The organism is Sulfolobus tengchongensis (assembly GCF_036967215.1).
In the GTDB taxonomy this organism is placed as follows: Archaea; Thermoproteota; Thermoprotei_A; order Sulfolobales; family Sulfolobaceae; genus Saccharolobus; species Saccharolobus tengchongensis_A.
The window spans coordinates 267,009-324,679 of record NZ_CP146016.1; the positions used below are offsets into that span (position 1 = coordinate 267,009).

A 57,671-nucleotide genomic window follows, 5' to 3' on the forward strand; every position below is an offset into this window, starting at 1 on the left:
GAAGAGGAGAGGAAATTGACATTGAAGGCTCTATATTAAAGCTGGTATCTTCTGAATTATTACAGAAAATTTATGAACTTGCCGTAATGAATTATGATGTGGAGACTATAATGAAAGAGAAATGGTATTTGGGGATGTTGGCATCTAGAGGCAGAACTATAGCAGGAGGTACTTCAGAAATACTTAGGAACTTAATAGGTGAGAGAGTTCTTAAGTTACCTAAATAATAATATATTGTATCTTGCTAGCAGATTTATAAAATTTTCACAAAATGGATATTAAATCGGAATTTACTAGAGGATAAAATACTTATAATTTTCTGAGCGATAGTATATGGCATGTACTTTGAAGACTTTCAAGTAGGTCAGAAATGGGAAACTAAAGGTAGAACAATAACTGAAGCAGATATAGTAATTTTTACCGGGATAACTGGGGCGTTAAATCCCTTATTTTTAGATGAAGAATATGGAAAGAAAACTAGATTTAAAGGCAGAATAGTTCCTGGGCTGTTAACTGCATCCATTGCAGTTGGTCTAACCTATCAATTACCTACAGAACCGTTTGGAGAGGGTTTTGTTGCATTAGCCAGATTGGAAATGGATGCTAAAAGACCAGTTAAGATAGGGGATACTTTAAGAGCAATAGTAGAAGTTATTGATAAAAAAGAAAGGGAAAAAGACGGTAGAGTTTATCTTACGATAAAGACATTAAATCAACTAGGAGAGGAAGTTATGACATTAAAAATGGAGATAGTGTGTAATAAGAGAACTTAAAAGTGATTTTATTCCATTTGCTATTAGCTAGTTAAATTAAACATCATCTAATGGAATTTTTAAACTTGATTTTGAATTCCATTTATAACAGTTTAAATCTCCGAAAATGCATAGAATTCTAGCTTGCATGTATTCTGTTATGAAGAGGACGAGAGACGTTTCATAAATTAGTACTGAGGATTTTGAGTACCTTTGATACTGTAAAATGATCTCTAACAAGATGTAGTGCTATTATTGTTATTCAAAATCTACATATTTGACTCACTATACGAGTCATTTTAACGTATGCTTGACTCACTCCATGAGTCAAATTTATTAATATCATACGCTTTAAGTTCTTAGTGAATAGAGAGTTAGTGATAAAGGCCTTAATAGATTGGAACTTCTGGTATAAGGACCAATTTACTGGAATCCCAAGAGAATATGTTGAACAAGTGCTAAGTTTGATAAATAGTGGCAATGCAATATCAATATTAGGTGTTAAAAGAGCTGGAAAATCAACAATTATTAATCAAGTGGCTAAGAAATTAATTGAAAAAGGAGAAGATCCTTTTAATATTCTTATAGTTAACTTTGAGGATTCGCGCTTTGAAGAAATCAAATCTGCTAACGACCTATTTTCGTTGTATAACTTGTACAAAGAGATTAGGAAGAGTAAAAATGAAGGAAGAACATATCTCTTCTTAGATGAAATACAGAAAGTTAAAGGATGGGAAGGATTTGTTAGATCAATTGTCGATAGAAAAGAAGCTAACGTTTTAATCTCTGGATCAACGGCAAGCATTAACAACGATAACGTTAAGAAAGTCTTAGCTGGTAGGCATTTGATCGTAGATGTTTATCCTCTTTCATTTAAGGAATTTTTAAGATTTAAAGGAATAAACGTCTCAACTGAGTTAGATATTCTAGCTAGAGAAAGTGAAATAAAGGCTATGTTTCTCGAATACCTTAAATTTGGAGGTTTCCCCTTAGTAGTCCTAAATGAAAAGAATAAGGAAAAGATACTGTTACAACTTTATGACGATATTATACATAGGGATGTTATTGACGAATGTAATGTAAAAAACGTTAATGAGGTAAGGGATCTAGCTCTCTTTTACATCTCAAACCCTGGGAATAAGGTGCGTTTTAGAAAGTTATCTAGATCTCTAAATATTCCCTTAAGAAATCTGCAACGATATACTGAATGTTTGAAAAACGCCTATCTAATTTTTTTCATTAAGGCGTTAAATCCAAAGTTAGGTGAAATGTTAAAGACTGATAGAAAAGTGTATTGTATAGATAATGGTATATCTAACGTCGTGGGTTACAGATTAAGTGAGAATATAGGAGGTTTATTTGAGAACTTAATTTTTATAGAGTTAATGAGAAGGTATGGTGTCAATAATATTTTCTACTATAAAGGGAAGCGAGAAGTGGACTTTGTGATAAAAAGAGGAAACGAAGTTAGGGAAATATATCAAGTTACGTACTACTCAACTGACATGGAAAGGGAGATAGAGGGGATAAAAGAATTCCTCCGTATTAAAGAAGTTAAAGCGAGGATAATTACCTATGATGAAGAAGGTGAACTAAAGGTTAATAATAGTGACGTGAAAATGGTCAAAGCTTGGAAATGGTTATTGATGGAATAGTTTCTCCAATGCTATTACTCTCTTTAAATGAAGGTGTAAATCAAGATCTGCAGTGAAACCTATTCCTCCATGTGTCTGTATCGAATCCAAAATAGTTTTGAACGCTTTCCTATAAGCGTATTTAAGAATTCTCGTTGAATCTGACGGGTTAACTAAGTATCTCGACCTAACTAACTCTAACCCTATTGCATCATCTACTAATCTGTGTTTTATTGCTTGATAAGATCCTATAGGCTTCCCAAAAGTAATTCTGTTCTTAGAGTATTCAATTGTTTCTTTAAGCACAGCAGTCGCGTGCCCTATAATCTGGGCTGAAGCTAATAACTTTACCTTATTGAAATCAACATTGGACTCTCTCCATTTACCATCGATGATCTTATACATTCGTATCGAAGGATCTGGAGATTCAATCTCTTCAACGTTTATCTCGTTCTTGTTTGAAATCCCTCTTGGCGTAATAATAACCTCAGCCTTATCAACCTCTGCAACGTAATTTACTCCAATACTTACTGGATAATCCAACCCCACCATTGAATTAAAGGCTACAATTCCAGGTAAAAAATTCTCACCGATTATCTCATTAATTAACAGTGCATTCTTCATGCTTGTCTCTTTAATGAATTGGAAAATTCCCAAGTCCCTAATTCTCTCAAATATATTAATGCTCTTATCTCTGCTTACTTCATGTTTTTTAGCTCCATACTGTGTCCACTCTCTGCTTAAGAATTCGTTTAAGGCATTCTTTATCAGCTCGAGATCTTCATCGTGTTCAACGTCTAACAGCAATGTATCACCACTATAAATTATTGCGAATCCATTTAAAACTTAATATCCACTTATTTAGCACGAATTGAATCAATTATGGATTCCGCTTCATTATGTTATCTGTATTTTTCATTGTCTTAAGTGTGAATATATTGATAATCGTGATTATGTAGCAATAAGGAATTTTCATGTGTAGGCGTTACATGCTTCGCCTCTAACAGTTGAATTAAATTCACGCTGTGAATTCGTAGGAGAGTCTCTAACCATCATGAATTCCCCTCGACGTAATTCCGAATCTATGAGGAGAGTCACTTTGTGACGAGGAGAAGTCAAGCTCTAGCAGTGGTTTATTGATATCTATTTTTATTTTTTATTCTAAAGGAGATGTATTCTTCCCTAATATATAAACCGTTATCAGTTAATATTATGTATTTACGCGAGTCTAGACTCTTCCTCCCCTTCTTTTTAGGACTAAATCTACAAGAAGTAGACTATAATGGAATTTTTCTCTAAATTTTGTATTATTTATGTATATATAGCGAATAAAGTCGCAATATACTATATTTTTGCGTTTATTTTTAGTTTTTACTTGGTGGAGAAGAAATAGGCTTAGGCATAAAATATAAAGCTAAATTGCGTTAATTATTTCTTTTGCCCTAATTTGACGTTGTGTGTTATGGTTAGAAATACTTTAGGGCAATTTGTCAAGTTAACCTCCAGTTATCTGAACAGAAAAATACTAGATAATTAGTTTACGTAAATTCCAGTGGAAACAATGGAATTTTTAATCTTACATTAAATTGAAAGTAATACCTCCCCTTCCTTTTTACCAGAACCTTGTCTCATTTGGTATAGCCCAAATGGAGCAAGTATTTTTAGTATTATTTTTAGTAAAGATTATAAAATTTTAGCCATTCTCTAGCTAATATACAGTTACTTGTCAATAAATACAATATTGCAATAGAATTTCTAAACGGTTGGTATATTCGCTTTCTCCTTTGAGAACTCTATGAACTCATCAACACTCATTCCAGCCATTTTAGCTGCTCCTCTAAAATCCCCCGTTTCTATGTAGTATTCGAGAGCTCTCCTTATATTTTCTGGTTGTGATTTTATGAAGTTCCAGTCTGCGTATTTTCTTCTGATTTCTCTTGCTTCCTTGTAGTATTCTAGTAGTTCTTTAATTTTCTCCTCATCCATAACTCTAAATTAGATTGTACCTTTTTAAATCTCTTTCAGCAAATTTGTGTTTAGTCTCTTCAGAGTATATGGTAATTTCATTTCTTAAATCCTTTATATAACCTTGTTTATACAGCTCATATAGTACATCTAATGCCCTCATGACCTTCACATCCTTATATTCGTTATAAAAATACGGTGCTACTACCGCAGCACCGTTCTCTGTAAGCACTACCAGGTTGAGAACTTTTCCGTATACTAAACAAATAGACTCTGGAAAATCTAATGGTCTCACCGGAAGTCTTCTGCTTTCAGTAACCAGATAATTAGCTTTTTGAATGATATCAGGCAGTTCTGGAAGTATAGCAATTCTATTACTTTCCAAATTGGCTGAAATCCATAGGAGAGCTTTTTCGTTTCTTATCTCGGATAAAACACTCTCAGTGATGTAAATGAGATCGAAAATATGAAAAATTAGACTGTTTTTATTATATTTAACCCAATCCAATAGAAATGATGTATCCATTACTGCATTAGACACTAGGAATCCCTGCCTTTATCCTTAACTCGTTAAACTCATCCATTGACATTCCAGCTAATTTTGACGCATTATAAAGATCACCCACCTCTATGTAATATTCTAGTGCTATACGTATTTTAGGCTGTTGTGATTTTATGAAGTTCCAGTCTGCGTATTTTCTTCTGATTTCTCTTGCTTCCTTGTAGTATTCTAGTAGTTCTTTAATTTTCTCCTCATCCATAATTAATACTCAGATTATAGAGATAAGAGCTTTATCTATAAGGGATTTTAGAGAATCCTTTTAGTTTGTTGATTTTCTGAAAATTGAGGCTATTCTCTCTATCAGGACTATTCATAGAATTATCGCCTAGTTTTCAAATGATACACACACTAGAATCCTTTTGGCATATTTCCCTCTTAATCCTCAATAAGTCTCGATAGTGAATCCAATTTACAGTTGACCCATAATTTCAGAATCCTATGATTTGAATTAAATAAGTTTTTAAAAACTCTTGATAAACCTCATTTATCACATTTGGTATTTGTTAGGTTTATCTCATTATAGATTGGATTGATGTAGGAAACGTCTCTTATACTTGAATTCTCAGATAGAGCGAAACTATCCTAAATACTTAAAGTACGCTATAATTTTGCTCTAACAAAGCTTATTTAAGTAAAAATAGGATGTTAACATTATGAGGATTGTACTTGCTTTCGACCTATTTGGAACGATTCTAGATACTTCAACGATTTTGCATGATTTTAGAAGTAAACAGCTCGAGTATACGTGGCTACTAACTCTAATGGGTAAATATATGGAATTTGAAGAAATAACACAAAGGGCATTGAGACATGTACTAAGAATCAGAAATGAGGAAAGTAGATTTAAAGAGGAGCTAGACAAGTGGAATAACCTGAAAGCATATCCAGACTCCTCTTATTTAAGAGAGATCTCGAAGATCGCTGAAATTTACGTTCTAAGTAACGGTTCATCGAACGAGATTAGGAGACATCTCGAACGAAATGGTATACTGGACTACTTTAAAGGGATATTTAGTGCAGAGAATGTTAAAGAATATAAGCCCTCGCCAAAGGTATACAAGTATTTTCTAAATGCCGTAGGCAGTAGTGAGGCGTATCTGGTTTCATCAAATCCGTTTGATGTAATCGGAGCGAAGAATGCTGGGATGAAAGCTGTTTACGTTAATAGAAGAAACTTGCTTATGGATCCTTTAGGATACGAACCAGATGCTGTGGTTAAAGACTTTAGAGAATTATACGAATGGCTCTCATATCGTGTAAGCTCCAAATAAGTCTTAATTTACTTTGATTTCCCTCTTTTTCTTTTTGCTTATACTTTGCGTATTATAGGGGCTTTCGGGCAATGATCTAAGATACTAGTGAATATCGGTAAAAAAACGTTTTTACCTATTTGTAGGATTTAAATTTATGAAGGTTTATGAGATTCCGTTAAGATTCGTCAAGTCTTTTTTAATAGAAACTAACGATAATGAGATGATTCTAGTTGACGCTGGTACTCCTGGAAGCGGGAGGTCAATAATTGAGGCAATTAATAAGATGGGAAAGAATACTAATAGAATAAAATATGTTATCTTTACCCATTCTCATGTTGATCACATTGGAGGAGCCTATGAGGTAAAAAGCTTGATAGGTGATGCTAAATTTGGAATCGATGAAAATGGTTCTGATTATTTAAAGAATGGAAAGGTTAGAGAACCCGTTCTTCATTCTTCATTAATGAAATTCTTATTTACTATCGGAAAGCCTTTTCTATTTAGAAGATTCAATGGGGTAAACGTTGATTTAACCCTAGAGGAGGGAGAACTAGTTAAGGGAGTTGAGATAGTAAAAACGCCTGGCCATACTAACGATTCAATTTCAATTTATTTACCGGAATTAAATGCGATATTAGTAGGAGATACTCTGCAGGGCACAAAAAATGGTCTAAAATATCCTAACATTTATGAAAACTTCGAAGAATTGCTAAAGAGCGTGGAGAAAATAAAGTCATTTAAGCCATCCATGGTCTATGTATCTCATGGAATTAGTTCCTTCAAATTTCTAGTATAGACACTATCTTAAAATTACTAAGAAAGTATTGTGTTATGAGTCAAGCATTAAAAGTTTTACTATTATAATTTCTTAATAAAGATTTAATCTAATATTTGTAATAAGCATCACCTTACACGGAGTACCTTAATAAGGACAGAAGTGGGAATCCTTCTACGAATTCATAGCGTGAATTGGTTAGGGATGATGGTATGTAATCTCTCAATTGCTTTTGGATTATTTAATGGAAAACATAAATAGTTAGAGGGTTAACTGTTAATTATGAACTCAAGTAACTTGGCACTTATGGTTATTGTATTGGGAACCTTAATGTCTGCAGTTGATACTACTATAGTACTTTTAGCAATTCCTTCAATAGTCGAGGAACTACATACTGATCTATTTACAATTCTCTGGGTGATTATCCTTTATCTATTAGTTATAGCAGTTTTTACGACTCAATTAGGTAGATTAGGTGATATATATGGGAGAGCTAAACTTTACAACCTAGGCTTTGCAATTTTTACCTTAGGCTCTGCATTATGTGGTGCATCTCCCACTGCAATCTCTCTCGTAGCATTTAGAGGTATTCAAGGTATAGGTGCTGCGATGCTACAAGCAAATTCTGGCGCTATAATAGCTGATATCTTTCCTCCTAATAGAAGAGGGAGAGCGTATGGTTATACTTCAATTGGTTGGAATGCTGGAGCAACCTTAGGAATTGTTTTAGGAGGTTTTATAACTACCTTTATAGGTTGGCGGTACATATTTTACATAAACGTACCCATAGGGATTGTTGCCATAATTTTAGGTTTAAGGTATATAAAAACCCTTGAAACTAGAAAGGTTAAGTTGGACATTGCGGGAATGGCATCATTACTCGTTTCTCTATCATTAATAGTTTATGGTGCAGCTGACATTGCTGGATATGGAATTAGATTGTTGAATATTGTGTTCATATCTGCTGGTGCAATTGTTCTGTTGATCTTTCTCTTAATCGAACGAAGGCAAGAATTTCCAATTATTGACTTAAGAGCGTTTAAGAGCAATAGGGTCTTCACATTTTCTTTACTAGCATCGTTCTTGCAAACTACGGGGTATCTTGCAACTGCGTTTATCATTATAATGTACTTGCAGGGGATTAGAGCCTTATCACCATTCTCTGCATCTCTCTTATTAGTGCCCGGATATGTTTTAGCTAGCCTCGTTTCGCCATTTACTGGTAGGTTATCAGATAAGATAGGTGCTAGAATACCAGCTACCATTGGTTTGGCTTTAATGATAGGTGCCATATTGATCTACCTAAATCTAACATTAACAACTCCACTTTTCGTTATCATATTAGCATCAACTATAGGTGGTTTAGGTTCATCACTATTCTTTCCGGCAAATAACAGTGCAATAATGGCAAATGCTCCAAGAGGCTTTTATGGTGGAGCTTCTGGTTTAGCTAGAACTCTATCGAACATAGGAACTATATTAAGTTATACAATAGCTATAAGTATCTCTTCGGTTGTAGTTCCTAGATATGTTGCATTTGAAGTCTTCTTAGGCACTTCAAACCTTATAGGCGGTGTAGCTTCAGCTTTTTTAACTGGGCTAAAATCCGCATTCTATGTTTCATTGGGGATCTTAATATTAGCCTTAATATTCTCAGCAATTAGAGGTAAAGAGATTAGAGAAAAACTCTCAGATAAACCATAAATAGTTTTTTAGATAATGTTTCTCCTTCTTATTCTCTTGTCTTTCATTTTCTTCTTCTCCTAGTCATAAATAATGTTATAATTATTACCGCTAGCACTATTACAATTAATAATATTATTATCGTGATTGACGCATTTGTTTCATTATTAGCTGTGGAGGGATAGTTTAGAGCATCTATGACGAACATTGCAGACGACCACGTTAATGGTGAAGTGGTAGGTAACGGATATAGCGTATTAGGGTCCAAAGCCTCCGGTAATAGACCATTTTGTGAGTGGTCATATGTCCAGTACAATATATTTAAAGCTTCATTTACCTTGCCTATTTTTTCTAAATATAAGGCCTCAAACAAGGTGGTGATTATCCAAGGCGGTTCAGGTCCACTACTGTCATAAAGATACTCTGAGTAATGATAAAGATCATCTGGAAATCTAGCTAGACCACCACTTCTATTAAGATCACTCACTACTGTATTAAAATTACTTACACTATAATTTGAGGAAAGAGATAAGTAACCTAGATCTATTGGTAGCAACGTTGCTGCATCTATTGAGGGTGGTTCTGGGGACAGAACTATTTCATTTTTACCATTCTCAAATATTACGGAGGTGCCTAATGCGGACGCGAAGTAATTATTATTCCAGAAGTGATTTAGTATGCTTTCATTTAATTCTCGCTCTGCTAGAACTATAGAAGAATCGTTAATGCCAAGAATCTCATATATTTTAATTACACTCTCTAATCCTATATCATTAATAGCTTCAGTCCAGAAATGATATGCGTTTCTGTCTTCCCACACACTAAGATCTGGAGGAAGCAAATGGTATTTAGACTGGTTTATTTCAGTAATTTGATATTCGACACTTTTATTTATTGTCGGTAATATTTGCTTTAGAAAGGTAATATTATTGGTAAGTATATAGTAATTATAAACACCTAGCTCAAATAATCCTATACTGTCTAACTCGTCTATCCCAAATGATGTGTCAGGTTGACCATTATAAAAGTTGTATCTTGTATACCACACACCCGGTTGTATTTGCACGGCATTACTCATCCAAAGCCAAAACTTTAATGCAGACTGGTAATGACCAGCATCTTGTAGGGCAATTGCACTAAAAGCAGAATCTCTTATCCACGAATACAAATAGATAGGACTAGGAGACGCAGCAAATGTTCCTAAATATGGGTTTTGGTCGTCCTTGATCAACAAAAGGGAAAGATAATACTCTCTTAGAAGAGCATGAGGTAATTTTGGAAGTTTAGACGCGTTAAGCCATTCTGATACTTCATAATCATTTAATTTAATTAAATTAGATATATTACGATTTGGAATATTGCCGATACTTAATTCGACGAACCATTTTCCTTCATTTATACTTAAGTTAAGGAGATTTTTCTCGATTTTGTAACTAGTATTTGTGTATATGAAAATTTGAGGGCTTTCATTAATGAGTAGAGTGTCTCTATTAATTTGCACTATACTTGTATTTGATGAAATTATTATAGAAGAGCCACTACTCATTTTTAAAAGGAGTAACACATAAGGAGTTTTAGGGGGCATTAACACGGAGATATTTCCTTTATTAGATACTAGGATAATCGTATTATTAAGATTTAAGAAGGCTGATTTGGTTTCAATATTAATGTTTAAGCTTACATTTAGTATACCTTTATTAGAAACGTAAATATTTCTTACAGACGTGTTAAAAATGGGGAAGCCGTTAAGTTGCGGATTTGGTATAGGTACTCCAGTCACGACCCAAATTGACTGATTATCCCAATTATTTAATAGGAGATACGAGGGTGAGTTGTATTGCTGCACTTGGGTATTAGATAGAAGTATTATATGGTTAAATAAGATAGAAATAATTAATAAAAAAACTATAATTCGTTTTCTCACTTTTCTTTCACTTTTTCTGAATCTTCAAGTAAAAGATTTCTTTCACTTATAGCGTCAAAAAGTGCTATTTTATCAGTGTCCATAAGGATTTTTACATTATCACCCCTTTCCCTCCTAGATAGGGACTTCTCCAAAACTCTGATCACACTTTCACCAATCTTTACATGAATAATGCTATATGGTCCCAATTCCTCTACCATTTCTACGGTTCCTTCCATTACCCCTTTATCTGCGATTTCCAAATCTTCTGGCCTAATCCCCACTATGACTTTCTGGCCATTTTTAACTAAACTCTTATATTCCCTTGGGATTTCTATCTTATAATTTTCTATAACTATTGAATCTCCTTGAATCTCCCCCTTGAGTAAGTTCATTGGCGGGTTCCCTAAAAACCCACCTACCCAGGCATTATTAGGTCTTTTATAAATATCCATAGGATCACCATAAGCCTGAATAATACCACTATGGAGTATTGCAAGTTTGGTGGCTAAGCTTAAAGCTTCCACTTGATCATGTGTTACATATATTATTGTAGGCTTAAGCTCACGCTGAAGTTGTTTCAGTTCTTCTCTTGCTACTACTCTCACCTGGGCATCTAAGTTAGATAATGGCTCATCCATTAATATTATATCTGCCCCCTTAACCAAGGCTCGTGCTATTGCAACTCTTTGCATCTGTCCTCCGCTTAATTGGCTAGGCTTTCTATCTAGTAAGTTATCTATTCTTAACATCTGTGCAACTTCTAGTACTCTTTTTCGTATTTCCTCTTTAGATATATGTAATATCTTTAATGGAAATGCTATGTTATCATAAACTGTCATAAACGGATATATAGCATAATTTTGTGGAACCATCGCTACTTTTCTATCTTTAGGCGGTAAGTCGTCAACCAACTCTCCTCTTAGATATACATGCCCTTTATCTTGCTTTAACAAGCCTGATATTATCTTTAAAATTGTACTCTTACCTTCACCTGATGGTCCTAAAACTACAACGAATTCTCCTTTTTCGATATCAAGATTTATTCCCTTAAGTACCTCGACTTTCTTCTTCTTTTCTTCATACTCTTTCCAAATGTTTTCTAACTTTACGTAACTGGTCATTGTTTCACACCTGCCAGATTACTATACGCACGAGTCATCATTCTCTGCGAAACTATGAATAGTGCCATTAATGGTATACCCATAATTACTGCTCCAGCTGCGAATATATTATATGCTGGAGCGCTGGCTTGATTTAATAGTCCTGCCATGTAATATAACCCTATTGTAGCAGTCCATTCTTTTACGTTAGGCAAAAGAAATGAGTAAGCTAATGCAAAGTCTAGATAAGCTCCACTAAAACCCAATAAAGCAGTTAAAGCTACAACTGGCAATGCTAACCGCATAACTATTCTTAAAAAGGCTCCAAATCTAGATAGCCCATCTACCATAGCTATTTCCTCATATGAGGGAGGAATGGAATCTATACTTAACTTTGCTATGAATGCAGCAAAAATAGAAGTTCCCGGAGTATATGCTAATATTAGTCCAATATAGTTAAGTAGATGGAGTTTAGCAAATAACAAATAAAGAGGTACTGCTGTAGCTGTATATGGAAAGAAGGTAACAATGTAAATAAATGTTGCTAAGATCTTCTTAGCTGGTACATCTAGCCTAGATAACGCATACCCCGTTAGTAATGCTAGCAGTACAGAGATAATTGCAGTTGATGAAGCTAGAATTAGGCTATTTCTAGTCCATAGTGCAAAAGACCCCCCGTATAAGTTGGTAGTAAGTAGATATTTGTAAGCTGTGAAGTAAATATGCTTAGGTAATAAATCTGAAATAGCTAAGGAAATTATGTTAGGAGCATTACTAAATGAGGTCATAAAAACGTAATATAGGGGAAATATGGAAAATGCTGCCATTACTATTAATACTAGATAAGATATAAATAATCTTAAAATTTTGAATAATTTATATTTTTTAATTCCCATCACGAAATTCACCTCAAGCAAATGAGTCCAAAATTCGTGTATACTTGATCACAATTATACCTAAGATAATTACAAAAATTGTTGATATTATTGACCAAGCTGCAGCTAGAGAGAAATTATTATAACTAAACGCTTCTTGATAGGCGTACACTATAAATGTTTCGGTTGAGGTCCCTGGACCTCCGCCAGTCAGGATATAAATTGGATAGAAATTATTCCAGGTAAATACGAAACTAGTTATAAATACAAAAGCTAACGTTCTTTTGAGCGAAGGTAAAGTTATTGTGAAGAACTTAGTAAACGCATTGGCCCCATCTAAATCAGCAATGTCATATAGTTCTCTCGGTATACTTTGAAGAGCCGAGTAAAATACCGTCATAAAATATGGAAAGGAAAGCCAATCATTAGTAACTATCAATTCTATCCATGCGTCTGTGGTTGAGGTAAGTGAATTTATTTTAGGTAAATGAAGCATAGGTAAAATCAGCTTATTCATCATTCCGTAGGGATCCACCCATAACCCTTGCCATATTAAAATTGATATAAATCCGGGAAATGCCCAGGGTAATATCAGAATAGCGTAAAATACTGATCTTCCTTTAAGGTCAGTTTGATTGAGTATTAAAGCTAATACGAACCCCAAAGCCATCATAGTTACTAAACTACCAATAGTCCATATTAACGTGTTTGATAGTAATTCAAAGAAGTAACCGTACTTAAATATTATAACATAATTTTCTAGTCCAACATAATTATAACGTAGAAAGTGCAATAGGCTTAAATTCGTGAATGAAATGTACACAGAATATATCAGTGGAAATATGAAAAGAAACAATGTAACTGCAATTATTGGCACTATATAAAAAAGAGAATATATCTTTTCTTTTTTCAATTTTTAGATCACCACCTTCTTTTAGGTAGTATTAAGGTTGCCATCGGAGTTAATATTATCGAAACTACTATTAGTAAATATTGCAAAGGTGAAATTATAGGCAGTGGTAAAATTTGCGATAATAGGCCATTTTGTACAAGCGCTTGCACGAATGCTTGTTCCATCCCTTGAGCTGCTTGTGTAGCGTTTATCTTACTTGCAAAGAACTCACTAGCATATTGATGGAATGAGTTCCAATAGTAGGCCATTTGGGGTATGTTAGGAAATTGCTGACCATATTGTGCTTGCTCCAATATACCTTCCATTATCTGATTTAAATAACTTGGTTGTAACATTCCTTCTTTTAATTGAGTTAGAGCTTCGTTATAGGCTTGTAAATTAGCAGGTATATCGTGGGCAACTTCCCACAATCTTAGGTCAGCTTCGTAATTAGTAAAGAATAGAGCGAATATTATGCCCGCTTTAATTTGCAGTGGAGTAGCCCCGCTTGCTTGAGGTGTAGATATTAAAAATCCAGTTGATCCTATGAACGGTTCTGCTCTTAATCCAGTCTGACTAACCACTGGAAGTGGAGCAGCTCCTAAATTAGGTCCTAAAGCTTGCAAATAAGTGTTTAGATCCCAAGGTCCATCAAATATGATAGCCGTTTTATTTGCTACGAATAATTGTCCTTCTGCACCTCCTGCACCAGTAGAAGGAGCTAAGTAGTTAACCTTAAGATTATATGTTAAATTGTACCAGAAGTTCAACGCGTTAATCATCGCGGTGCTATTCAAAGCTGGCATAACTTTACCATTATTATTACTAAATATTTGTCCTCCAAATCCTGCGAACCAAGCGGCAAATCTATAGCCATATTCATCTCCAGCTCCATATGCTATTCCCCATATGTGATATGTTTTATTAACGGATTCAGCTATTTGAACTAATTGTGCAGTCGTATTAGGTGGATAAGGAACGAATTGCTTATTATAAAACATAACAATATAGTTTACATTATCTGGAAGTCCATATAAAGAGCCGTTCAATTCCCAATCTTTTATTGCAGTTGGAACATATAATGATGTTATGCTAGGCGGTAAATATTGTGAAAGATTTAATACTAATCCTGCTGCAAATAACGCACCACCCGAATCACTACTATCTCTATATACTATCGGTGCTTGTCCAGCTTTTGCTGCTGTTTCAAATTGCGAAACACCTACTCCAACGCCGTATGTTACTTGAACATGTATCCATGGGAACTCCTGCTCAAATTGACTTAAGGTCTCATTAAAAGCTTGGTTTTCTGAGGCACTATAACTGTTCCATACTGTTATAGTAACTGGTGTAGAAGGTGGCGATGTAAGACCTACTAAACTCATTAGAGCTTGTGGATTGGTAGTGTTCAAGTTAATTGAAGATGTAGTTGAGGAAGAAGTTGTAGATACCGATGATGAAGTTGTAGAGGAAACAGGTGATGAATGTCGCATGCTCATATACGCATATATGCCTCCTATAGCTACTATTATTATCACAACTATTATTATAGCTAGTATTGTTCTCGAAATTCCCCTATTTATTTTCAATTTCTTTCTCAACCTTGAGGCACCTCTGCTTTATTTTTCTTTACACAGTTATAAAAGCCTTGCTTATGTTTATGTCTTAAATTGTCTATAATGATAATTGATTTCATTTTTATTAGTTGGAAGTTATATTGCGGATATTTATCCAATTATAATTAAAAAAGTTCTTTTATCTCTTAGTGTGATCATCAGGCTATAAGTTTTGGGATTATGCCCTTATCCCATAATACTAGGGCTACTGATTACATCAACACTTCTAGACTTCTATTAACAGTCTTTATGCGACGTTTTAATCTAGCTAGATTATCCCTCAATGAGAAGTAATCCCTCGTTTGGATTCACTGGTGATATTACAACGTGGTTAGGTAACCAATAATACGCGTTATAATCATCACTTACCCACGCCCTATATTTAGGAAAATATTTTCTTATCTCGTTGAAGGTCTTATTATCAGTATCACCAACGGAGAAAACTACTTACATTCCCTTATTCAAGTAGACAGAACATGTGAAAATCCACTTTTAGAAAGCCTTCTTAGCCAGCTCCCTTATGATAATAACGCTTACCATTTTCAATAAATTGCTTATCATTATTCCTGCATTAAGTATTCTCGCTTACTTTAACCTTATCCTTCTTAGCAACATAATGACCACCGCAAGAAGAACATAAAATATCTCTCCTATGAACAAACTTACTACCCTCTTCCTATTTCTCTCACTTATAAGTCATACTACCTTATGCAAAAATTTAAACCTTCGTGACGACGCTATGTCTTATCTTATGTAATTTTTTGGAATCGTTCAATACATATAAAAAAATATATAGGTTTATAAAAGAAAAGTTTATAATGATAAATTAGCATCTTTTCTTCCATGCGAGGTATTCCCATAAAAAGTTCATTAACAATATTACTAATAATAGGATTAGTTACTCAAACAGTTTTCTTGATAGCATCGTCGCAAACTGTGAACGTAAATTTTAATGTTACGAATAGCGGTATTGTGACAATCTACATTTCCGGTTTACCGCAAAACAACGTTGTAATTTTACATTATGGAATAGAAAATGGACCTCAGCAAGCATGGATAAATATATCTAATGCTATAATGACTTGGAATGGTGAAAATTTCAGCGCGTCAATAGGGCCTTTTCCTAATGGAACTTGGATAGCCTGGGTATTTTATGATAATACTACTGGGGAGTGGATAAATTACGATAATCATCCTTTCTGGAACTGGAATCTAGAGGTTAATCCGCCTAATGTGGGGCAAACTTATGCTACGGTATTACAAAACGGATCAATATTAATAACTACAGTGGGAAGAGCTCCAGATATGATAGATATTCATTATGGATTAACCACTGGCCCTCAAACTGGCTTACCGTGGACCAATATAACAGATGAGTTAATGTCGTATAACCCATTGTGGGGCAATTACACTATCATAATAGGCCCCTTTAAACCAGGACAATGGGTTCAATGGGTTTATCATGACTTAACATTAAATGAATGGTATCATAACGCATCAGGTCAAAATTTTGCCATACAAGATGTATATTCGTATATCCAATTCATTAACTCGTCATATGATAGATTCGTTTATGTTGAGGGGCAAAAGGTAAGTATTTCCTTATATCTGCAAAATGGACTACCCCAAGAAGTTAATTCACTGATTTCAATACAAGTAGCAGGTAATCAATATAATTATTCTACCTTACTAAAGCCGGGCTATAATTTAGTAATGGTGACCTTAGATACATCTAGAATCCCGCAAGGTATATATTACCCTTCTCTAGACATATATGTTAATGGATCTCTACAAAGAGAGGCTGTATTGCCAGCTCTCTACATTCTTAATGTCACTGGTAAAAAACCGCTAAGTCTAGTGATAGTTTGGAATATGCATCAGCCCTTATATATAGCGCCAAATGGTAGTTGGGAGCAACCTTGGGTTTGGTTACATACTGGTCAAGATTTTGAATGGAATGGAAGTTTGGTGGGTGCTTACGAATTACAAGCATTATTACTAAACCAATTTAACGTTAGCGTTACCATAGATTTTACGCCAGTTTTATTATATCAATGGGAGACAATACTTCATGAAGAAAACGCTACCTTTACTTCTAATTTCGGAATAAATACTTTACATGATATTGAGGCTGTAAATTATACTCTTAGTCTCTATAGGAGCTTAATAGATGAAGGTAAGGTCGAGGTTCTGACGGTACCCTTTTATCACCCATTACAACCGTTATTACTTCAAGACGGCTACTGGAGTGATGTCTTATCTCAAATAAGAATGGGAGAAAATCTCACTCATGAAGTTTTTGGTGTTTGGGCTAATGGTACGTGGACGCCTGAAATGGCCTTTGACATGGACCTAGTAGGTTTATATAATGAAAGCAATATATCATTTACCATACTAGATCAGCAAGCGTTTTTGCCTTATGTTACGTTAGTCAAAGGTTCATTAAATCCAGATCAACCTTTTATTGTAGAAAATAACTTAGGTCAGACTATTATAGTTTTATTTAGAAATACCACACTATCTAACGAATTCGGCTTCAAGTTCTTTAGCCAATCTCCTCAGCTTACCGCCCAAGAACTCATACAACAACTTGCTCAAATTTATATGAATAATCCGGGTAGTATAGTTACTGTAGCGTTAGATGGTGAGAATCCTTTAATTTTCAATCCAACTACTGGTCCTGCTGATTTGTACGCAATTTACCAAGCTCTATCGCAATATCAAGGGCAATGGTTAATTACTCAAACGGCAAGTGAGGCAATTGCTACTCATAAGCCATATAGCGTAATAACAAACTTACCGGTGAATTCATGGGATCTCAACTTGAACTACTGGAATAATGGATATGTTGGAAAAACTGAAATATGGCAGAATCTTTCGGTAGCTAGAGAATACTTAGTGGCTTATACTATCTTAGTCGGTGATAATATCTCACCAACGGTTTACTTACCATTTGATAAAACACCAAATTCTACTGGACTAGTTGATACATTATGGAATTACTTATATGTAGCCGAAGGTAGTGATTGGACATGGCAGACTGGTCCTCCAGCATTTGGACCAAACTGGTTTAAAGAACAAGCGTTACTGTACACCTCTACCATAGTCTCAATGGTAAAGAAGCAGTTTAACCTTATTAAATTAGAGAATATAAAAATAAGTGGAAATACTCTAAAATTCACAGTATATAATGGAATTAATAGTTCGATCCACTTAACGTTGGTTATTAGCTACAATAATGGTCAACAACGGATAGAGATACCAGCAATTTTGAATTATGGTAAAACTGATTTCAAGTTAAAATTATCTAACCTCAATTCCAGTAGTCAAATACAAATAGCCTTATATTCTCCCGTCACCTCAGCAGACATGGGTCTAACATTAATTCCGATTAACAGTTATGGTTTTCTGATAGCTCAGTATCAATTTACAGTTAGTACGATTTCCTCTTCAAGCAGTACCGAAACCTACCTCATAGTTGGTTTAAGTGTTATTGCAGTCTTAATAATGGTTATAGAGCTTATCATGCTAAAGAGAAGTCACAGTTAGTCTTAAAGTTCTTTTAATGTCCAATATTTTCATTATTTGTTCTCAAGGATAAAGATTCCTTTTTTGGGACTTCAACTATAGATGCTGATCTTCAATTCATCTCTTGTCTTCGTCTTCCCCATTTCCAATCATTTCAAGCACTTCAGCGTAAATAAACCCTATGATTATCCAAGCAAAGAACATATAGTTAATGATAGGGCTATTTTCTTGTATTGCATATACTAGAATTATTATTGACATTACTGCTGACGAGATAGCTAAAAGTATCTCCATTTTTCTCTTTCTCATTTTCTTTAATGCTATCCTTAACAAGGAGAGATCGGCTGATAAAGAAATTATCAGATAACTTAATACAGTTAGTCCTCCAAGCACAAAGAACGTGTTGTAAAGTCCTGCAAAATGAGTTGAAAGGAATATTATTAAAACGTAAATGAGAAGCGATATAGCTTCTGCGTTGAAAGGTCTAGCATTTTTTATATTAGCTATGATTGATGGCATGAAGTGTTTTAATGCCATAGCATATAGTATTCTTGACATCGCGATAATGTACGCTATTCCACCTAATATTCCCCCATTAAGAGCCGAGAAAATCAAATAAGGGAATATGAATCCTACATTCTTTAGTAAAATATCTATAAGATCATTACCATATAGTGCTGACGCGTAGAATAAAAATGCAGATAATAATCCACCTAGAAGTATTACGATAACAGTTATGATTCCTACAATCTTTTTAGCATCTTTTATGTCCTCACTCATTGGATTTAAGTTACCGTATCCTATAGGCATTCCTATTGCATACAAGATTACTAGGAATGGGTTAGCAGGGATACTAAAATTAAATGTAACTTGGGTTTTTATTAATAACGCTATTGAACTTACAATTATCGCAATTATCTCTGCAATACTTATGAATTCAGCATACTTCACTGAAATATCTAATCCTTTAATTACGAGAAAGGCAGAGAACAATAATACGAGAAATGCTATTAAATCTGGATTTACGTTAAGGTAACTAGTTATAATGTATATTGACCCAGCTAAGAGAGTACCACCATAAGAAAAGGCATATAACAAAAATGCCCATCCCGTTATTAGTCCTAACCTTTCTGTAAGAGAGTAAAAGGCATATGTGAAGTATCCACCATGCTGAGTATACCTTAGGGATAATCTGTATATCACTAGGCCATTTATTAAAACTAGAATAGTACCCACAATTGTAGCTATTGTTAAAAATGAACCTCCAAGCTTTAGTCCTATAGTACCAAATGTTATAATTGAAGTGAAAGGTGCTTGTCCACCAAATGATAAGGAAAACGCTTCAAAAATTGAAAGTTTTCTCTTACTCACGGACATACATGGCTATATCGGGTTTAAAAAATCACTTATAAATATAGAGAAAAAATTATGATGATCATGTAAATGGTAAGTAAAATTATTGATTCGATAAGGCTAATTTTCTTGTCAAGAAGCACGTATAACGCAATGGCGTTTGCAACTAATGCCGAAATGTATTCCGGTAAAGCGGAATATAAAGAATAATCAGTAAATAAGCCTATTATTCCTAGCAATATGGTAGCGTTCTCTATCTTGCTTCCAACAAAGCTCAAAATTGAAAGAGAGCCACCACTTTTAGATAGTTGAATTAGCCTAAATGCTGATAATTTCTCCTCAAGTTCTCCAGCTATCGGAGAAATAACTAACGAGAGCCATATTTCAGGAACGTTAAACATGTTAGCTAAGGTTTCGATATATCCTACAAAATAGTGAGAGAAAATAACTAATAAGATACCTCCACTGAGTATATATAGCATAGGCCTCTTAAAATTACCCTCAACTTTTTCCCTTTTATTACCATTGAATTTCAATACTCTGTACGTAACATAAGCTACATAGATCAAGATAAGTATAATGCCAGTAATGAAGTCAAGTTTACCATAAATCAATATTATTATCATTGCTATGGTTGACAATGTCAAAAACTTATTTTCAACACTATATTCAGTAGAGATTTCCAAAGAAGATTTCCATTTTATTATATAGGCTATTCCAACTAATCCTATTCCTAATGTAAATAATAGTATATTACCACCTATTGCTGAACCTAATGCTATATCAAAACTACCACTGAGTGAGGCAACTATAACGAAAATTGTCTCTGGTAACGCTGTAAGCAAACCTAATATTATTCCCCCAGTTAGGCCCTGGCCTAAAGAATCCTCTAGCTCATCAGCACCTTTAGCTAATAGTTCAGCTGAAATGAAAATAGCTATAAAGATTCCTATAAATTCTAGCCAAAATAGCAACATTATATGTTAAGTTAGAGCTTAACACCCTATAAGTTTAACTTGACAGAGAGTAAACCTTATTATAAAAATACAAAATTTTCTAGGCTGTTACATTTATGAAAGGTTCCCTATGGACTATTTGCAATATATCTCTACTGTTTTATATTGCTGTAAAAATATAAAACGAAAAGAGATATTTTTAATTTTTTGAGTACTTTGTGAGGTTTTTCAAAGCTTCAGTTACCTCATCATATTCTCTTTATAGTAAAAAGAGCTTTCCAAACAGATAGCTTACAAATACACCACAAAGGACTTTTTGAGTGTTTAAAAATTTACATGGGCTTATATTATCCTCTTAAAAAAGGGTGTGCTAAACTATGTATATACTTTGCAAGTTAGCACTTTATAGCTTGTTTTCTTTTATCGTAGAGCGTAATTTAATAGAATCTCAACTATAGAATCTACATTATATATCGCATTATATAATATTTTTTCTAATTCCGATAATGGTATGTTTAGGAGATTTGCTAACAATTCCTTAGCCTTTCTTGCATTAGTATCGTCATTTTCAATCATGTATTCCAAGATTTTAGAGAGCAAGTACACTAGTCCAAAGATCCTATCCTTGTAAACCTGAACAACATCATTATTGTAACCTTTTAATACCTCTTCTATTCTCAAGATATTCTTATTTATACTATCAGATATCGACGACGTGGGATCTTTTGATTCTAGTAAAATGGATAGATCGGGTTTTGCATTATACTCATCTATAAGTTTCAGTCCTTTAATTCTCTCCTTTGCGATTGTAGTTACTGGTTCTATTAACTCTTGCTTTAATAACCCAAGAATCTCTGATCTGATTTCATCATTTATGAGTCTAATGTCATTCTGATCTTTTAAGAAAACGATTACATCATTCACAATTAGTTTATCATTATCAAATTGTGGTGAAAAGTTTCTATCAAAAGTATAGTTCAAGACATTTATTCTCGTTGCAGGTCCCATAATTCTCTTTCTATAACAATCAACATTAATCGAAAACGAATTTATTGTTAACTCACAATTTGTATATATTTTATTTTGTTGTCTAACTCGTAATACTTTTAGGTTAAGCATTTTGGGTCACTCTCTTTGTGAATAATTCATGAGACTTAGAAAGATACTCTAATCCTTTTATGCTGGAAACTCCATAAAACATTATTAAATTGAATATATCGTTAGTCACTCTACTATTCGGACTCTCAATGAAGATTATATCATTATAGATTATATCTCTAAATCTGGATGAAATATACGTTCTATATTGTTTCTCTATTTGTTCTTTTAACTCCTTGGGACTAATATTAACTAGTAATAGAGTATTTGACGCGTTCTCATCAAACTCAATGGTTTTTTGTACGTCTATAACGCTAAATACACTTTGTATATCTTTAAAAACTAGCATTGTTCCACCTATTATGTAGCTAAATGGGAAGAATGGTTGAGAATTGAACTTCAGAGAAACTTTAAAGAAGTTATACAGTCTGTCGTAGTTATCATATAAATACTTAAATATTTTTAGAAATCCCTCTATTCCATAACTTATACCCGTATCTGGATAGAATGCTCTAAATTTTTCGACAATACCTTTTGTAACTAGAATGATGGGTTCTTTTTTCTTAGATGCTTCAAATACCGTGTTGTATGCAGTATCTAAATATATTAGCGGTTCATTCTCTTCTGGTAAAATTATTAGAAATATTGCATTACTATTTATTAATGATATAACCAAAGGTGAAAGTGGGTGTGATGCGTTCAAAATTATCAGTTTCCTCTTTGTTTCATTTACTCCAAGTACGTCAAAAATTCTTGCTAATTTTTCTTTATACTGATCTAGGTAATCCTGCCACGTTCCACCGCTTATTAATTTCAAGACTATTTTATTTTGTTCAATTTTCTCTTCGTCATTAAGATCTATGAGAAGAGTGTTTGATATTCTATATGGGGTTACCCCAACGTAAATCACAATATCATTTACCTTATATTGTATTTTAGGGAAATGTGTTAATTCGTATAATGAAGCATAATAATCTATTGGTTGTCCACATATGGAACAAGTAGAAGCTAGGTTCATTTCATGCCCATTTTTACATTTTGGCATATTTTATTACCTCCTTATCTTCATCATATTTTACGTTATCATGAAGGATAGAATACAACCTAGCATATAAATTAGCTATTGGCTTAGTAAAAGGTAATTCATCAAGGTAAACCTCCTTATCTTCATTTAGAATTTTGGTAATAACGTAATCAGCAATAGGATATAATGATATGATGAGCAATTGTTGCTCATCTTGTTTTAAGTAGTCTATATGTCTCTTGAGGAAAGCCGTTAAATTATTTATTAGTGTTACGTATTCTTCTATCGTGCTTACATTATCCTTTATACTTAACTCAGATAATAACTTAGACTCACTAGGAACCTTAAACTCAAATTGCTTGTACTCATTACTGATCCTACTAACGTCTTCTATTTCCTTACGAACCTTTTCAATGAGTTCCTTATAGACCTGTATCAAAGTATTCAAGTTATTTAATAGGAGTAAGGCATTTGATGGGTTAACATCTTCTATTTGTCCACTAATATCTCTTAGCTGGTTTATGAAATCCTCACTATTATTCCAGTAGGATAATGTTTCTACTAGTTCAAGTATACTTTTAGACAGTCTATCTATCTTCTCTTTAAATTCTGCTCTATGAAGGGTATCGAATTTATACCAATAATCAGTTATTATTTTTATTGCTCCTTCAAAGTCTCCCCTATCTAATCTTATAACTGGATTCGGTACATCAAGAGGAGCTTGATCTATACCCATCAGCTTATTAAAAGCCTTAGCGTTCTCTATGTATAAATTATATAGATCCTCTAATGATTTTCTCAAATTTGAAATTATTAATTTATATTCATTAATTATCTGCGTTATATCATAATTAGGCTTTACTTCAATTTGAGGTAGAGATATTTTTAATTTTATATCTTTTAGCACCGAGTTACCAGATTCCACTAATGACTTTATGTTATTAAGTTCGTCAAGCAGAATGTTCTTAAACGCGTTATCAAATGAGGAAATGGATTTGATGCACTCGTCCGCCTCTTTATTCCAATTTCTCAGTAATCTTTCGTTAGCGGTTTGAACTAAATTTGAAACAGATGAGTAAAAATTGTTGCATTCGTTTATCTTAAGCCTAATTTTTTCCGTGTTTTCAGTAGGTATATTAATTAGAGATAAGTTCTCCATTCCCTTTTTAATTAGCGATGATAGATCTTGAAGCTTGTTTTGTAAACTAGTTTTCAGTGTAAATATGGCTTCTTGGCTACCTAATATACTTGTTAAAAATGAGAATAATGCGCCTAAAATAATAGTTGAAAGTATTGTGAGGCCTATCACTATTCCGCTCATCTGAGTTGAAAACGCTAACAAAAAGGCTATGAAAAACAGTATTAATATTAGATTCTCTTCAGCGGGATTGAAGTAAACTATAAGATTTCTTATATACTCGTTTATGTATATCTTATTTACAAATACCTTCATTATTGTGTCTGAAATAATGTAGGATATATAATATGCTAAACCAAGGAGTATAATCGCTTCTATTATCCCTACTGACTTATCTAAAGGATAATTAAAGAAAATTGGTTGCGGATATGAGTAGTTTGGAGGAAATCCGCTTATGAATACATTAACACTAGTTATACTGGGTCTAAGATTATGTGCCAAATATGACAATTGGTAGAACGCTACAGTACTAAATGAAACTTTTGGCCCAGCAATTAACGCGTTTAGGAAAAGTAACGGAGAGAGAATCGATAAGTATATTAAAAGAGGTTTATGGACAGGGGCATTTCTATTCATTATTTTAGGGAATATAATTAAGATTGGGCTTAGGAAGAATGCAGGTGTTAAGGCTAATGCGCCTGCTAAAACTCCTACTGAAAGGTTGACAGGATCAACCATGTATAAAAGAATTATGAATATCATCACAATCAACAATATTGTATATATGTATACTGCAGAGTACTCTCCGGGTTTAGTTAACAATCCCGGTCCATAACTTAAACTATTCGAAATAAAGCCCATACTTTGCCATATTATACTAACAATTACAATAAACGCCTCTAACCCAGTTGCATATAACGTATTTCTATATATACCTAAAAGGAACATCGCTATTGGAATTACTATTATAAATACTAGCGTAAGAAGAGGTATTTCAAATAAAAAAACAAATGTCGAGATCGCTAAAAGGACACTTATTGTAAGCTCTTCGTAGATTTTCTTAGTGTGACTGCTCATGTTCAATTTCTTCTTTCTTTAGCTCTTTAATAAACGTATCTAAGTCCCAAATTCCTTGTTCTAATAGGAAGCTTCTGAATAGGATTTTTTCATTAGGTTTAAAGGCCTCAACGTCTTTTATCATGTTATTATATTTTTCTAAGTACTTTAGCGTTCCTTTAGCATATACTACCATTATCGATATGGTCCAAGGTTCTATCTGGGATGTTTGTCTGATTGAAATAGCTTTGCTAGCTTCAACCTGTATGTTAGAGCTTAGAATGTTCATTAGTCTTTGCTGAAGATCCATATCCCATAAACCTTCAGGTATGCTAACTGTTACCCATATGAAATCAGTCTTATAATTGTTATTGAACCCTGCATATGAAGGAGTTCTAAATACTCTCATCAAGCTATCCATTATCTCATTAAATCTCTTCTTATCTAAAATCTCCTTTAACACGTTGTTATCTCCTTTATCTAATCTCTGATCTTCCATCAAGATTTTTTCTATAATCTTATTTTGCTCATATTCACTTAGTTCGACAACTTTTTCATAATATTTTGTAGTTCTAGTTATGTTGCTAAGGATGGAAACTAGCTCTCTTTCTAGGTTTACTAAAGTCAATAAATTTGCTCTATATGGTTTGTTAACATCTAGTTTGTCTTTCAAAGTCTTTAGTGAGTTATAGAAATCCTTTATTTTATCTAATGTCTGTTTATTTTCCTCATTGATCTTAGTGAGTGATGATATTCTAGCGTCTATATCAGCAATTGCATCAGCAATTCTCTTTTTCTTCCCACTGAAGTCTATTCTTATCTTATTGTATTCCTTCTTTAGCTCTTCTTTCTCGCTTGTTAGTCTCTGTATTTCCCTTTCTACACTTAACGATTGATTCTCGGCATCTCTAATCCTATTCTCTGACGACTCTAATAAGTCAATTAGCCTAGATATTGCCTCATCTAAAATCTTCACCTGCTTCTCAGGCGACATTGTTAATACTTGGAATAATTGACTTAATGCGTTTAGCTCTCTCTCTGCTATCTCATTTATTCTAGTTTTCATGTTATCTGGTATTTGCAAGTTTCTTCTAGTCAAATCATCTGCCAATAGTTTGGCCTTTACATAACTTTTTATTGTGGACACTAAGGAAATAACTAAATTGCTGAAATCTACTGCGGATTCCATGACTTCCCTCTGAGTTGTAGTAAAGTTCTTTCCTGCCCTTATTCTCTCTCTCACTTCATTTAGTATATTCTTATTTAAATTTTCATAGTTATTTATTAACTCATTAGCTTTGTTTAATTCCTTTAACTCTAAGCTTACTGCTGATCCTTCTATTGTATCTTCTTCGAACCTAATATTGTTTAATGCAGATATGAACTTCTTAGCATAGTATTGAGTGTAATCCATAACAGATCTTATCTGCATTTTTATTGTAGGCTCATAATTTCTACCCTCGATTATTTCATTTAATTTACTCTGGAATAACTCCGGATTATACTCTCCAGTATTAATTTCAGATTGTTTGAAGATATTAACTAACTCATCATATTCATAAGTAAACATTTTATTAATCATGTCAAATATGTCCTTACTTTCCTTTACAAACCTTCCAGAAACCTTAACCAGTTCCAATAGTTTTTTGGCATAACCAATATAATCACTTACGGGATATCTTATTTTCAAAAATCCTATGGAGTTTACCCAGTTTTCAGTAAAAACGTTATTTGTACCTACGCTACTAAGTAGATCTGCCAAATCAAAATGCATCAGCATGTATAGAATATCCACTATTGCCTCGTCAAGTTCCTTCTTAGCCTCTACTAAGTTTCCCTTTATGTTATACACTAAATCTAATGGTACGAAGAATAAAGCAGAGAACTTATTCTCATACGCATTTCCATAAATTTCCACAATCCTCTTATTAAGTTCTGTATTGAATAGCAGTTCTAATTCATTAAGTGCCATAAAAGAAGAAATTCCTCTAGCGTTGGCGTCATCTGCAGAACTGGGTAATACCGCTAAACCAATAATTGGAATACCATTTCCCAATTTAGCTCTAAGATGTCTTATAAAATCAGTGATCATACCACTTCCAGTACCACCACCGAGTCCAAACACTACAACTACGACAGGAGTCTTTACAGATCTCACCACCTTATCCTTGAACAATTCTATGGCGTTATTAACCTCAGTTAAATAATAATAATTCAGATTGTATATCGCCTTACTTAAGGCCCTCATTCTTCCTACTCCACCAGCTAACGGTGGAATCATTGTAGCTCTAGAAATCCATGGCATATAGTTCTTTACTCTTATTCCCTCGCTAGCTAAATATTTATCAAATTTAGTTAGGAAGTCGTATAATGTGTCAGGCGTATTAAATCTAATTTTGAGCGTTGATAACCAAAATCTATCAATGGGTATTCCCTTAGATGCTAATTTTTGTCTAATTTCCGCAGCAGCCCTATTTAACGCGTCAATATCCCCATCAGCTACATCTATTCCTAGTAAAGCTATAGATGAATCCTCCGATGAGATGAAATCTAAAAATCTTTCACTTTCTATTAATCGCTGAAGTATGTTAACTCCAGTTCCACCCAAACCTACTATGTGAACTGATGAATACCTAGAAGCTTTTACGCTCATCTACTTCTACCTTTGCTTAGACTGTTTATTAGCTTTTCTATCTCTTCTGCTAGATTTTTATCATATCTTGCTGCTACAACTTTCATTGATGAAAGTTCTTTTATTATATCTTTAGTTTTCCTGTCTAACTCATCATAATTACCTTTAGCTCTAGTATACATGATAAACCCAAAGACAGCAACTATTGCTAATACCACTGCAACACCTATTACAGCATAAGTAATAGTATAGCTAGGTGGAGATGGAAAATATGACGGGTTGATTACTTCCAATTCCGAAATAGCTTGAGATACTAAGCCTTGAGAGTAAAGTGCAGAAGCGTTGTTTAATATGGATTGTACTAATGCCTTATATTGTGAACTTATTTGACCCGTCTGAATGAGGGTTAATGCCTTAGAATATAGTTGATTATATTCTAAAATTTCCTGAGATACTATAGTAGGCGTATATTGCCCCACTGTGCTTTCCCCTACTGTTATGCTCACGATGTTAATCTGTTGAGGTTTTTGTAGAACGATCCCGTTTAATTCTCCTATTTCAGTCAGATTTGAAGGAATTGTGAAGACAACTGAGACCACTAATGTACCCGTATATTGCGTAAACGATACAGTATAGCTAGTCGGCTTGAAATTTGTGGCGTTATAACCTTGATATGTTGGAGTTAATATATACCAAAATTGAGCTCCATACCTTTGTAACACCGGGTTCAAACTTATATAAAACAAGTTTGAGGGATTGGAGAAGGGAACAGAGATATCTAATGTTACGTTATAAGTATCTCCGGCTATTAGCTCGCTGGTGTTAATAACTTTACTAGCAGTGGTTACATCATAAATTTGGATACTTGAAATCCAACTGCTACTTGTTGTTTGTGAGTTAATGATAATTGCAGAAGGCACTAAAGAAAAAATTGAAATCATAATAAGTAAGGGCAAAATTTTAAATCTCATTAAAGGTCCTAGATATTACATAATGTAACAGAATTTAAAATTTATACTACACATTGATTCCAAGACAAAATTAATTTTTCTCAATGCTTATGTTGCTAACTACACCATTAAAAGATTAACCAAAGAACCTAAATGGACACGCTCGAACCTAAATTCCAAGTGTGAGCAAAAGTTTTGCCTTGTTACATTGCAAACTTGGTATAGTATAATAAATCATTTTAATGAGAACTTGGTATGGTATAGTATATGAGTATCGACGAAATTAAGCAAGTTATTGTTGATCAGTCCGAGATATTGACTAGGAAGATGAGGGGGAATATTATCAAGAGGGATGTGCCAGATCTGTTAAAATACTTAAAAATACCAAATGCTTTAGCTATATTGGGCGTAAGAAGATCTGGAAAGTCAACTTTATCTATTCTTTTACTTAAAGATAAGAAGTTTTCGTATATTAATTTTGATGATGAAAGACTAAAGGGTTTAAAAACAGAAGATTTAAATAAAATTTTACAAGCAATTTACGAATTATATGGGGATATAGAGTACATGATTTTTGATGAAATACATAACGTAGAAGGATGGGAACTCTTTGTTTCTAGGTTAAGAGATATAAAAAAGATTATTGTGACTGGAAGCAATTCTAAAATGTTATCTGGCGAGTTAGCTACTTTCATTACTGGAAGGCATAGTGATTATGTTCTTTTCCCTTTTTCCTTCAAAGAGTATTTGAGATTCAAGGGATGGGAAGTTCAAGAAACTGACCTTTATTCCACATTCAAAATTTCACAGCTGAAGAACGAATTAGAGAACTACCTTATTGAAGGTGGTTTTCCAGAATCCATTCTCCTAGGCAGAGATCAGATAAACTTCATTTATAATGACATTTTGTTTAAGGACGTTATCAGCAGGTATAAAATTAGGGATATAGAGAAATTTAGAGATTTCGCTAGGACTTTAATATCTTATTATTCTAACGAGGTTTCTTTAAGAGCGTTAAGTAAGGTGATAGATGTAAATAAGGTAACAGTAGAGAGTTGGGCTAATGGATTAAATGACGCATATTTGATTTTCTTCTTACCTAGATATGGTGAAAAATTAAGACAAAGGTTAACGTATAATAAAAAAGTTTATACTGTTGATCCTGGGATAATATCAAATATTGCAATAAGAGGAAAAGATAAAGGAAGAATTATGGAGAATTTAGTTGCGATTAAGCTTTTCAGAGAACTACAAGGCACTGAACACCTTTTCTACATAAGAAATAATTATGAAGTTGACTTCTATGACGAAATAAATTCAAGGCTAATACAAGTGACTTATGCCAGTGATAAAGTTGAAAACAGGGAAATAAAAGGGCTAATTGAAGGATATAAACTAACTAAGGCAAAAGAATTGATAATTGTTAGTTGGGATATAAAGGATACTCTCAAGGTTGAGGGAAGAGAAATAAAGATTGTACCCGTTTATGAGTTTTTGCTTAAATAAGGGAAACTTGTTCTATTAACGCTTTAGGAGATACCTCAAGTATAGATCTAAGAACTGAGTTATTGACATCTATCTCTATATTTTTAATGATTTCTACATATATAGTAAGTTTATCAACAACATTCTATGAAAATAGGATTAGAAAGAACCTACAGTACATCGTTCTTTACCTTATCCTTAATAAGATGAGACCAAGAATATTATCAAATCCCAGTCTGAGGGGAGAGTAGTGGAGCTTTCCCCTTATACAACATTATGAACTAGCCCTTAGAGGGCGAATAGCAATTTTGTTAATGCAAGGAGACGTCAGTATTACTAAAAAGCTTTTAAGTATTTGTCATAAACTACTTATGTCGTAGGTGCAGATAATGAAAATGAAATTAATTGTTGCTCTTATTTCTCTAATATCATTTGTTACACTAATTAGTATAGCATCATATACCTCTGGCAATGTGACTTTTTACAGCCCTAGTTATAATGGAGAAACCTATTATGTTGGGCAAGCAATAACTATTGATGCCATAGTTCCTCAACAATTTGCTGGCTATCCTGCAACTATAGATATACTCTTTCCAAATACTTCCGTGGCAGATACTATTCCTTATCAGATTAACGGCAGTGGTGGTATCTATATACCTAACGCATATACTTTCCCCGACGTAACCGGAACTTGGCAAGTTGTAGTTGAGGTAGCTGGTGGTGCTGCGGTAGGCTCTATTGAAATTAATGTCATACAAAGAACTCCTTTAATTACCGTAACCTTGGGTTATAGCGTAGTTGGACAGTCAATGCCACAAACTCCTACTATAACGTTGAGCTTCCCTAATGGTACAAGCACTACTGTTCCTCTTCAAGGCACAATAAAAGTTCCTTCTGGTACAACATATCAGATTCAACAAGCAATAGTACAAGGAAATATTAGATGGGCAACAGGGAACATTACCAGTGGTACAATAACTTCATCCGTAACTTCATTATTATTAACCTATTATCAGCAATATCAAGTGACTTTTAACTATACCGTACAAGGTGGAACTGGATATACTCCACCTATAGTAAGTTATAGAAGCTTTGGACTAACGCAAACTGTACAAGCTCCAGCAACAGTATGGGTTGATGTAGATACCCAATATGTATATCCCTCACAACTGCAATCTTCTGTTCAAGGTGAAAGATGGATTGCGACAAACTTTACGGGGATTGTTAAATCTCCAGGAGTTATTAATGTAAATTATTTGAATCAATATTTGGTTACGGTTCAATCTCCAGTTACGATCTACGCTCTAGTTAATGGTATGAATGAGACTCTCAATGCCTCTAACTGGCTTACCCAAGGTACGACAATTAAATTAGAGAACTTAACATATTATCCAAGAAACGGGGAGAGAGTAATAATAACTAACTTCTCAACTCCATTAACCTTTACTGTAAATCAGCCTATAACAATTAATGTGGGTACAATTACTCAATATTACATTACCGTAAACTCTCCAATTCAGCTATATGCTCTAGTTAATGGTATGAATGAGACCTTAAACAGCAATTGGTATAATGAGGGTACAACAATTAGGATAGAGAATCTAACATATTATATAGGTAGCGGAGAAAGATTAATCCTAGCTAAGATATTGCCCGCATCATTATTAACTGTGAACTCATCCTATACGATAACTTCTTCCACAATTACGCAGTACTTCGTTAACGTAAGTTCACCAATACCAGTTTACGCTCTAATTAATGGTACGAAAGAAATCCTAAATCCCTCTTGGATAAACGCTGGTACCACCATAAACGTATTGAATTACACTTACAACGTTAGTCCAGAAGAGAGAGTAATAATAACTGGAATATTCCCATCAGCCTCATTTACAGTTAAATCCCCACAAACTCTGAAGATTAGTACCATAACGCAGTATCTTGTAACAATAAATGGCGTTTCGTCATTCTACAATGAAGGTAGTACAATATATCTGAACGCTAGCGTACCTTTCTATGAGGTAGCATCATATAAAGGCACATATAATGTTTCGCCCGGAACAACTATTACTGTGACTCAGCCCATAACTGAAACGTTAGTGACTTCGCCAAATTACCTCCTCTTAGGGCTAATTATAGTGATCCTCTTAGTAATTATAGCAATTGTAGTTATACTACGTGTGAGACGTGGATGAAAAACATAAGTAGTGAGATGTGTTTTTTAAAATTATTTTATATATATTATTAAATTGAAGATTATTTTCCCGTTTATGTTCAATCTGCGATTAAACGTCGTTAGTGAATCTTGACTGATGAGTAGATAGTCACTAATAATTGGAACTTAGCTAATACATCAGTTATAACAATTTTCTGAATTCGCTGGTCCTTTGTGGGGTATTTGCGGGCATTACATGCTGTCGCCTCTAACAATTGAACTAATTTACACTGTGAATTCGTAGGAAACTATCTGGTTTGTTATGTTATTTTTGCCATGGCGAAAATATGAAAAAGTAACGTAGATCTTGAAAAACTCCCACAAAGTAATTTGCTGGTGCAAGTAAGTAATTTAAACTCTAGAAACGTATTCGTACTATAATGTATCCAGAATTTTGTCTAGAAAGATGGCAGTCCTTAAGGGATTGGAGAGCTAAATATGTGTTATCAGAAAGCGGAGTGGAACCATTAGAATTGAGGGATATAAATATTACTAACGTTAAGTTAGAATATGGTCATACGAAAGGTCTAGTGAAATTAAGGGAACTAATATCCTCCTTTTATCCCGGAAAGAAACAAGAAGATATAATCATAACTGCAGGGGGTGCTGAGGCAAATTATCTAACAATTCTTTCAACTATAAAGCCTGGAGATGAGGTAATAGTTGAAATGCCCAATTACATGCAAATCCCCGGATTGCTGAGAGGTATGAACGCTAGGGTAAAGTACATATGGCTTAAAGAGGAAAATTTTGGGTTAGATTTAAATCAACTCAACGAAATGGTTACTAAAAACACTAAGGCAATAGTAATAACGAATCCAAATAACCCAACTGGAATGGCTCTTTCAGATAACGAAATAAGGGGAATAGTAGAAATCGCTGAAGATAACAATGCGATGATAATAGCAGATGAGGTATATAGAGGTTCCGAACACGATGGAAAAATCAGACCCAGTTTCGTTGATCTTTATGATCGAGCAATAAGCACTAATAGTATGTCTAAGGTTTATGGCCTTCCGGGAATAAGAATAGGTTGGGCAATTGCAAATAAAGATTTAGTTGACAAAATGTGGAACATCAAAGATTATACCTCAATTTCTCCTTCAATCATAGGCCAAGAAATAGCCTATAGAGTTCTACAAGAAAGGGAAGTATATATGGAAAGATCCAGAAAAATAGCCTTGAATAATTTTAGATTATTAGAGAGACTTTTGTCCTCCGCAGATGTGAAGTGGATTAAACCAAACGCTACCGTATTAGCTTTTATTAAGCTAAACGGCGTTAGAAACACTTATGATTTCAGTGAGAGCCTATTTCAAAAATATAGTGTCCTGGTAAACCCTGGTGAATGTTTCGAGATGCCCAGCTATGTTAGAATAGGTTTAGGAAGTACAAACACTGAGTTTTTAACTGAAGCATTATCCCTATTTGTTAAGCATTTAAATGAATATAGATAAAAAGGGAGCGTAGGTACTATATGTTAAGTAATACGATAATTAATAATACCATCTAAGGCAATTGACTTTGATATAGCTCAAATGCTGAATATATATTTAGTATTTTTATTTCATTGATTGTATAAATAGAGTTTACTAATATATGCACTAGTGCATCAATTGGTTTTCCTCCTCATTACTAATCCAAAGTGATATGGCGTTGGTTCAAATCTCTTCTCTATAGTGAAATCCTTAAACCACATTAAGTAATCTTCCTCACTCATTCTAATACTTAATGGGGGACCAAATCCAGTATCTTCTTTTTTCCAGTCTATGATGATAACTCTGCCATCTCTTTTTAAAATTCTATTAACCTCATTAACCACGTACTCTTTATCTTCTATATCATGAAAGGAATTAGCGAAAAGGATAAAATCAACAGATTGATCCGGAATTTCCTTAGGGTTTGTAAGGGTTATTGCATTGGAGAATTTCTTTCTTACTTCCTCTAAAGCGACTATATTTATATCAATACAATATAATTTAGTAGCATATTCAAGAAGATATTTGCAGTAAAATCCATTTCCACAGCCATAATCTACTATTACTCCTCTTTTCCCATTAAATATCGAAGGAAGGTATTCCTCTGGTCTTTCAAATGTTCTTCTAAAATCCTCAGGAGGATAGTAATGATGGCGGTGGGGGGACATATGAATAAATAGTTGAAGAGGTTATAAAAAGCAATTTGAGCTTGAAAAGAAAAAGAGGCTAGATCTTTATGATTTTATGTTACTTAGTATTAACTCTCTTGAGGACTCCTCTAATGATTTACCCTTAGTCTCAGGTACCACAAGATACGTCAATATTGCAGATATGCCAGCTATACTAGCTAAGAAAAGTATTGCAAATGATTCGCCATAATGTGCAAATAGTGATGGAAATACAAAAGCCGTTAGTGCTGCTCCTATTCTTCCACCTGCTACAGTTATTGATTGTGCAACACCTCTTATTTTAGTTGGTGCTAGTTCAACTCCTAATACACCTGAAGCTGAAACAGATCCAGGCCCTGCTTGGCTAGCTAAGTTATTTAGGCCATATAGTATGAAGGCTATTAAAGGCGAAAACGCTATTCCTGCGTAATTTTTGTATAGTGAAAATGAGATAAACGATATTGCCATACCAACAAATCCAAGAGTTTGTAGTGGTTTTCTTCCAACCTTATCAATTAGAGCTAAGGCAATTATTCCTCCTGGTAAAGTAAAGGCTCCTTCAACTAAAATTTGAAAGACACCAGAGTTGATTCCAAGACTCTGTGCTATTAAATTTGGTCCGAATAGTATTCCAGCGTATGCAACGATATCAAATAAGAACCATAAAATAGCTGCTGTTAGTATAAGGTTCCAATTTGATCTGAAATAATGAAATGCACTTCTAGTGTCTTTCACTTCGAGATTTATAGAGAGAGTTTCTTTTCTAGTCACCTCTTTAATAACTTTTTTAAGTTCCTCTAAATCACCCTTAATTCTTCCAACATACCTAGCTGTTTCTGGGATCTTTCTTCTCATATATATTACAGAAGCTGCTGGAATGGCCCCTGCTGCCAATACAATTCTCCAAACTATATCGGGTGAGATGCCCATAGCTGAGAGTAAAAGATATATTGCAGCTGCAGTAGTAGCTCCAAATCCCCAAAAGAGTCCAAATCCTAGTGCTAGAATTTTTCCTCTATCTTTAGCGTTGCTGTGCTCTGCCATTATCATTGGAGAAAGTACGTAATCTGCTCCGACTCCAAACCCTAACAGAAATCTAACTATTACTAGTTCTAATGGATTTTCCACGAATGCCTGTAGTAATGCTCCTATTGTCATTAATCCTACATCTATTCCGTAAAACTTCTTTCTTCCCATATTTGATAGGAAACCAAAAATTATTGCTCCTATTGCAGCTCCAATTAGTGCAGCACCACTTACTGCCGATGTTATTAATGTATAATCTGGGCTTTGTTTCGTTATTCCAAAAGATGACAATACTGTTAATAATACGATACCTATAGAGGATAGGTCATAGCCATCAGTGTATACTCCCATGCCAGTAGTTATTAGTGATTTAATATGAAACCAACTGAGGTTCTTTTCATCTAGCGGTTTAAATACGTTTCTCACGTCCATGTGAGTAGATAGTTCCTTAAGTATATCAAAATATCTTATAGAGCATACATAGCAGGAAATTGACTATATAGTATATATACGTTTTTAAAAGGCATATTCAATTATCGACATAAGTAATTTTTTAAGGGGTTAATTTCTATAGACTTAGTAGTCTATATAGTTAAGAAAAAGTAAAAATATCTATAATGATATGAGACTCTGTAATTTCCCGCTTCAATAGTTGATTTGTGTTGTAAACCAGTATATAGTTAACACGAATGAGTCTCCTTCTTCTGTTGAGTTTTCTTTAGGTTTAAAAATGGGCGTTAGGGTTTTTGTCTAGAGTGTTAAAAATTGTTATTTAGGCTCATAGTATCGTTATGAAATTATCAAATTCAAACGACAGTGATTCTATTCATAACCTTATATATATAATATTTACTTAGCAATATATGAAATCTTAGAGCAATTTGTTTCATATCTTCTCATAATCACACTATGTTTAGGCTCGACGATTTTTTAGATTAGGAGAGTATTTAGACTAAGCTAAACATTAATATACGGGAAAGAGGTCTCATCTCAAGTAAAGAAAAGAAGTACCCTTATACAACATCTCTTCTTATTAGTTTATGTGAATATGATAACATTATTTTTTATTGAGTATTTGGAATAGTGTTAAAGCATTTTGTGATTTTTGTTAATACGTTTATTATTTAATAATGTAGAAAATCTTTAACGGAGCAACATTTACGAGATATTTTCCTAAGTATTTCCTCCTAATGTAATTGCATTAAATCTAATAGAAATATAAAACAATTATTTAAGCGTAAAAAACAACTAACTTTTTCCATTATCTAAACCCAGTTAGCTTAATACAGTAGCTACACCAGTCACTTGAGCACCAGTATTAGTAACCAATTCAAACGTCACTTGCTCACCAGGAGTTAAACTAATAGAACTAGGAATGGATACACTGAATGACGCAGTACCCCCAGCAGGCACTGTTACTGCACCACCTGTCGGTGATGTTGATGTTGGACTCCCACCAGCTTGTACTATAACTCCCAATATCTGCCCATTCGCTGATCCAGTATTACTAACAGTAACGTAAAGATAATAATTGCCAGCGCTGTTTTTAGCTATGTATGCGCTTACTAGGTGTATGTTTGGTGAGGACGCAGATTCTTCAAATAATACAAATGCGACAACAACCACTAGCGCTATAACTAGAATTAAAGCAGTTACAGTAACGGACAATGCCCTTGAATTCTTCCTCCTACTCATAGACACTCTTATACTAACTACATAAAAGTTCTCCATAAAACTTACTCTGTATTGAGTGCTCTTGTAGTGTCATCATGAAAGTATAAGTTTAAAATGACTGTGATTTCCATGCATAACTTTATATTATGTTAATTAGTTAGCATATATGAAATTTTTGGATAATTTATTATTTTTATCTTATACTTATATGGCTGCACTATGAACGCTCCCAGCGATTTCTTTTACTATTATGAGCTAGACGTATAGAGGTTTAAGGCGTTACATACTTTGCCTCTAACAATTTAAACTATTTTTCATAACTTGTCTAAAGCAGAAGAGAAGGTTGAATCTTCATTAACACTTATCCCTCTTTAGATCTTCATGATCTTATTGTGTAAAAAACGTAGGAGGAGATTATAAAAAAGCCAATTCTCAACTTGTGTTTCTTCAAATTTTGAGGAAAGTGAAAATCTATAATTAACAACAATCTATATTTCAAACTTCTAAGAGCTGTTCATTAACATTCCTTATCCTGAAGTTGACACAAGTACGTTTTATTCCAGACAGCGAGAAAAGGTTATAAGTTATCATGAGTATAGCAACTGTCGAGCTCCTCCTATTCATCCTAATCTCCATCTTCCGTGGATTAAATATAATTGCAATAATCTCTTAATGGTTTTTCCAAATTAGTGAAATGGTTAGATGAGAGAAGATTTTAGGGATTCTGTTAAAGTTCCGTGTTAACGATTACATGATTAACTTCATTGAAGAGGTTTCTTGATAGGGTAAAGGAATTTCAAGGTGCAACGCCTTTAGACTTTGTAATCTCATTAGCAATTTGAATTAATTCATCCGGTCCAATGATTTCATCTGCATTATATTTAGGCTTATCTTTTAAACTTATTAGACCAGCCTTAGGTATTCCAGCATTTCTCATTCTTTCTATTGCTCTTTCAGCTTCACTTCTATCAATTTCACCGATTTTTACTTCATACCCAATTATTGGCTTATCGCCTTTCATTATTACTACATCAATATCTTCATAGGGCGAATAAGCTAGTGTTCCGCCATACCTTTCAGCCATCATTTTCCCAATAACAAATTGTAGCTCTCTACCCATTGGTAATTCCCTAGCTTCTTCAGTAAAAGATACATTATATTTAGCCTCAGCGTAAAACATTAAGGAAATGATTGGTGACGAGATTTTATAGTACCATCTCGCTTTCCTCTTTTCACCATATATTTTTATCTTATCAACTAAACCCATGTTAACAAGGGTATCTAAATAACTACTGACTGTTGATGCTGGAATGTTAAATCCTTTGCTAGCTAATGAACCAGAAATTAAAGCTGTGTTCCATTCCCCTTCAGCTAACGAAAGTAAAATTGCCTCGTAGAGGAGGGTTAACTGTCTTTCCTCCTCCTCAAAAATCTCTCCTATCAATCCTTTAGTGACCATGTATAATTGATAAGCCTTTTCGTAAATCTCGTTAACATTTTTTACAAACTGAATAGTCCAAGGATCAATGTAAATCATTGCAAGTAAAGGGTTTTTTACAGTATAAAGGGCGTCAGAATAATGTATTAAGCCCAACATGTAAGGTAAAACTAAACCAAGAAGGGGGCTTCTTGAATCAAACATTTTTTTAGAAATCCTAAAGCTTGAGCCGACTAACAAAAGCTTACCATTGGGACTGACTGAGCCAATTACATCCCAATAAGATTCCGGCAATCTTTGGAACTCATCTATCACTACGTTCTTTCCTTTTCTTAAATATTCTGTAGCAGTTTTTATACCATCATCAAGTTTTAAGAATTCATTTGAGGAAAGAGAGAACCCTTCAGATCCCTAGTAATTATTAAATAAAAGTCGTAAGGAAAGTATTTCTTAACTAAAAACGATTTTCCTACCTTTCTTCTTCCGTAAATTAAAGTCCAACTGTTTATTCTTTTTATATCAATGTTTTATCTCCTTAATATTTCCATGGTTATATTATCATAGTAATATTACAATAAAAATATTATGGAATGATCGTATGTGATAGTGAGACTAGATTATGATGTCTAAAACGTAGTGAATAGAGACTTAGGTATGAAGTGGTATTCTGCCGTAATTGTTCTATAATAGAGAAATCTTATCATAGAAGTTATACCTTATTATATTTACGCTATGAGTTCTATACATTCCTATTGGTCTTATAACAACATATATGATACTATTAAAGTATTACATTCTTTAGGGGTTTTGGTCTCATTTAATTTCATATATTTTGGGTCTAAGTGTTATAAAGGGATTTATTCACAAATTATAGAAACTTTACGGTAAATAGAAAAACAGTTTCTCACGGCAATTATAATTTTATTGTACTTAGTTAATGATAAGCAGTTGCAATTCCATATCCTTATTTTTTAATCTCCAGTAAAATAATTATGTTATCTATCAGTCAGGGTCTACTTTAGGTATCGCTTTATCACAAGCTACGTTTAAGGTTAGTATTATCCTTTCGGTCTCTCAACATTAATTAAATCTGATAAGCCTATTAAATTAATTAGCTAAATAATATACTCCATTAAAAAGGGGTCAAGGACTGTCTAAATGAGCTAATGTTTTAGTAAAAAAGATAATATACCTGCTATAAGTTCAATAACTACTACGGCTATTACTCCAAATGTTATTGTATAAATGTTGTCGAAAAGTGGTCCTACAAGAGTTGGGATTAATGAAACACCTATATTAGTTACAACACTGTACATTGATGTCGCAAAACCGGCTCTTGCAGGATCATTAACGTAATATGTAGTGGAAACCATGGCCATCGACCAATAAGCGTTGCCGAAGAAACCAAATAGGAAATAGCCTAGCGCAATCATAGCAAAATTGGTGGTATAGGAAAGTGAGATTACGCTGATTAGCGCGGAAATGAACGTTAACATACCAGTTAAGATAAGTCCTAGCCTTAGCCCATATCCCTCAAATAAGGAGGGCAATAATATTGCCCCGAGTCCAGATCCTAGAAAACTCAATCCACTCAGAAAACCGCCCATACTAACCGCTAATATGGTAGTAATACCATGAAGATGTAAAACTGTCGACGCGATACTGCCAAGCATTACTGAAACAGAGGCAACTGCAAGTCCAATGTACCAATTTTTTACCATGCCAATGTTAAAACTTCCTTTAAGAGATCTTTCGTAATGAACTGGAAATCCCTTAGTAGATGGAATCAGTAGAACCATTGCTATAAGTCCTAAAATTGCAGTTAACAATAAAACACCACTTAGATTCATCAACGAATAGATTAGGGGGCCTAGAAATGATCCAGTAGCCATTCCTATAAACAGAATGCCTATACTTATTCCCACTACAGTATTTGCCCTCTTTTCGAATAGGGATTTTGCAATACTGCCGACTGGAGCTACTGCTAATGGATATGCTAGGGATGCTAAAATTGAAAAAAGGAAAAATATCGCAAAGTTTGTTGAAATAGCTCTACCTAAAAGTCCTATAAACGAAAGTATTGAAGATAGGATTAAAACAGTTCTAGTTGTGAATTTAGCCGACAAGAAGCCAGCTAATAAACCTAAAATAGCCATGCTATACCCATAAGCGGATATGATGAAAAGTATAGAACTTAAAGGTACGTTAAAACGATTTTCAAGAACTGGGACTAAGGGTGCCAAAATAAACCAACCAAACCCTATTGTAAAGATTAAAAACCAATAAGGAAATATTCGAGTCTTCATCACCTCACATAAAACGGTTAAAATAAAAAATTATCCAAACCGATTTAGCTATCTGCTCCACTCTACAAGTAAACTAAGACATCTTGGAAATCCAAAAAATTCTAATAATTTTGGGATATCTCAATATAGATTTATAGACAGAGTTATATAAAATAAGGAATTTACTTAAAGCCATTATGGGAGAATTCCTATGAATAAAATATGACATATAAAATCTCCTTTGTCAAGAAGCAATAAAAACATTTTTAACGCTTCTTCTACCTAAAATTAATTTCGTTTTAGCAAAATTCCTCCAGTTAGTTTCTATTCTACAAGTCTATTCCGAAGGCACAAGGAAGAACAATTTCTTCATCCTTTAATTTCTTTAAATTATTTTTGCATTCAGTATCTGGAATACTATCATCAGCACCATACTTCAATAAGATTTTAACTAAGTTCCCTCTTTTAAGAATCTTCGCAATATGCAAGGAGGTGCAACCATTTTTATCTCTTTTATTTGGATCTGCTCCATGCTTAAGTAATATCTTGATAATTTTTACATTTTCCAATAAAATTGCTGTATTTAATGGAAGCCATCCGTAATCAGATAATATGTCTGGATTGGCACCATATTTTAATAGTTTCTTGATAATTTTTACAGCACTTCTTCTGAGATGTGGTGTATCACTAAGGAGTATTACTAAGTGAAGTGGAGTATATCCATGAAAAGACTCAGTAAGATCCCTTCTAGTAGACTTAGCGATTTTATTCTCCTTGTATATGTTTGGATCTGCCCCTAACTTTAATAATGTCTCAACGACTTTCACTTTGCCTAAAATAGTTGCAAGATGTAATGGAGATAATCCATTATTAGAGACTGTATTAAGATTTGCTCCGTGCTTTACTAAAATCTTAATGATTTTTGCATACCCTCCTTGAACTGCAAAGTGCAAGGGTGTATAACCATCATTTTTAGGTAGAGGAATATCGCCAAAAATTTTTATTTCAGGAAATGCTACGTTTTGAACATTTGGATTAGCACCATATTTTAATAAAAGTTTCACTAAATTGGGGTGACCAAGTCCAGAAGCTATATGGAGAGGTGTTAGGCCATGTTCATATTGAATATTTGGATCAACACCTCTATCAAGTAACTCCCTAACTTTCCTTACGTTCTTTTTCTCCAAAGCTTCAAACAACTCTTTTTCAAGTGAAGGCATAAAAGTCCAAATAGTGCCTTGCTGAGAATTATTTAATAAAGTTTTGTGTCTCAAAATTAGTTTAACTTCGTACACTAAATAACAGTCAAAAGTACCCAGAGTCTTATATACATGGCTATTCTAACTGAAGATTTAATGAGAAAGGAAGAATGAAATTAAAGGGGTAATTAAGCACTCCTTTGACTATTCACTCCTCTATATATCTAAAGTTCACTCATCAAGGTGTATAATCATGTTAAAAACTTACTTCTTGGTCATTATTATAAGTTTCATGCACATCAACCTAATTTAGATTAAGAGAATTGGTGAAGCAATACCATAGTTTGGGAGAGGGGCAGTAGTCGTATTGAAATCGATGAGCTTACTAATACTAATCTATGTAACTTCACTGTGCTGAATAGTATAATAAACGTAAGTAGTATATTATATCCTAAACTCAGAAAGTTTAACTATTTGTAATATGTTAGACATACGTCCAAAGGAATATGTCAGAGAAATTTATCTTTGTTTTGTTCATTATATTCAATTTTATTTATGATCTGACGAGGAGGATATGTTATATAAGCTTCATCTAGTAATTTAAATAGAATTATAAACTAATAGTTTCTATTAATTATTTTATGTGATAGTTTTAAGTTAATTCTGCTTATATATCAGATGGATCTCATTTCCACACTCGCATATTTTGGCGTCAATGAGATTTAATTTAGGAGCATCTTCACCATTAAATCCTTCTCCTTGAGCTAGGTTTACTCCATTTCCGAAAATCTTAGGAGATATTGTTATTCTAATTTCATCATATAATTTATTTTTAATCAAAGTCCAGATCAAATGCCCTCCACCCTCAACCATGACTGTTCTTACGTTAAATGCTTCATATAAATCTTGGAATATATCGTAAATATTGGTGAATTTCTTAACAAGTACTCCTTTTTGATTAAAAACCTCTATTTTCTTATCGTTTTTTAAGTTAGAGGTGTAAATAATTGTTAAAGGTGGGGTTGTAAATATTTTATATGAAGGGTCTAAGTTAAAGCTTCCACTTACTACGACTCTTATTGGGTTTCTCTTTTCTTTAGCATATTTTACTGTAAGAGAAGGATTATCTACTCTTACTGTATTTGCACCTACCATAACTGCATCTACCCGACTTCTAAGTTCATGTTGTCGTTGTTTATCGTAAGGGCAACTTAGTTCACTGTAACCTGTCTTACTGGCCAACCTACCATCTATAGAAACAGTACTAAAGATTATTATATACGGTCTCATGATATGAAATAGGTTATTAACTTATAAAGAGTTTTCAAGATAATTGCTATCTAGATCTAGTAGTAATTATAAAATCATAAGTGAAGTAGATATTTACTATTCATTATATTATAATGAAATAATGGCCTAAAAACATCAGTGAACATATAAATTTGAAGAGTTGACGATAAAGAAAGTTTGCATATTGGTTCTTATAATATGACCGTGTTTGAATTTTTATAACCTATATAGTATACGACGTAGTATTCTCATAAAGAGGACGCAGAAAGTTACTCCTTATAAAAATCTTAAATTAGTTAAGAGTTGTGGCGAATAAACGGGAAAGAGTAAATCTCGTGTAGGGAGTAAACTATCAGAGAAGAGAGTCCATAGTATAGTTAAGTAGGTAAATTTATTAGAAAAATTTTATTCATTCATTAAATATAAATTTGTATCCAGTTATAAGTCAAAATAAATTGAATTTTTATATAAGCTATTTTATACCTTTATACCAACACTATGAGGAGAGTTCTTCAGTTTTCCATTCGGTATCTGATAAAGCCTCAAATTGGTACACAGTATAGAGATTTTATCTAATCTTAATCAGAACTGAACATTGTGAAATTAATATTCTTGACTCATCATAGTTTGAAACTGTACCTGGGTTGAGAATTTTTAGTAAAAAACACTATATACCTAAAGCTAAACATTATCATATGAAAGCATATTATATGTATCCAGATATAAGGGAAGATTTAGTAGCATTTACCTCAGATGACGACATATGGATTATGTCCCTAAAGGACATGAAACCGTTTAGATTAACTAGTGGCTTAGGAGTCTCAATAAGACCTAAAATAAGTCCCAGTGGGAAAAGGGTAGCGTTTACAGTAATTTGGCTCAAAAGTGGCAAACAAGGAGGTGACATTTATATTGTTGAAGATGGACAAGCTAGAAGAGTTACATTCTTTGGAAGCAGAAATAGTAGGGTTGCAGGATGGTTAAATGAGGATGAGATAATAGTTGTTACTGATTTTCATACACCTTTTGTTCAATGGACTGAGGCATACAAGATTAATGTCAATAATGGTAAAATAGACAGAATCCCTTTTGGTATATTATCAAATATTGTTGTAAATGATAATTTGATAATAATAGCTAGGGGTTATCAGGATCTACCTAATTGGAAGGGATATAAAGGTGGTACTAAGGGAGAGTTATGGTTATCTCGCGATAATGGAAAAACCTTTGAGAAGTTCATAAGTTTGGATGGGAATGTAAGCTGGCCTATGATAGTTAATGATAGGGTATACTTCTTATCTGATCATGAGGGTGTTGGTAATTTATATTCAGTTAATTTAAGTGGAGGAGATTTAAAGAAGCATACTAACTTTACTGATTATTACTGTAGAAACGCTAGTAGTGATGGTAAGAGAATTGTATTTCAAAACGCTGGTGATATCTATCTTTATGATCCAACTAACGAATCTTTGGTTAAGTTAGATATTGACTTGCCTACGGATAGGAAGAAGAGACAGCCTAAGTTCGTCAATGCAATTGAATACATGAATGAAGCTGTAACAAATGGTAACTACGTAAGTATAGTAAGCAGGGGTAAAGTATTCCTAATGCGAGCATGGGAAGGTCCTGCAATTCAATTAGGTAAGAAACAAGGTGTAAAGTATAGACAGATTCAAGTTTTGCCTAATGGTGATGTAGTAGCGGTAAATGATGAGGATAAGTTAGTTATACTAAGTAAAGATGGAAGTGAAAGAATAATAAATAAGGATCTAGGTAGAATAGAGCGTATTAAAGTTTCTCCAGATGGTAAGAAAATATTATTATCAAATAATAGACTTGAGGTTTGGCTTTACGAGATTGATAAGGATAATGCTAAACTCATCGATAAGAGTGAATATGATATTATATTTGAAATGGATTGGCATCCTAATAGCGAGTGGTTTGCTTATGCTTTTCCTGAGGGCTATTATACACAGTCAATAAAATTAGGCCATGTAACTGGTAAAACTATTAGGATAACTAGTCCTTATGGATATGATTTTTCTCCTTCATTTGATCCAGATGGTAGGTATTTATACTTTCTAGCAGCAAGGCATTTAGACCCAACTAATGATAAGGTAATATTCAATTTAAGTTTTCAAAGGGTAGTTAAACCCTATCTAGTAGTATTAGGTAACTACTATTCACCATTCAACCAGCCATTAGATGAAGGGATTGGTAATGATAATAAGAGTATAGAATTAGATGGAATTGAGGATAGAGTAGTACCATTTCCAATTGATGAGGATAATTATGTACAGATAGCAGGAGCTAAGAATAACAAGATTTTCCTCTTCTCATATCCTATAAGAGGTTTGCGATCTCAGACTGGAGAGATCTTTGGTAGACTGGAAATTTACGATTTAGAGAATAAGAGTAAAGAACTGTATGCAGATAACGTAGCTGGCTTCTCTTTATCTAATGATAAAAGTAAAATACTGTTAATGTTTAAGGAAAATTTGAGGTTGTTTGATGTTAATGCTAAACCAGATTTTAACGCTACTGGAAAGAAGGGTGGGGTAATTGATCTAACCAGAGTTAAGGTCTATGTTGACCCGAAGAAAGAATGGAGACAAATGCTTAGGGAAACGTGGAAATTAATGAAGCAGAACTTCTGGAATGAGGAAAAGCTTAAGAACTGGGAATCTGTATTGCCAAAGTATGAAAGATTGATAGATAGAATAAGTACGAGGTTTGAACTCTCTGACCTAATTCAAGAGATGCAGGGCGAGACTAGAACTTCCCACTCTTATGAAACGGCTTACGATTATGATACGCCAGAGCCAATCCCAACAGGTGGTCTTGGTGCAGAATTTGATTATGATGAAAGCAATAAATGTTACAAGATTACTAAAATATATGTTGGAGATCCAACTAACGAGAATGAGAGAAGTCCCTTAAGAGATCCAGGCGTACAACTAAACGTTGGAGACTGTATAAAGGCAATAGATGGGGAGGAGATCAATGGCAATATTTATGCTTATCTAGTGAATAAAGATCAAGTTTTACTTGACGTTATTACTAAGGATGGTAATAATAGGAGAGTAGTAGCAAAGGTGTTAAAGGATGAGAGATTCTTAATATATAGATATTGGGTTGAGAGGAACAGAGAGTATGTTCATGAAAAAAGTAAGGGTAGATTGGGTTATGTCCACATACCAGATATGATGTATCAAGGATTTGCGGAGTTCTACAGATTGTTTATGTCTGAATTCCACAGAGATGGATTAATAGTCGATGTTAGATTCAATAGGGGTGGATTCATTTCAGGTTTATTATTGGAGAAGTTGCTCTTAAAGAGGGTTGGTTATGATTATCCAAGAAATGGTAAACCTATACCAATGCCTTATTTCTCATCCCCTAAAGTCCTAGTAGGTATAACTAACGAGCATGCGGGCTCAGATGGTGATATATTCTCTTATTTGTTTAAGAAGTATAAATTGGGAATCTTGATAGGTAGGAGAACGTGGGGAGGTGTGGTAGGTATAAGGCCTAGGTATAGATTAGTTGACAAAACTTATATTAGCCAACCCGAATTCGCAGTAAACTTTGAAGATGTTGGATTTGGAATTGAAAATTATGGTGTAGATCCAGATATAGTAGTTGAGATAAAGCCAGAGGATTATATAAACGGTAAGGATACACAATTAGATAGAGCAATAGAACTAGCCTTAAAGGAATTGAATTCTTAACTTACTATTTACTTTCTTTTTTTCCCAAAAAAATTAGTAATAAAGCTTTATCTATGGAGATACTAATACAACAACCTTATGTAGACCTATAAGTTCACTTAATTTATATTCTCCTCTACTGATCTCTTCATTTCTTAACAAATCTCTGCTATGATTATTTATGACTACTTTCTCATCTATTTCTCTAGTGACTATTGGAGAGAATAATACTGTAACTTTTCCTCTTATATATCCATATTTTAATGGCCTATATTCACTAGAATGTACAAGATAATCTTTTCTAACTTTTAACAACTTTTTAACATATAGCATTTTAGTTCTATGATCTGAAATGTCAAGGTTTTTAATATTATCTGGTAGTTGTCTCATTAACGCTTCTAAACTGTTAAAGTCGACTGGTATTCTATTATCGGGATCTGTCAGTAAATATTTCCAAATCTCAGTTCCTTGATAAGTATCTGGAACACCCGGAGAAGTGAATTTTAATACAGTTGCGATTAAAGACTTCATGTATCCATAGTATCTTATTTTATTTTCAAATGTCATGAAATCTCTCTTGAACGCATCATTAGAGAAGACATCATCGATAAAAGCCAAAATTTTTCTTTCATACTCTACGTTATGATTTTCCCATGTAGTGTTGACCTTAGCTTCTCTTATTGCTTTTATAATATGATTCTTTATACGATCCTTATATTCATTAGTGAATCCATCAAAGCTACCTAATAAGGTCTGATAGAATCTGTACTCATCATTTTTGTCAATATTTGGCTTTAATAAGTCATGCCAATATCTAATTCTTTTTTCCCATTCTTTAGGAATTTCTGATAGTACAGAAATCTTAGCTCTAACATCTTCACTAAACTTAGTATCATGGGTAGATAACGTATTCATTGAAAGCGAGTTTAGCCTATTAGTATTAAATGAATGAAACTGATCCAGTGTAATGCTAAATTTCCTAATATCGCTTCCAACTTCATTTAATGAAATGAGTCTATTATATCTAAATAATGCAGTATCTTCATAACCCTTAGCATATATTGCAGGCATGTATTGTTGAAGCCTCATTATACCTTTTGTATCTTTAATTTTGCCCTCTTTATCACATACCCTTATACTATTTGTATCATCGTCTGGTATATATGTTCTATAAATATTTAGGCATGTAAGAAAGTTAACTAAATACTCATACTCAATGCCAAGGATTTTAGATAACCTTTCAAGATCTCCTTTAAATAATGTAGTTGCCACTAATCTTTTACTTTCCTTAATTATCTCATCTATATTCATTTTCTTTCCTACGAACTCTTCATAAATTCTCGTTAATTCCTTCTCTCCACTTCCATCAACTAGTAACATATTAACATAATTTAGGAAATCATATCCCGTAGTTCCTTCGACATTCCAATCGTTTCTCAACTTTTCGTTTAATTGTAATATCTTTTCTACGTAGATTATCTTATTTTCTCCACTATAATTTCTTAATCTCATCAAGTACTCCTTTGGGTTGTACAACCCATCTATATGATCGATTCTATATCCGTCTATAGGTAATTTCAAGATTTTTTCATGAGATTCTTTGAATACCTCTTCTAATTCTACTCTAACCGCTATTAGTTCATTTACTGCAAAGAATCTCCTATAGTTTGGACTCTCTCTCCAGTATGTTAACTCATAGTATTGTAATGAAAGTAGTCTCTTTATATCATCTTTTGTTAAGCAAGAACTATCAAAACATTTTTTCTGCTTTAAAAATTCGATTCCTATGTCATTTATTGGAAATAAATAGTCTCTATATTGTATATGATAATTTACAATTTTGATTAAGTTTCTCTCTATAACATTATCCAATGTATCTTCAAGGATTGGAAATATAATTTTATTATCGTTATAATGATCAAAATAGTTATAATATTTACTTTTGTTCCAATTCCTTAATAAGTCCATCAATCTCCAGTTAGTGTGATGCACCGCCATATGATTTGGAACAATATCTTGGATAATTCCTAATCCTCTTTCCTTTGCCTCATTAATAAGCTTGTAATAACCCTCTTCTCCACCTAACTCATCATTTATTTTGCTGTGATCAACTACGTCATAACCGTGCGTACTACCTGGTCTAGCTTTAAGAATTGGAGATAAATATAAATGCGATATACCTAGTTCCTTAAAGTAATCTAAATGGTTTATAACATCATAAAAAGTAAGATTCTTATTAAGTTGTAACCTATAGGTGCCTATGATCATGCTTGTATCCTCCTATAAACTAGAGCACTTCTTCCTTCAATTTCTAATTCTTTTCCAGCATCAACAATCTTTTCGTCTGGCCTTATTTCTCTTAAATATGAGCTAATTACTAGTTCCCACTTTCCTTCTGGAAATCTGAATTTTATATTATTTGGATTTGCATTTAATATTATCAGAAATGTGTCATCAGCAATTCTTTCACCATATGAATTAATTTCATCAATAACACTCCCTTCTAGAACAAAAATCACTGATTGTGTTGGAGAATTCCAAACTTTCTCATCAACCTCTTTACCATCAAGATTTAGAAATGTTACATCTTTTAATGGCATTCCAAATAATTTTTTGCCTTGAAAATATCTTCCTCTTCTAAATATTGGATGTGCTCTATAAAATTGTATCATTTTTCTCGTAAATTCGAGGAAGTTTAGTTTTCTTTCATCTAAATTCCAATCAAACCAACTTATTTCATTATCTTGACAAAACGCATTATTATTACCCCTTTGTGTTCTACTTATCTCGTCCCCTCCTAGTATCATTGGTACACCTTGACTTATAAACAACGTTATTATGAAGTTCCTTTTTTGCTTCTCTCTACAAAGGATGACGTTCTGATCATTAGTTAGACCCTCTGCTCCGCAGTTCCAACTGTAATTTTCATTCATCCCGTCTTGATTATTAAACCCGTTTGCCTCATTATGTTTTTGATTATAACTAACTAGGTCTTCTAATGTAAAACCGTCATGCGAGGTTATGTAATTTATACTAGCAAATGGTGTTTTATTGTTTCCTAAATATATATCAGGTGAACCCATTATTCTGTTAACAATTTCACTAAAAAGTATTGGTTCTCCTCTCCAAAATCTTCTAACAGTGTCCCTATATTTTCCATTCCATTCAGCCCAAAGGTAAGGGAAATTTCCAACTTGATAACCTCCTGGACCTACATCCCAAGGTTCCGCTATCAATTTAACTTGAGATATTATAGGATCTTGTTGAATAGATATGAAGAAGGTATTTAACATATTGACGTTATATAATTCTCTCGCAAGCGCAGCAGCAAGGTCAAATCTAAAGCCATCCACATGCATTTCAGTAACCCAATATCTTAAACTGTCTAAAACCATTTGAATAACTCTGGGATGGCTAAGATTTAATGTATTACCAGTTCCAGTAAAGTCTAAATAGTATCTCTTATTGTCAGGTTGTAACATATAATATGCCAAGTTATCTATGCCTCTAAAACTTAAGGTTGGCCCTAAATGATTTCCCTCTGCAGTGTGATTAAAAACTACATCGATTATTACTTCTATTCCTGCGTTATGCAATTCGTTAACCATTCTCTTAAACTCTACAACTTGTTCACCTAAGCATCCACTACTAGAATATCTACATTCTGGAGAGAAGAAATTAATTGGATCATAGCCCCAATAATTTACGAGTCCTTTTTCTATTAAAAATCTCTGATCTATGAAGTGGAAAACCGGCATCAACTCTACAGTAGTTATTCCTAGATCTTTTAGATAATCTATCATCTGTGGTGATGAAAGACCTTCATAAGTTCCTCTAATTTTTTCCGGTAAGTCCATTCGTAATTTAGTAAATCCTTTAACGTGAACTTCATAGACTATCATATCTTTTAATGGAATTCTCTTTCTTGTTTTGTAAAAACTCTTGTCGTCCCATTCAAAATGAGGATTTATCACAACACTTTTTGGAACAAACTCGCTGGAATCTCTCTCATCAAAAGATAAATCTTGATTTTGATCCCCTATCTTGTAACCAAAAACTGCATCATTCCATACTACATTTCCATTTATTGCTTTGGCGTAAGGATCTATCAATGCCTTATTCGGGTTAAATCTTAATCCTAACTCCGGCTTATAGGGACCATAAACTCTATATGCATACAATGAACCTGGTCTTAAGCCAGGGACAAAAGTATGAAAAATATCTCCAGTTTTTTCCTTAAGTTCGATTACCTCCTTAGGATATTTTTGATTAGAAGGAGAATAAAGAAGTAATTCCACTTTCTCAGCATTTTCTGAAAATAATGAGAAATTTACACCATCTTCACTTTCTATCCACGTTGAACCTAATGGATAAGGTTCCCCTGGACTAAGTGGTCTATCTCTACTTCTGAAGAAAACACTCATATACTAAAAAAGGAGTAGTTTTTATTAAATTATCTTAGCATTGCAAGAAGGATTATTAGCATCTTTTTCTCTTTCTCTTCTCTCTTTCTTTCCTCGTTCTCTATACTATTGCTTTTACTTATCATCTAAAGTATAAGTTTCTATGCAAATTTTTAAATCTAATTACCCTAAAGTTTATATAATCTAAACCCTTTTTCGAATTCATAAACACCATTACTGAGTTCCCTTGGAAATGATTGATTTGATGATAAAATTAAGCTTCCTCTATTCATTATTTGTATAGAAACTCTTGAAAATACGAAAATTGCAAATAACTTTTCACGTTTAATTGTTATCCAGTCATTTCCTCTCTCTATTACTAGATTCCTTTCGCAAGAAAGGGAGTACTCTTTTCTTATTCCTATCAATCTTTTATAAAGTGATAAAATATCATCGTTAATTCTCCAGCTAAGTTTAGATGAGTTAAAAGTCTCTTCTGCTTGTGGGTCTGTTTCTTGCCCATTATCTCTTTTCCTACCCTCTCTAACACCTTGTATTAATTTAGGATCTGAGAAATCTGAGAAGTAATAAAACGGATTTGTTTCTCCGTATTCTTCTCCCATAAACAACATGGGAATGTATGGTGATAAAATATATAGTGCTACGGCTATCTTATAAGTTTCGATATCTACTAAATTTATTAATCTTTCTCCTTTGCCTCTATTTCCAACCTGATCATGATTTTGAATATAAACCACGAATTTACATCCATCTAAATCTCCTACTGGTTTTCCATGAGTTTTACCTCTGAATTTAGAGTATTTACCATCATATACAAAAACGTCATTATAAGCCTTTACTATATCATCTAGATTTCCAAAGTCTGCATAATACGAATTTCTCTCCTTAGTAAAAAAGGCGTGAATTGAATGATGAAAGTCATCTACCCATTGAGCATCAATGTTGTACCCACATTTTTCCTTAGGATTTACGATTTTTGGATCATTTAGATCACTTTCCGCTATTACAAGTTTGCCAAATTTATGTGCTATATCGCTAATATCTTCTAATATATGTTTTGGAGAGTTATCCATAATTGCGTGAACAGCATCTAGTCTAAATCCATCTATGTGAAAATCCCTTATCCAGTACTCGATATTTTCAAGTATAAACTGTCTTACTTCGTCGCTCCCATAATCATCGAAATTAAAAGTCAATCCCCAAGGTGTCTTATATTTGTTTGAGAAATATGGACCTAATTTAATCATGTAGTTTCCTTCAGGACCCACGTGATTATATACAACATCTAAAATAACTCCGATGCCCAATTTATGGGCTTCATTTACTAATTTCTTAAAGCCTGTTGGTCCGCCATAGGAATTCTGTACTGCATATAAGTAAACTCCATTATATCCCCAGTCCCTTCTTCCAGGAAATTGAGCTATTGGCATAATTTCTATTGCAGTAATTCCTAAATCTTTTAGATAGTTAAGTTTCTTGATAACCCCTTCGAAATTCCCTTCCTGAGTGAATGTTCCTACATGGATCTCATATATTATTAAATCCTTTTTATCAATACCTTTCCACTCATCATCTTCCCAATAAAAACTACTTGATACTATCTCTGAATATCCATGAACTCCATCGGGCTGATATCTAGAAGCCGGATCTGGTATTTCACTATTATCATCTAATATATATTTGTACTTGTCTCCTGCATTTGCATTTACCGTTATGGTAAAGTATCCTTTGTCATCTCTCTCCATTTTATAAACTCCTTTATTTTGTATTTTCAACTTTACTTCTCTTTGATAAGGTGCCCATAATGTAAAAGTTACATAACCCTCATCAAATTTGTAGCCAAACATAATTTAATTGATGTACGGACTTTAATAAACTGTTTGAGCAACTGAGCCAGCTAATATCATCATGGCGATAGAAAGTAAGAGGAACACTATACTAATTTTTGATAGATTAGAGACTGTTCTTCTTAATTCTAAGAGCATTACATCTCCCTCTTTTACGTTCATAATTAGTCTTATTCTATTACTCATCACTATTCCAGCCCCAAATGCTATCAATCCAAATGCTCCGCCTATTAGGTTTAGGAAAGCTCTTATTCTAACGTCTATGCTAGAACGTAATATAGCGGCTACTAAGAACAAATTCCCTTGGTATGGCGCTAAATAAATATAGGCGAACAAAATTATTCCAGTTATTATTGTAATAATCGATGTTATCATGAAGAATTTTCCTATCTTTTCGTATTGTTTTTTGTCTTGCGGTTTAATTAAGAAATTTAAAAACGCAGCTCCTGCCCACAATGCTCCAAAGAAACCGTGAATCTCATTTAGAACGTCAAATCCAACATTCATGAGAGTAGAGACGGGTTGTAATAAAATAAAATTTTTCTTTATTACTTTTTCCTTATCTGTCAATCAAGAATTTCTTCCAGGTTTATTGGTACTTTTGTTATTCTTCTTTTTATTACATCCTCTACTGCGCTTGTAACTGCAGCTGCAGCTATTCCAACGGGAATTTCACCAATTCCTTTAGCACCATATGGTGTTACTGGAGAAGGTGTAGGTACAATATTTACTTCTATCTCTGGCAGATCTGCTGCGGTAGGCATTCCATAATCTGCAAGACTAGTAGTTAGAAGATTTGCATTTTCGTCATATACATAATGCTCATATAGAGCTAATGAGATACCAATAGCAGTTCCACCAATTACTTGCTCCTTAATTAAATCCTCATCTATTGGTGTTCCAGGATCTATATAGACTACGTGTTTGATTGGCCTAATTTTTCCATCTTCTATTTTAACAACTGCCAGATCACAAGCAAATGGATATGCGTTAAATCTATACTTACCTTGTAATGTGTATGTGAAATCAACTTCTTCTCCCTCAAATGACGTAATTTTAACCTTTCCACCTTTTTCTCCTATGAAATATCCATCTTTATAATCTATTACCTTGTCATTTAGAACTACTTCAGCTTTCCTTCTTAGTCTTGCTTTTAATTCTTCTACAGCTCCAGACACTGCGCCAAAGGCAAAAACTGCCATCCTGCTTCCTCCTGGACCAAAAGAGGAAGGTAATTCCATATTATCAGCTATCTCATATGTGACATCATCTTGGCTTATTCCAAGGAGCTTCGAAGTTAATACTACTGCCGTATGTTCATTGCCTTGACCTTCTGGTCCAAATCCTAAGATCACATTGACTTTACCGTTCTTTATTTTCAATTTCACTCTTTCACTCCCAGAAGGTGTACTAGGATCTGTAGACAATGCTAATCCAACACCAACATTTTGACTTCTCATAGAAAATATGTCCTTTCTGGATAGTGCTAATTCCAATAGTCCCTTTGGATTTCCTGAATCATAATAGGCAAATCCACTATCATAAGGGAAGGAATCTATAGCATTAATTTTCCTTACCTCTGCTCTACTAATTCCTAACTCATCAGCTATTGCATCCATTACTCTTTCTAAAGCCCATGTATGAGGTGGAGTTCCAGCACCTCTAAATGCTCCAGCCGGATTCTTATTCGTAGCTACTAGTGTCCCCGTATATCTTACACCACCTATTTTATACGGTCCAGTTAGGATACCTACTGGCTTAAACGGTTGGCCAGCATCTTTAGAAGCTCCAACGTCCTCCCATATATGGATATCTAAACTGTTAACTCTTCCATCAGAAGAATAATAAGCATGAATCTTAAACTTCCTTTCTGGTCCACTTCCATTTGAAGCCATTAAATGCTCTGTTCTAGTTTCTATCCACTTTATTGGAACTCTAAACTTTAATGCGGCGACACCTAATACAGTTAAATATCTGACTAATGAAAACTTTTCTCCGAAACTTCCTCCTTGTCTGGCATTCTTATGTATCACCTTAACTCCAAGAGCTTTTTGAATTTCATTGGAAACTGCATTTCCTGCTTGTTGATTTGAAATAATAGTTAGACCGTCATCGGCTGGTATAACTATCGCACCATAGGGTTCTATCGGGTTACCCGAACTTCTAGACCAGTATAAATCCAATTCTAGATGTTTTCCTTGAGTATACAGTTTACCGAATTCTAAAGTTTGCTCTCTTACAACATTAGTTTTTAAGTCATCGAAGATTATTACCTTATTTTCTAACGCTTTCTCTATGTTCCCTACACCTTCTAAAGGTTCATAATCAATTTGCACTAATTCAGCTAAATCCATAGCTTGATAGGGATCATCAGCTATAACTAACGCAACGGGCTGTCCAACATATAATGCCTTATTTATGGCCATTAATGCAGTACTCAAGCTAGCTCCTTCTCTTTCTCCACCCTCAACGGATTTAGTTATCGTATCTTTACCGGTTAGCACTAACGCACCTCTTCTTTCTGCATCACTTTTATCGATTTTCAATATTCTTGCATGAGGATATGGGCTTCTAATGAATACTGCATACTTACTTTTGATTTGGATATCATCTACGTAATTCCCCTTACCTAACAGTAGATCACGTACATCTATCCTTTTCATTACGGGATTGTTAGCAAGCTAACATTATAAATCTTTTTATGTAGTATATAAGTAGGTTATAAAATAATTTATAAGTTAGTCTAATGTATGTATAATTATGAATATATTGGAACAAATAAGAGAGGAATTAAAGGAGTTAAACTCGCAAGTTATAAACCATCCATTGTTAAAAACCGCTGAGGAAGGGAAACTTAAAAGAATTGTAATAGTTAATTTCACTATAAATCAATGGTATATTGTAAATCACGACCTGAGATCTATCTCTATTGGCTTGTCGAGAAGTTCTAGTTTGGAGGAACTTGACGCATTTAAAATACTTTTGGATGGAGACTATAATGCGTTAAAAGAATTAGTTAAACTAATGAAAGAGTTAGGAATTGAAGTTAAAGATCCTTTATTTTATAATGTCTCTCCCCAAGCGGTAAGCTATACCCACTACTTATCTTGGTTAGCTAATTACGTGAAACCTGCTGAGTTTCTATTCGCAGGAATTGTAAATTTACCGGTTTGGGCAAGAGTTGTAACTAGATTCGGAGATATACTAAGGGAGAAATACGGAATAAAAGAAACTGGATTCTTCGATTCATTTAAAGGTTCTTACACAGATTTAGAGAAGAAAATAATTGAACTCAATAGTAATAGCCAGATTGAGAGACTTAGAACTATTAGTTATGCAATACAACATTACGAAAAAGCTTTCTGGGATACAATTTACTCCTATAATCAATAGCTATTCATTTGCGTGAAGTGGTGCTATTTAGTTAAATTTTGGAAAGGGCTTTACAATTTTCACTTTATATAAGAACAGTAAACTATAATAGATATATTAGTATATCCGATTATTTTTCTACTCCTTTAATTTTTAAATCTTTTTTACTTTATAACGAATTCATTATATAGGTAGAATTCCAATTATTCCTCCAATAAGTACGATACAAATTGTTATGAAGTAGATTATGGATCTTAATTTAGTATAGCCATATTCTCCCATTATTCTCCTATTACTAACTAGAATTCCTATTAGTATTGCAGGTATTGTTATAACTATTGGGGATAATGATAGTAGTGTTAAGGCAAAGTCGATTATTGTAGTGTAATTGCTCAGCATTATTGACACTATGATAAATGCTGGTATGGACTCTGCTATATATACTCTTATTGAATTCTTGTAGTTGTTCTTGCCTAATGCCTCCAATAATCCCCATGCACTGCTTAGTGACACGACTATTAACGTTAGGAATCCTGCACTTATTAGAGTAATTCCAAATATATAATGGATCCTTCCTAAACTTGATAAAAGTTGGTCTGGATTTGTGGGATCTACGCCACTAATTGAAGCACCTATTATTTCAGAAAACACTATTATCAGTTCAGTTATTATCGCACCTATTAACGTCTCTAAAGTTACCCACCTTATTTTTCTAGACTTATCCACCTCTACCCCTGAATACTTAATTGCTGTGGCTGAACTTTGATATACTAGCATACATGGAGGAGTAACTACTGCACCTACGTTAACTGCTA

At 33.6% G+C, this 57,671-nt stretch carries 41 protein-coding genes (2 of these 41 cut by a window edge); 12 read left to right on the forward strand and 29 right to left on the reverse strand.

Annotated elements, in window-relative coordinates; all coding sequences use genetic code 11:
• The 3 genes from V6M85_RS01505 to V6M85_RS01515 form a co-directional block, all read left to right on the forward strand.
• A protein-coding gene (locus V6M85_RS01505; protein ID WP_338602100.1) for an acyl-CoA dehydrogenase family protein crosses the window boundary here: on the forward strand, positions 1-227 show its end. Its footprint begins 865 nt before the window's first position; 227 of the gene's 1,092 nt are visible here — the last part of the coding sequence; the start codon falls outside the window, past its left edge; the stop codon is at positions 225-227.
• A 111-nt stretch (positions 228-338) separates the two neighbouring features.
• Positions 339-773 (forward strand): MaoC family dehydratase, encoded by a 435-nt coding sequence (locus V6M85_RS01510; RefSeq protein ID WP_338602102.1) that lies wholly within the window; start codon positions 339-341, stop codon positions 771-773.
• Positions 774-1,114: 341 nt separating this feature from the next.
• Positions 1,115-2,407 carry an ATP-binding protein gene (locus tag V6M85_RS01515; RefSeq protein WP_338602104.1) on the forward strand — a complete coding sequence of 431 codons (1,293 nt, stop codon included), beginning with the start codon at positions 1,115-1,117 and terminating at the stop codon, positions 2,405-2,407.
• Here the strand turns inward: V6M85_RS01515 and V6M85_RS01520 are convergent.
• The 4 genes from V6M85_RS01520 to V6M85_RS01535 form a co-directional block, all read right to left on the reverse strand.
• Positions 2,393-3,193, reverse strand: coding sequence for an acyl-CoA dehydrogenase family protein (locus V6M85_RS01520; RefSeq protein ID WP_338602107.1), 801 nt, complete (start codon positions 3,191-3,193; stop codon positions 2,393-2,395). The two genes, V6M85_RS01515 and V6M85_RS01520, sit on opposite strands and share 15 nt — an antisense overlap.
• Positions 3,194-4,141: 948 nt before the next feature.
• Positions 4,142-4,372 carry a hypothetical protein gene (locus tag V6M85_RS01525; protein WP_338602109.1) on the reverse strand — a complete coding sequence of 77 codons (231 nt, stop codon included), beginning with the start codon at positions 4,370-4,372 and terminating at the stop codon, positions 4,142-4,144.
• Between the two features lie 4 nt (positions 4,373-4,376).
• A complete protein-coding gene (locus V6M85_RS01530; RefSeq protein ID WP_338602112.1) occupies positions 4,377-4,892 on the reverse strand; it encodes a DNA-binding protein in 516 nt (171 codons plus the stop codon).
• Entirely contained in the window at positions 4,885-5,112 is a 228-nt protein-coding gene (locus V6M85_RS01535) for a hypothetical protein (RefSeq protein WP_338602114.1), read from the reverse strand. Before V6M85_RS01535 ends, V6M85_RS01530 begins: the two co-directional genes overlap by 8 nt.
• A gap of 454 nt (positions 5,113-5,566) precedes the next feature.
• On the opposite strand from V6M85_RS01535, the gene V6M85_RS01540 reads away from it, so the two are divergent.
• The 3 genes from V6M85_RS01540 (at position 5,567) to V6M85_RS01550 (ending at position 8,645) form a co-directional block, all read left to right on the forward strand.
• On the forward strand, positions 5,567-6,184 hold the full coding sequence (locus V6M85_RS01540) for a haloacid dehalogenase type II (RefSeq protein WP_338602116.1): 618 nt from the start codon (positions 5,567-5,569) through the stop codon (positions 6,182-6,184).
• 136 nt (positions 6,185-6,320) lie between these two features.
• A complete protein-coding gene (locus V6M85_RS01545) occupies positions 6,321-6,962 on the forward strand; it encodes an MBL fold metallo-hydrolase (RefSeq protein ID WP_338602118.1) in 642 nt (213 codons plus the stop codon).
• A gap of 261 nt (positions 6,963-7,223) precedes the next feature.
• Positions 7,224-8,645, forward strand: coding sequence for an MFS transporter (locus V6M85_RS01550; protein WP_338602120.1), 1,422 nt, complete (start codon positions 7,224-7,226; stop codon positions 8,643-8,645).
• Positions 8,646-8,688: 43 nt separating this feature from the next.
• On the opposite strand, the gene V6M85_RS01555 is transcribed toward V6M85_RS01550, so the two are convergent.
• Genes V6M85_RS01555 through V6M85_RS01575 form a run of 5 tightly spaced genes read right to left on the reverse strand, consistent with a single transcriptional unit; the run spans position 8,689 to position 14,896 of the window.
• Positions 8,689-10,548 carry a glycoside hydrolase gene (locus V6M85_RS01555; RefSeq protein WP_422398110.1) on the reverse strand — a complete coding sequence of 620 codons (1,860 nt, stop codon included), beginning with the start codon at positions 10,546-10,548 and terminating at the stop codon, positions 8,689-8,691.
• Entirely contained in the window at positions 10,545-11,651 is a 1,107-nt protein-coding gene (locus tag V6M85_RS01560) for an ABC transporter ATP-binding protein (RefSeq protein WP_338602125.1), read from the reverse strand. The genes V6M85_RS01555 and V6M85_RS01560 overlap by 4 nt, the downstream gene beginning before the upstream one ends.
• A complete protein-coding gene (locus V6M85_RS01565; protein WP_338604528.1) occupies positions 11,648-12,526 on the reverse strand; it encodes a sugar ABC transporter permease in 879 nt (292 codons plus the stop codon). The genes V6M85_RS01560 and V6M85_RS01565 overlap by 4 nt, the downstream gene beginning before the upstream one ends.
• Before the next feature lie 13 nt (positions 12,527-12,539).
• Positions 12,540-13,418: a sugar ABC transporter permease gene (locus V6M85_RS01570; RefSeq protein ID WP_338602127.1), complete on the reverse strand. Its 879-nt coding sequence runs from the start codon at positions 13,416-13,418 to the stop codon at positions 12,540-12,542.
• An 8-nt stretch (positions 13,419-13,426) separates the two neighbouring features.
• Positions 13,427-14,896 (reverse strand): extracellular solute-binding protein, encoded by a 1,470-nt coding sequence (locus V6M85_RS01575; RefSeq protein ID WP_338604531.1) that lies wholly within the window; start codon positions 14,894-14,896, stop codon positions 13,427-13,429.
• Positions 14,897-15,856: 960 nt separating this feature from the next.
• On the opposite strand from V6M85_RS01575, the gene V6M85_RS01580 reads away from it, so the two are divergent.
• Positions 15,857-18,562, forward strand: a complete 2,706-nt coding sequence (locus V6M85_RS01580) for a glycoside hydrolase (RefSeq protein ID WP_338602130.1) — start codon at positions 15,857-15,859, stop codon at positions 18,560-18,562.
• A gap of 96 nt (positions 18,563-18,658) precedes the next feature.
• On the opposite strand, the gene V6M85_RS01585 is transcribed toward V6M85_RS01580, so the two are convergent.
• The 7 genes from V6M85_RS01585 to V6M85_RS01615 all read right to left on the reverse strand — a co-directional run bounded on the left by V6M85_RS01585 (position 18,659) and on the right by V6M85_RS01615 (position 28,739).
• Positions 18,659-19,912: an APC family permease gene (locus V6M85_RS01585; RefSeq protein ID WP_338602133.1), complete on the reverse strand. Its 1,254-nt coding sequence runs from the start codon at positions 19,910-19,912 to the stop codon at positions 18,659-18,661.
• Positions 19,913-19,947: 35 nt separating this feature from the next.
• Positions 19,948-20,871, reverse strand: coding sequence for a sodium:calcium antiporter (locus V6M85_RS01590; RefSeq protein WP_338602136.1), 924 nt, complete (start codon positions 20,869-20,871; stop codon positions 19,948-19,950).
• A 399-nt stretch (positions 20,872-21,270) separates the two neighbouring features.
• Positions 21,271-21,969, reverse strand: coding sequence for a hypothetical protein (locus V6M85_RS01595; protein ID WP_338602139.1), 699 nt, complete (start codon positions 21,967-21,969; stop codon positions 21,271-21,273).
• A complete protein-coding gene (locus V6M85_RS01600; protein WP_338602141.1) occupies positions 21,962-22,993 on the reverse strand; it encodes a hypothetical protein in 1,032 nt (343 codons plus the stop codon). The genes V6M85_RS01595 and V6M85_RS01600 overlap by 8 nt, the downstream gene beginning before the upstream one ends.
• A complete protein-coding gene (locus V6M85_RS01605; RefSeq protein ID WP_338602144.1) occupies positions 22,980-25,187 on the reverse strand; it encodes a hypothetical protein in 2,208 nt (735 codons plus the stop codon). The genes V6M85_RS01600 and V6M85_RS01605 overlap by 14 nt, the downstream gene beginning before the upstream one ends.
• Positions 25,171-27,819 carry a tubulin-like doman-containing protein gene (locus tag V6M85_RS01610; protein WP_338602146.1) on the reverse strand — a complete coding sequence of 883 codons (2,649 nt, stop codon included), beginning with the start codon at positions 27,817-27,819 and terminating at the stop codon, positions 25,171-25,173. The genes V6M85_RS01605 and V6M85_RS01610 overlap by 17 nt, the downstream gene beginning before the upstream one ends.
• On the reverse strand, positions 27,816-28,739 hold the full coding sequence (locus tag V6M85_RS01615) for a hypothetical protein (protein ID WP_338602148.1): 924 nt from the start codon (positions 28,737-28,739) through the stop codon (positions 27,816-27,818). Before V6M85_RS01615 ends, V6M85_RS01610 begins: the two co-directional genes overlap by 4 nt.
• Before the next feature lie 276 nt (positions 28,740-29,015).
• On the opposite strand from V6M85_RS01615, the gene V6M85_RS01620 reads away from it, so the two are divergent.
• From V6M85_RS01620 to V6M85_RS01630, 3 genes are all read left to right on the forward strand, one after another.
• Positions 29,016-30,254, forward strand: coding sequence for an ATP-binding protein (locus V6M85_RS01620; RefSeq protein WP_338602151.1), 1,239 nt, complete (start codon positions 29,016-29,018; stop codon positions 30,252-30,254).
• Positions 30,255-30,622: 368 nt separating this feature from the next.
• Positions 30,623-32,425 (forward strand): hypothetical protein, encoded by a 1,803-nt coding sequence (locus tag V6M85_RS01625; RefSeq protein ID WP_338602153.1) that lies wholly within the window; start codon positions 30,623-30,625, stop codon positions 32,423-32,425.
• Between the two features lie 400 nt (positions 32,426-32,825).
• Positions 32,826-33,902, forward strand: coding sequence for an aminotransferase class I/II-fold pyridoxal phosphate-dependent enzyme (locus V6M85_RS01630; protein ID WP_338602155.1), 1,077 nt, complete (start codon positions 32,826-32,828; stop codon positions 33,900-33,902).
• Positions 33,903-34,057: 155 nt separating this feature from the next.
• Here V6M85_RS01630 and V6M85_RS01635 read toward each other — a convergent pair whose 3' ends face one another.
• The 7 genes from V6M85_RS01635 to V6M85_RS01665 all read right to left on the reverse strand — a co-directional run bounded on the left by V6M85_RS01635 (position 34,058) and on the right by V6M85_RS01665 (position 43,503).
• Positions 34,058-34,591 (reverse strand): class I SAM-dependent methyltransferase, encoded by a 534-nt coding sequence (locus V6M85_RS01635; RefSeq protein WP_338602157.1) that lies wholly within the window; start codon positions 34,589-34,591, stop codon positions 34,058-34,060.
• A gap of 66 nt (positions 34,592-34,657) precedes the next feature.
• Positions 34,658-36,049, reverse strand: a complete 1,392-nt coding sequence (locus tag V6M85_RS01640; RefSeq protein WP_338602160.1) for an MFS transporter — start codon at positions 36,047-36,049, stop codon at positions 34,658-34,660.
• 843 nt (positions 36,050-36,892) lie between these two features.
• Positions 36,893-37,312: a hypothetical protein gene (locus V6M85_RS01645; protein ID WP_338602162.1), complete on the reverse strand. Its 420-nt coding sequence runs from the start codon at positions 37,310-37,312 to the stop codon at positions 36,893-36,895.
• Positions 37,313-38,087: 775 nt separating this feature from the next.
• On the reverse strand, positions 38,088-39,044 hold the full coding sequence (locus tag V6M85_RS01650; RefSeq protein WP_338602164.1) for a helix-turn-helix domain-containing protein: 957 nt from the start codon (positions 39,042-39,044) through the stop codon (positions 38,088-38,090).
• An 848-nt stretch (positions 39,045-39,892) separates the two neighbouring features.
• Positions 39,893-41,035, reverse strand: a complete 1,143-nt coding sequence (locus tag V6M85_RS01655; RefSeq protein ID WP_338602166.1) for an MFS transporter — start codon at positions 41,033-41,035, stop codon at positions 39,893-39,895.
• Between the two features lie 308 nt (positions 41,036-41,343).
• The gene (locus tag V6M85_RS01660) at positions 41,344-42,234 is read right to left on the reverse strand and encodes an ankyrin repeat domain-containing protein (protein WP_338602168.1); all 891 of its coding nucleotides are present in this window, start codon (positions 42,232-42,234) and stop codon (positions 41,344-41,346) included.
• 636 nt (positions 42,235-42,870) lie between these two features.
• The gene (locus tag V6M85_RS01665; protein WP_338602170.1) at positions 42,871-43,503 is read right to left on the reverse strand and encodes a 2,5-diamino-6-(ribosylamino)-4(3H)-pyrimidinone 5'-phosphate reductase; all 633 of its coding nucleotides are present in this window, start codon (positions 43,501-43,503) and stop codon (positions 42,871-42,873) included.
• Between the two features lie 695 nt (positions 43,504-44,198).
• On the opposite strand from V6M85_RS01665, the gene V6M85_RS01670 reads away from it, so the two are divergent.
• Positions 44,199-47,234 (forward strand): S41 family peptidase, encoded by a 3,036-nt coding sequence (locus tag V6M85_RS01670; protein ID WP_338602173.1) that lies wholly within the window; start codon positions 44,199-44,201, stop codon positions 47,232-47,234.
• A 51-nt stretch (positions 47,235-47,285) separates the two neighbouring features.
• On the opposite strand, the gene V6M85_RS01675 is transcribed toward V6M85_RS01670, so the two are convergent.
• From V6M85_RS01675 to V6M85_RS01695, 5 genes are all read right to left on the reverse strand, one after another.
• Positions 47,286-49,481 carry a malto-oligosyltrehalose synthase gene (locus V6M85_RS01675; protein ID WP_338602177.1) on the reverse strand — a complete coding sequence of 732 codons (2,196 nt, stop codon included), beginning with the start codon at positions 49,479-49,481 and terminating at the stop codon, positions 47,286-47,288.
• Positions 49,478-51,637 (reverse strand): glycogen debranching protein GlgX, encoded by a 2,160-nt coding sequence (glgX, locus tag V6M85_RS01680; protein ID WP_338602180.1) that lies wholly within the window; start codon positions 51,635-51,637, stop codon positions 49,478-49,480. Before glgX ends, V6M85_RS01675 begins: the two co-directional genes overlap by 4 nt.
• A gap of 167 nt (positions 51,638-51,804) precedes the next feature.
• A complete protein-coding gene (treZ, locus tag V6M85_RS01685; RefSeq protein WP_338604534.1) occupies positions 51,805-53,487 on the reverse strand; it encodes a malto-oligosyltrehalose trehalohydrolase in 1,683 nt (560 codons plus the stop codon).
• 18 nt (positions 53,488-53,505) lie between these two features.
• Positions 53,506-53,991 carry a hypothetical protein gene (locus V6M85_RS01690; RefSeq protein WP_338602182.1) on the reverse strand — a complete coding sequence of 162 codons (486 nt, stop codon included), beginning with the start codon at positions 53,989-53,991 and terminating at the stop codon, positions 53,506-53,508.
• 59 nt (positions 53,992-54,050) lie between these two features.
• Positions 54,051-56,147 carry a xanthine dehydrogenase family protein molybdopterin-binding subunit gene (locus tag V6M85_RS01695; RefSeq protein WP_338602185.1) on the reverse strand — a complete coding sequence of 699 codons (2,097 nt, stop codon included), beginning with the start codon at positions 56,145-56,147 and terminating at the stop codon, positions 54,051-54,053.
• Between the two features lie 97 nt (positions 56,148-56,244).
• On the opposite strand from V6M85_RS01695, the gene V6M85_RS01700 reads away from it, so the two are divergent.
• Complete coding sequence (locus V6M85_RS01700) at positions 56,245-56,877, forward strand: TenA family transcriptional regulator (RefSeq protein ID WP_338602188.1); 633 nt, start codon at positions 56,245-56,247, stop codon at positions 56,875-56,877.
• Between the two features lie 162 nt (positions 56,878-57,039).
• Here V6M85_RS01700 and V6M85_RS01705 read toward each other — a convergent pair whose 3' ends face one another.
• Positions 57,040-57,671 carry the 3' portion of an NRAMP family divalent metal transporter gene (locus V6M85_RS01705; RefSeq protein WP_338602191.1) on the reverse strand. The gene runs 541 nt beyond the window's last position, so the window shows 632 of its 1,173 coding nt (coding positions 542-1,173); its start codon lies off the right edge, out of view — the gene reads right to left on this strand; the stop codon is at positions 57,040-57,042.

What these genes read in the sequence shown, in the direction of transcription:
- V6M85_RS01690 (WP_338602182.1), bottom strand. Translation starts at nt 53,991, where the DNA reads ATGAATGTTGGATTTGACGTTCTAAATGAGATTCACGGTTTCTTTGGA.
- V6M85_RS01525 (WP_338602109.1), bottom strand. Translation starts at nt 4,372, where the DNA reads ATGGATGAGGAGAAAATTAAAGAACTACTAGAATACTACAAGGAAGCA.
- V6M85_RS01675 (WP_338602177.1), bottom strand. Translation starts at nt 49,481, where the DNA reads ATGATCATAGGCACCTATAGGTTACAACTTAATAAGAATCTTACTTTT.
- V6M85_RS01580 (WP_338602130.1), top strand. Translation starts at nt 15,857, where the DNA reads ATGCGAGGTATTCCCATAAAAAGTTCATTAACAATATTACTAATAATA.
- V6M85_RS01620 (WP_338602151.1), top strand. Translation starts at nt 29,016, where the DNA reads ATGAGTATCGACGAAATTAAGCAAGTTATTGTTGATCAGTCCGAGATA.
- V6M85_RS01535 (WP_338602114.1), bottom strand. Translation starts at nt 5,112, where the DNA reads ATGGATGAGGAGAAAATTAAAGAACTACTAGAATACTACAAGGAAGCA.
- V6M85_RS01540 (WP_338602116.1), top strand. Translation starts at nt 5,567, where the DNA reads ATGAGGATTGTACTTGCTTTCGACCTATTTGGAACGATTCTAGATACT.
- V6M85_RS01545 (WP_338602118.1), top strand. Translation starts at nt 6,321, where the DNA reads ATGAAGGTTTATGAGATTCCGTTAAGATTCGTCAAGTCTTTTTTAATA.
- V6M85_RS01645 (WP_338602162.1), bottom strand. Translation starts at nt 37,312, where the DNA reads ATGAGTAGGAGGAAGAATTCAAGGGCATTGTCCGTTACTGTAACTGCT.
- V6M85_RS01655 (WP_338602166.1), bottom strand. Translation starts at nt 41,035, where the DNA reads ATGAAGACTCGAATATTTCCTTATTGGTTTTTAATCTTTACAATAGGG.
- V6M85_RS01550 (WP_338602120.1), top strand. Translation starts at nt 7,224, where the DNA reads ATGAACTCAAGTAACTTGGCACTTATGGTTATTGTATTGGGAACCTTA.
- V6M85_RS01600 (WP_338602141.1), bottom strand. Translation starts at nt 22,993, where the DNA reads ATGCCAAAATGTAAAAATGGGCATGAAATGAACCTAGCTTCTACTTGT.
- V6M85_RS01630 (WP_338602155.1), top strand. Translation starts at nt 32,826, where the DNA reads ATGTATCCAGAATTTTGTCTAGAAAGATGGCAGTCCTTAAGGGATTGG.
- V6M85_RS01665 (WP_338602170.1), bottom strand. Translation starts at nt 43,503, where the DNA reads ATGAGACCGTATATAATAATCTTTAGTACTGTTTCTATAGATGGTAGG.
- V6M85_RS01625 (WP_338602153.1), top strand. Translation starts at nt 30,623, where the DNA reads ATGAAAATGAAATTAATTGTTGCTCTTATTTCTCTAATATCATTTGTT.
- V6M85_RS01610 (WP_338602146.1), bottom strand. Translation starts at nt 27,819, where the DNA reads ATGAGCGTAAAAGCTTCTAGGTATTCATCAGTTCACATAGTAGGTTTG.
- glgX (WP_338602180.1), bottom strand. Translation starts at nt 51,637, where the DNA reads ATGAGTGTTTTCTTCAGAAGTAGAGATAGACCACTTAGTCCAGGGGAA.
- V6M85_RS01670 (WP_338602173.1), top strand. Translation starts at nt 44,199, where the DNA reads ATGAAAGCATATTATATGTATCCAGATATAAGGGAAGATTTAGTAGCA.
- V6M85_RS01510 (WP_338602102.1), top strand. Translation starts at nt 339, where the DNA reads ATGTACTTTGAAGACTTTCAAGTAGGTCAGAAATGGGAAACTAAAGGT.
- V6M85_RS01595 (WP_338602139.1), bottom strand. Translation starts at nt 21,969, where the DNA reads ATGCTTAACCTAAAAGTATTACGAGTTAGACAACAAAATAAAATATAT.
- V6M85_RS01640 (WP_338602160.1), bottom strand. Translation starts at nt 36,049, where the DNA reads ATGGACGTGAGAAACGTATTTAAACCGCTAGATGAAAAGAACCTCAGT.
- V6M85_RS01590 (WP_338602136.1), bottom strand. Translation starts at nt 20,871, where the DNA reads ATGTTGCTATTTTGGCTAGAATTTATAGGAATCTTTATAGCTATTTTC.
- V6M85_RS01635 (WP_338602157.1), bottom strand. Translation starts at nt 34,591, where the DNA reads ATGTCCCCCCACCGCCATCATTACTATCCTCCTGAGGATTTTAGAAGA.
- V6M85_RS01700 (WP_338602188.1), top strand. Translation starts at nt 56,245, where the DNA reads ATGAATATATTGGAACAAATAAGAGAGGAATTAAAGGAGTTAAACTCG.
- V6M85_RS01695 (WP_338602185.1), bottom strand. Translation starts at nt 56,147, where the DNA reads ATGAAAAGGATAGATGTACGTGATCTACTGTTAGGTAAGGGGAATTAC.
- V6M85_RS01605 (WP_338602144.1), bottom strand. Translation starts at nt 25,187, where the DNA reads ATGAGCAGTCACACTAAGAAAATCTACGAAGAGCTTACAATAAGTGTC.
- V6M85_RS01660 (WP_338602168.1), bottom strand. Translation starts at nt 42,234, where the DNA reads ATGCCTTCACTTGAAAAAGAGTTGTTTGAAGCTTTGGAGAAAAAGAAC.
- V6M85_RS01575 (WP_338604531.1), bottom strand. Translation starts at nt 14,896, where the DNA reads ATGAGCATGCGACATTCATCACCTGTTTCCTCTACAACTTCATCATCG.
- V6M85_RS01560 (WP_338602125.1), bottom strand. Translation starts at nt 11,651, where the DNA reads ATGACCAGTTACGTAAAGTTAGAAAACATTTGGAAAGAGTATGAAGAA.
- V6M85_RS01565 (WP_338604528.1), bottom strand. Translation starts at nt 12,526, where the DNA reads ATGGGAATTAAAAAATATAAATTATTCAAAATTTTAAGATTATTTATA.
- V6M85_RS01615 (WP_338602148.1), bottom strand. Translation starts at nt 28,739, where the DNA reads ATGATTTCAATTTTTTCTTTAGTGCCTTCTGCAATTATCATTAACTCA.